The sequence below is a fragment of the Novosphingobium mathurense genome (genome assembly GCF_900168325.1).
Classification (GTDB): domain Bacteria; phylum Pseudomonadota; class Alphaproteobacteria; order Sphingomonadales; family Sphingomonadaceae; genus Novosphingobium; species Novosphingobium mathurense.
In genome coordinates, this window is record NZ_FVZE01000001.1 from 1,187,449 (window position 1) to 1,244,444 (window position 56,996).

Genomic DNA, 56,996 nt, shown 5'->3' on the forward strand with positions numbered 1-56,996 from the left:
CGCCGTTTCATCGCCCCGGCGAATGCGGAAATAGCGGCGGAACGAGGCGTCGCCCGGAAGCGGCTCGACTTGCGAGCCGGCCCAGCCGGCGGTTTCGAGGAAGGATTCTAGGCCCGCAGGCAGCATCACGGCAGTGTCCGTCATATCGGCATTCGCCCTAGCCAATCAGCCCCCGCCTCGACAATGGCGATCCGCCCTTCATCCGCAATTTCCAGCGTGACGGAGAGGCAGCCCGGCTCATGCGCGAAGCCGCCGGCATGATCGGGCCATTCCGCGATCATGGCAGCACCCTCGCGATAGTCGTCCAGACCGATCTCCTCGGCCTCGGAGGGATGCGCGAGGCGGTAGAAGTCGGCATGCACCAGCGGCAGGCGCACAAGGGGCGGTTCGTAGAGTTCGACGATCGCGAAGCTGGGCGACGGCACCTCACCCGTATGTCCGAGGCCGGCGATTACCGCGCGGGCCAGCGTCGTCTTGCCGGCGCCCAGCCCGCCTTCGAGGGCTATGACATCGCCCACCTGCAACTTCACCGCAATGGCACGGCCCAGCCGGTCCATCGCGGCGAGATCGGGCAGTTCGATCCTCATGGCAGCTCGACGATGGCGCTGGTGCCCCGGCCCGGCTCCGATTCGAGCTTGAGCGTGCCGCCATGCGCTTCGACCAGTTGGCGGGCCAGCGGCAGGCCGAGGCCCTGGCGCCGCTCCACGCTCTTGCCATCGGCGCTCACCTTCATCCCGTCCAGCGCGCGCGTCAGGCTGCGGCTGTCGAGGCCCGAACCCTTGTCCTGCACGAGGATCTGCGCGACTTCGCCCTGAGGCGTCTTGCGCGAAGCGACCTGCACGAGGATCCGCTGCCCGCGTTTCGACGCTGCGATGGCATTGTCGACCAGATGGCCGATGGCCCGGCCCAGCCGCTTGCGGTCTCCGGTGATCGGACGCGGCAAGCCCTTGGCCTGGAGGTCCAGCTCCAGCCCGGCCTTTTCCAGCCGTCCGGCGCGCTCTTCGACCACGCTGCGGACGAAGGGCATGAGCTCGATCTCTTCCTTCTTGAGCGGCAGCATCCCGGCCTCGCTCTGCGAGAGGTCGAGAAGGCTTTCGATATGTTCGCCAAGCTGGTCGACCGACGCGAGAATGTCCGAGACATATTCGCGTCCGCTGTCGGAAAGATCGCCGCCAAGGCCTGCCTGCAGCAGTTCGGCAAAGCCGCCGATCGAGGTGAGCGGCGTGCGCAGTTCGTAGCTCATGTTGGCAAGGAAGCGCGTCTTGATTGCATCGGCTTCCATCAGCGCCGCGTTGCTTTCACGCAGCGCGTCCTCGGCCTTTTGCGAATCAGTGATGTCGAGCACCGCGAGAAGGCCGTTTCCATCGGGCAGCGGGACCCCCGCAAATTCGAGGATGCGCCCATCGGCCAGCGTGATCCGGCCACCCTTCTGGGTGCGGTCGAGCGTGGCCGCGCGCACGACGTTGCCGACGAGTTCGGCTTCCGCCCCGCGCTTGAGCCGCGATGCGATCTTCTTGAGCAGCGCCTCGACATGCGGGTGCGTGTCAAGGAAATCGCTGTCCAGACCCCAGTCGGCCGCGAAACGGCGGTTCCAGATCTGCATGCGGCCATCGGGTGCGAAGACCGCAATAGATTCGAACAGGCTGTCGAACGTCGCCGTGCGGGTCCGCAGCAGCGTATCGCGCACGGCCGACAGGCGCAGCTGCTCGGTGCGGTCCTCGACGATGAGCAGCAGGCCGCCGTCCGGGTCCGGCTGAGCCACGATGCGCAAGTGCGTGCCGTCGGCCAGCGCCCACGCTTCCTCCTGCGTATCGCCCGAAGCGAACCACGCCGCGCGCTCGCGCCGCCAGGCCGGAAAGTCGCGAACCTCGGGAACGCGCCCGACATCGCGCGCCGCATCGAGCAGGCGCTCGAACGCCGGCGGGTCCTGCATCATCTTGGCGGAGAACTTGAACAGGCGCTGGAACGGCTGGTTGGCGAAGGACAGGCGCCGCTTGGCATCGAACTGCGCCACGCCGGCCGAAAGCTGGTCGAGCATCGCACGCTGGGCATCGCGGAAAGCGCGGAACGAACGCGACATTTCCTCCAGATCCTCGATGTCGACGGCATAGCCGGCGACGCCGTCACTCCCGAGCGGCAGGTCGCTGACTCGCAGCGCGCGGCGCTGGCCGTTGATCGTGGCCGATACGATGCGCTCGATCGGGGCGCCCTTCTCTCGCGCGGCCTGCGCGACGCTCGCGGGCGAGTGTCCGTCGACCGTCTCGACCAGTTCGACACCGGCTGCGACGACCGATTCGGCACTCTCGCCGCCCACGGCCGCGACATAGGCCGAATTGACCAGCTGCAGTTCGCCGTCGGGCCGCCGGAACCACATCGGCATCGGTGCCGCCTCGATCAACGAGACAAGCGCGGTAAAGTCCCCCCGTGCCCGGGCCGCTTCCTCGCGCAGCCGGGCCAGTTCGCTCTCGCTGTCGGAAAAGTCGAAGACCCACACGAGCGCGGCACCGCCCGGCGAGACCTGCGGATCGGCAAGATGCCCGCGCAGCGCCAGACTGCGGGTCGAATTGCGCGGGGTGGCGACCAGCCGGAACGGCGCCGCCGTCTTCTGGCAGCGGCGCACCGCTTCGGTGAGTTCAGCCAGTTTCTCTGCAGGCAGACCCCGCTCTGCGGTATCGAGTTCGGAAAGGAACTGCGGCACGGCATCGAGCCCGAGCCACTGCGCCAGCCGCGGGCTGGCCTCGATCCGCCCGTCGGAACGCACGAGCAAGGGAATCGCAGGCGATTCTTCAACCATGCGCGCAAGCCTGCGCGCCGAGCGCAACGAGCCTTCAGCCCGCTTCTGGCGCGTGCGCGCCGACAGGATCGCCCAGGCTGCCCCCAGCGTCCACGCCGCGAGCAGCAATCCGATCAGCAGTGTTACGAGGCGCTCCTGGTCCATCGCAGATGGCTATGGTGCGCCTTGCCCGTGATGACAATGGGTTGGTTGCGCTGCAATGGACGCAATCCCCCGTCCGCGCCGCTCCATCCGGGGAGCGCAGAACGAAAAAAATCCGGCACCTGCTATCGCAAGTACCGGATCTCGGGCAACGCCGGCCTCGCCACAAGGGCAAGGCCGGGGTGCAATGCCGATCAGTAGCGGTAGTGGTCCGGCTTGAACGGGCCTTCCTGCGGCACGCCGATGTAGTCGGCCTGGCGCTTGGAAAGCCTGGTCAGCTTCACGCCGAGCTTGTCGAGGTGCAGCGCCGCAACCTTTTCATCGAGGTGCTTGGGCAGGACGTAGACGCGGTTCTCGTAGTCGTCCGACTTCGCGAAGAGTTCGATCTGCGCCAGCACCTGGTTGGTGAAGCTCGAAGACATCACGAAGCTGGGGTGGCCGGTAGCGCAGCCCAGGTTCACGAGGCGGCCCTTGGCGAGAACGAGGATCTGCTTGCCGTCCGGGAAGGTCACCAGGTCGGTGCCCGGCTTCACTTCGTGCCAGTTGTAGTTATCGAGCGCCGAAATCTGGATTTCGGAGTCGAAGTGGCCGATGTTGCAGACGATGGCCTTGTCCTTCATCGCCTCCATGTGGGCGCCGGTGATGACGCCTTCGTTGCCGGTCGCGGTCACGAAGATGTCGCAGCGCTTGACCGCTTCTTCCATGGTGACGACTTCATAGCCTTCCATGGCGGCCTGCAGGGCGCAGATCGGGTCGATCTCGGTGACCATGACGCGCGCGCCGCCATTGCGCAGCGATGCCGCCGAGCCCTTGCCGACGTCACCGAAGCCGGCAACGCAGGCAACCTTGCCAGCAAGCATGACGTCGGTCGCGCGGCGAATCGCGTCGACCAGCGATTCGCGACAGCCGTAGAGGTTGTCGAACTTCGACTTGGTGACCGAATCGTTCACGTTGATCGCCGGGAACGGCAGTTTGCCGTCCTTCGCGAGGTGGTAGAGACGGTGCACGCCAGTGGTGGTCTCTTCCGAAACGCCCTTGATCGCGTTGACGGTGCGCGACAGGTAGCCCGGCTTCGCCTTGAGGAAGGCGCCCAGCGCGCGGACGAACTCGATTTCCTCGGCGTTCGAGGGTTCGAACAGCGGCTCGCCGGCTTCGACGCGCGCGCCCCACAGTGCGAACATGGTGGCATCGCCGCCGTCATCGAGGATCATGTTGCAGGTGAGGTCCGGATTGCCCTCGCTCGACCAGTCGAAGATGCGGCCGACGTAGTCCCAGTAATCGGAAAGGCTTTCGCCCTTGATGGCGTAGACCGGGATGCCCTGTGCGGCGATCGCGGCGGCAGCGTGGTCCTGGGTCGAGAAAATATTGCAGGTGGCCCAGCGCACTTCGGCACCCAGCGCGACCAGCGTCTCGATCAGCACCGCAGTCTGGATCGTCATGTGCAGCGAGCCGGTGATCCGCGCGCCCTTGAGCGGCTTGCTCTCGCCGAATTCCTCGCGCAGGGCCATGAGGCCCGGCATCTCGGTTTCGGCAATCGCGATCTCGGTGCGCCCATATTCGGCGAGGCCGATATCGGCGATGGCGTAATCGTGTGCGGCGGTCTGGGCGGTGGCCACGGACAGGTACTCCTGAAACGGTTCGGTTAGGTTCTACGGGGTGCCGCGCGCCTGCCGCCGGGGCATGCAGATGCAGCAACCTGAATGCGGCGTACCTACCGTTTCAGTCCGCGAGAAGCAAATATAAAGATATCTTTATATGGCCGCGGGAGTGGAGCCAGTTCCTCCCGCGGCCACAAGGCCGCCGCCTTCGCCCTACCCCCGCCGGACGCGCAGGCGGCCTGAACTTGTCGGCCGAAACCTAGCGCGACGCCAGGGCCAAGACCGGCCCCGGTTGCCGCGAAAGCAACTGCCCGGCTGCCTCGACCAGCGTTTCGCGGCCCTGGACCTTGGCCAGGCTGCGCGTCACATCCTTGAGTTCCGCACAGGATAGCCAAGGATGGCCGCCGCCGTATTCGTTGGCCATCACCACGCTCATGCGATCGAGCGCCCGGTTCGCGTCCTTCACGCCATAGCGCCGCGCAAGGTCGGCCTTGAGGTCGTCGCTGGCCTCGTTCAGCTCGCTCATGTGGCGACGCGTGAAGACGCCGTAGTCTGCGGTGAAGTTGTCGACGGTGGTCCGGCAGCGCAGACCGGTGACCATCAGCATGATGTCCATTCGGCGCAGTTTTTCCGCGCTGCCGTCATTGCCCGCCGCGCTCGCCGGCGTCGGCAGACCGATGCAGATGGCGATGATAAGTCCGACCAGAGAAGCCCATAGCAACCGGCGCTCGCCGCTCGCGAAGCGCTCCGTCTTGCCTGATTGCCTGAATGTGTTCCCGAAAGTGCCCATTGTCCCAGTCCCCCCGCAGGCCGAGTCCTGCATGAGACCGAGGATCACCCCGCGCGTTTACCGGCGATTGAACGGTCGCCGTAAATCGAAATTTACCATTCATGGGCGTTGCCGGAATGCCGCAGCGCCCTATATCTCGCCACGTTGCGATTCACTTGCAGAACAAAGGATGCATTCCATGACCATCGCCGTTGGAGACAAGCTGCCTGACGTCAAGCTGATCAAGGCTGGCGAAAGCGGACCCGAACCGGTCCAGACCGCCGATTACTTCGCCGGCAAGAAGGTTGCGCTGTTCTCGGTCCCGGGTGCCTTCACCCCGACCTGCTCGGCCAAGCACCTGCCCGGCTTCGTTGAAAAGGCCGGCGAACTCAAGGCCAAGGGCGTTGACGAAATCGTCTGCACCGCCGTCAACGACGCCTTCGTGATGGGCGCGTGGGGCAAGGCCTCGGGCTCCGACGACGTCACCATGCTGGCAGACGGCAACGGCGACTTCGCCAAGGCCGTCGATCTGGTAATGGACGGCACGGGCTTCGGCCTTGGCAACCGCGGCCAGCGCTTTTCGATGGTCGTCAATGACGGCGTCGTCGAACAGCTCAATGTCGAGGCCCCCGGCACCTTCGAGGTAAGCTCGGCCGAATACATGCTCGGCAAGCTCTGAACCGTTTAGAGCGATTGACGCGTTTGGGGCGGCCTTCGGCAGACGAAGGCCGCCCTTTTCGTTTCGGCTTCTCACGCATCACGCCGTGATCCGGGCAGGATCATCTATGCGACGATGCCTTGCAAGCCGGGCCGAAGCCGCCTTGCCAGCAGCCGGACGCGCAACTAGCTACCCGGCAACAGGCAATGGAGGAGAGATCATGGCACGCTCGGTAATCGTCACTGGCGGCTTCGGTATTCTGGGCCAGGCGGTCGCCCAGGCCTTCGTCGCAACAGGTGACAAGGTCGCCCGCATCGACTTCGCGCCTTCCGCGGCTCAGCCCATCGACGGCGCGCTGGACATCGGCGGCGTCGACCTGACCGATACCGCGGCCACCAAGGCAGCGCTGGACAAGGTTATCGCGGCAAACGGCGGGATCGACGTCCTCGTCAATGTCGCGGGTGGGTTCGCCTGGGAAACGCTGGAGGGCGGTTCGCTCGACACGTTCGCGAAAATGCACGCGATGAACCTGATGACCAATGCAACGATCACCAAGCTGGCCCTGCCCGCACTCAAGACGTCTTCAGCCGGACGGATCGTCAACATCGGCGCCGGCGGCGCGCTCAAGGCCGGCATGGGCATGGCGTCCTACGCCGCATCCAAATCCGGCGTGCACAAGCTGACCGAGGCCCTTGCCGAGGAACTGGCCGGCACGAGCGTGACAGTGAATGCGGTCCTTCCCTCGATCATCGACACGCCCACCAACCGCGCCGACATGCCCGACGCCGACTTCTCGACCTGGGTTCAGCCCGCAGCCATCGCCGAAGTCATCGAATTCCTGGCATCCGATGCCGGACGGTCGATCACGGGCGCGCTGATCCCCGTTTCACGCGGGGGCTGATCCTGCCTACCGGGAGGAACGCAGCCTTTCTGCAGGCACGTAAACGACGATCCCGTCCCGGTTCCAGATCCTGCGCCAGCCCGGCGCGCGGGACAGCTCGCGCGCCAGCGGCGTATTGTGCGATACCTTGAGCAGGAACGCAGCCACGGACCACTTGCGTTCAATCGCTTCAAGGCCGACCTTCCCGGCTTCAACCTTGCCGTTGAAGTGCCATTCCTCCGGCGTATAGCGATAGTATCGTCCGTCGAACGCGACGCGCCACTGCGGATAGCCGGCATCGATGATCGGCCCGCCATAGGGAAAATCGGCATAGATGACGCCGCGCACATTTTCCCGGCGCAATCGCTCAATGGCCGCCATCGGCAGGCTCTTGTCGAAGCGCGTCGGGAGCAGTTGCGGTCCGAACAGGGCAACCAGTGCCAGAGCCAAGACTGCGGACCAGCGCGGCACACGCATCGCAGCCGGTCGCGGTGATGACACGACACGCGACAGCAAGGGCACAAGCGCGACCGCCCAAAACAGCACGAACCGGATCGTGACGAGCGTCATGACGAAAAGCGCCACGGCCACGGCAAGTTCGCGCAGATCCACGCGTTGGCGACCTCGCAGCACGAACCATAGAGTCAGCGCTGCGGTATAGAGAATCGGCAGGGAATCGAGCCAGTTGGCGGGCCGCCACATGGGCAGCCATTCGGAGACGCCGATATCCAGACTCGCCTGCGCATTGCGGGCCGAAAGCGCGAGGATCGAGCCGCCGTCCGGGGTCGCGAACATGGCGAGGACCGCAAGCGGTATCAGGACGGTCTCTGCAACGGGCGGTCGCTTTCCGTCTTCGAGCCGCCATGTGACCCAGCCTGCGGCGGCGTAGACACCGAGCGCCCCGGCAGCCACACTGACCGAGGGGTGCAGGTTCTGCCAGAGCACCAGCAGCGGCGTCGCAAGCGCCACGGTCAACCACGGGCGCAGTTCAAGGCGCAACAGCGCCAGCAGCAGCCCGAAGCACAGCACCGAGAAACTCTGCGGTCTTATGCTCGCGGTCGCCAGAGCCGCCACCACGGACAGGCACAGTGCCACCAGAACCGCGCCGGGCGCAGCCCCCTTGCAACGGCAAGCCAGTGCGACAGCCCAGAAGCCCCCGGCCCAGCACAAGGCGTCAAACACGCGCAGCGCGTCCCAACCGCCCAGCAGCCGGACCTTGGCCATGACCGCCTGCCCCAGCCAGGCCAGGGCGGGGAGCGAATCGCCAATATGGGAGGCCGCGAAGGGCTCGCGCGCAATCGGGCCATGGCGGGCCAGGATCATCTCGCCCAGCTTGAGCTGCCAGAAGATGTCGACGTCCCAGACCTTGCGGCTCAGGAGCAGGGCGAGGAGGATCGCGGGCGCAAGGACCAGCGCCCATTCGGCAAGCGCAGGCCAAGGCAAGCCCGCCGTTTTGCCAGTGCTTTGCGAATTCCCCTGCAACGGCATCCCCTGCCCCCGACCGACGCGGTCGGATCAATCGCGGACAGGGAAACCGATCGCGGGTCGCGACGCAAGTGGGCAGTGCGCAGGCTCACAAGGAATCCTGGGCAAGATCAGCCTCGTGCGATCAGTAGCCCATCAGGCTCAGCACTTCCTTGCGGCTGCGCTCGTCCTCAAGGAAAGTGCCCATCATCCGGCTGGTAATCATGCCCACGCCCGGCGTGCGCACCCCACGGGCGGACATGCAGGCGTGGTTTGCCTCGATCACGACGGCAACGCCGTGCGGCTGGAGATGATCCCAGATGCACTGCGCAACTTCCGCGGTCAGGCGTTCCTGGATCTGCAGGCGTCGGGCGTAACCGTGCAGCACGCGCGCCAGCTTGGAGATGCCGACCACGTGGTCGCGCGGCAGGTAGGCGATCGCGGCCTTGCCGATGATCGGCGCCATGTGGTGCTCGCAATGCGACTGGAATGGGATGTCCTTGAGCAGCACCACCTCGTCGTAACCGCCGACTTCCTCGAAAATGCGCGAAAGGTGAATGGCCGGATCCTCGGCATACCCGAGGCAGTATTCTTTCCATGCGCGCGCGACGCGCTGGGGCGTGTCGAGAAGTCCTTCGCGCTCCGGATCGTCGCCTGCCCAACGGATGAGGGTGCGAATCGCTTCCTGCACGTCCTGTGGGACGGGAGGCTTGCCGAGGGGATCGTCCTCGTCGGGCCCGATCAGGCTGCTCATCCTTTCAAACTCCTCATCTTCAATTTCTGCATCAATCGAATCCGCATGAGTTGCCCCTTGCGACGGAACAGCCCACGGCGCTCGATCGGCTCGAACATTTCATCCGGACGTTCCGGATCGAGAAAAGCGCTCTCGCCAATCGCTCTTTCAGCATCCGACAAATGTTTCAAGGCCAAGGGCGCCAGATGTTTGCCCAAGGGCGCGAAGGCATCGATCATCGCCGACATGAAGCCATGCCGCTTCAATTCGGCAGCCACGATGTCTTCCTCGATACCGCAGTGCTCGGCCAGCAGCCGGATCCGCAGACGCTCGATCGCCGGTCCGACATGGGCATTGGCCGGCCTGCCGGCATCGATGAAGACGTCGCATTCGCTGTCGAGCCCCATCGAACGGTTGTTCATGTTCGCCGATCCGACACGGATGATCTCATCGTCGACGATCATCAGCTTGGCATGGACGTAGATCGGCGTCCCGTCGGCAGCCAGGGGTGTGTAGATGTGGAACCGGCCGGCATGATCGGCCTGGTTGAGCGTCTCCACCAGTTCGACCCGCGCGGTGTCCATCGCGAACTGTTCGAGCCACCCGTCCGCCGTGCGCGGATTGATCACGACGAACTCGGGCGGATCGTCTTCCATCAACCGTTCGCAGATGACTTCGGCTATCGCCCTCGACGCGAAGTACTGTGTCTCGACATAGACGAAGCGCCTGGCCCGCCGGATCTGCTCGATGAACAGCTCCTCGATCTCGGCGATTTGCGAACACTCACCCCATTTCGCGCGCGTGCGCGCTATGCCGATCTCCACGTTCTCGAACTCAGCGTCGAGGTTGTCCGGCCAGGGCGATTCATCCTGCGGCGCGCAAGGACGTATGGGCTTGCCGCCCGCCGCCTCCCAGCGGTCTCGCCCCAGTTCACCCAGTGCGTGCGCGATCTCCCCTTCCATGATCATCGTCACGTCATGCCAGGGATCGTAAAGTCTTCCTGTCGGCCGGCGCCGACGGATATCCCGGGGCCGATGCTCGGGCGTGTCCCATCGGTCGGAAGTCATGTCTATTCCCCCGCAGACAGCAAGAACATCGTCGATCACCACGATCTTCTGGTGATGGCTGCAGCCGATGGGATGGGCGGAATCGAACTTGAAATCGATGCGCTTGTGCACTGCCCAGCGCAGCAGATCGATCAGCATCGTCCCGCGAAACAGCGAACGGATGAGAGAGAAGTTCCACTTCAGCAGCAGGATCTCGAGGGTATCCGTGCGCCGTACCAGCCACAGAATGAAAGACCCGAGCCGCGCGGGGAAGCGTATCTTGCGGCCGCGCTGCCACCAGCGGCGACCGGATGACAGCAGGATGCGCGAATCGAAATCCCAGCCGATCAGGAAAATGCGCTGGCGTGCATCGACCATGGCTTCGCGGATGACGTCGAAATAATCGGCGGCATCGATAACCAGATGGGCGCGTTTGGCCATGGCGAAACGCCAGACGGAAGGCCCCTCGCCCTCGGCATCTTGTACCGCCTTGCCTCCCTGTTCGTTCATCATCCGCCTTGCTGGATTACCCTGCTCCGACGATCAAGTCCCCAGATGTCCGCTAGTTCCCCCGCCACGGATACAATGCAGCGGCTCCCTGGACCGTCCAAGGCGCAAATTGCGACGAGGGGCGCCGATTCGGCCATCAGGTCCGGCTAGCAGTCTACGGCAGGAAATCGCCGCATCTTCACGAAGCGGGCATCGCGAATCGCCCGCGGATCGTCGAGAATTTCTCTCCGCATGGCGGATTCCGGCTGATTTTTGTCAGAGAATGGCACTTTCTGCGGTTGATCTCATTTCATTCAGCCGCCATTCGTCTTGGCGCGTGTAACTATTGCACCATCGCAGTTCGTTTCGTTGAGCGATCATTTCGCCAGAAACGGACCCCTGGCCCTTCGGGTCGGGTCAGTCGTCCGGCAACTTTCCGGACCCCTTTCGCGCTCCCGCATGACCGGGAGCCGGCATTGGGATCGCATGACGGTCCTGCACGAGAAGGAGTAACACATGAAGAATTCGCTCATCGCCGCCGCGATTGCTGCAGCGAGCCTGGCTCCCGTCGCCGCGGTGGCGCAGGACGCAGCCGCTACTGCCGTCGCCCCGACGGTGGGAGCCAAGGTTTTCGGCCCCGAAGGCAATGAAGTTGGCACCGTTGAAGCCGTCCAGGGCGACGTGATCACGGTTTCGACCGGTACGGCTCGCGCCGGTCTTCCGACCAGCGCCTTTGCGATGCGCGCAAAGGGCCTGACCATCGGCATGACGAAAGCTCAGCTCGAAGCCGCCGTTAACGGCGCTGCCGCCCAGTCGACCGAAGCCAAGGACGCCGCGCTTGTCGTCGACGCTCCGATCAAGAGCAGCGACGGCGTCGTGCTCGGCACTGTCACCAAGGTCGAGGGTGACGACGTAACCCTGACCCTCAGCGATGGCGCCGCTGTCGCCCTCAAGAAGGCCTCGATCGGCCTGACCGCTGACAGCTCGCTTGCCCTCGGCATGACCGCGGCTGACTTTGCCGCCGCCACGCAGTCGGCAGCCGGCACGGCGCAGGCCAGTGCCGATGCCGCTGCCCCGGCAGGCGCGCAGGCCGAGAACGCCTCCACCGAAAGCGAGTAATCGCTCCGGGCTTGCGGCAGGCACGAATTAGCCTGCCTCGGCACATGCAGCAGGGCCGGGACGACGATGGCGCTCCCGGCCCTGTTCTTATGTCCGCCCCATTTCGTGCAGGGACAAGATTTCCGGGGAAAATCCTTGCGGTCGACCTGTGTGTTAGCCCAATAGGGTCCGCGAATCCCGCCGTGTAGTACCCACGCGGCATTTTCCAGATCCAACACAGTGAGCTGCGGCGCCTTGTCTCCTCAGGAGCATTTCAAACACTTCGCAAAAGCCGTTCCCGGCTTTGACACCTCCTTCGACCTTGCCCGCCGCCGAGCGGCCACTGCCATCGGTGCCATTTCCCTGGGCCTTCTGGCAATCGTCTTCGCCTGGAGCGGCGACAAAGCGCAGCAGATCTTCCTCTCGATCACGCGCAGCTACCCCTATCTGCCGCTGATCCTGACCCCCAGCGTCTTTGCCGGCGTCGTCTGGATCACCAACACCTGGGCGCCTGCCGCCAAGGGTTCGGGCATCCCGCAGGTCATTGCCGCCGGCAAGGATCTCGATCTCGCCTACTCCAAGCTGCTTTCGCTGCCGACCGCGATGGCCAAACTGGTCCTGACAGTCGTCATGCTGCTGGTCGGCGGATCGGTCGGTCGCGAAGGACCGACGGTGCAGGTCAGCGCCGCAATCATGATCACCTGCCACAAGATCCTGCGCGTACCGATGACCGCTGGAGTCCTGATTGCCGGGGGCGCCGCAGGCGTCGCCGCCGCGTTCAACACGCCGCTGGCCGGGGTCGCGTTCGCGATCGAGGAACTCGCCTCGGCCTTCGAGCAGCGCGTTGCCGTGCTGGTGATGGCCGCAGTCGTCGCCTCGGGCCTTGTCAGCCTCGGGATCGCCGGGGACTACATCTACTTCGGCGTCATGCGCGAGACGCTGCCGGTCAGTTCGGTCATCCTCGCCGCGCCGGTCGCAGGCATTCTCGGCGGTGCGCTCGGCGGCCTGTTCTCCCGCTGCCTGCTCGCGTTTGCCCGCAGCGGCCATGCCTGGTTCGTCGCAGTGCGCAAGCGCCCGGTGCTTGCAGCATTCGTCTGCGGACTGATCGTTGCGATCGCCGGCTGGCTCACCGGCGGGTCAACCTGGGGCACCGGTTACGAGACCACCAAGCAGCTCGTCGAAGGCCAGGGCGATTCCTCGATCTGGTTCGGCCCCGCCAAGTTTCTCGTCACCACCGCGACGGCCGTTTCGGGTGCACCGGGGGGCATCTTCGCCCCTTCACTTTCCGTCGGCGCAGGCTTCGGCCAGTTGCTCTCGTTCCTGTTCCCGGACGACCCGATGGCGGCCATCGTGCTGCTTGGCATGACCGGCTACTTTGTAGGCGTCGTGCGCGCGCCGCTGACCGCGGTCATCATTCTCATGGAAACGACGGCCAGCCGCGGCATGATCCTGCCCCTGTTCATGACAGCGATCATCGCCGACGCAGTCAGTAAGCTGGTGTGCCGGGAGAAGCTTTACCACGGCCTGTCGAAGGGCTTCGTGGTCCAGCGCAGCGACCAGGGCGATTCCACAGCCAAGCAGGCCTGACAGGGCCGCTCAGGACAATTATCGAACAAAGATACGCACAATGCGCTGCCGTTGCCCCTTCTAACCATCGATCCGTCCTCACCCCGCAGGTGCGGCCTGTCATTTCGAAAGCACGGAAACCGACCGTAGGAGGCAAAATTACGCGCCCGCATCCGGTTTGGAAGCCACCACCTAAAATGCACGGCAAGGCATTACGGGTTTTGGATTAGGTCGGCGTCTTAGCGGTATGCGGATTGCCATTCCTATCCATAGCTTCGAACCCGGAGGGGTTGAGCGCGTCGCGCTGCGTCTTGCTGAATATTGGCAAGATTCTGGCCATGATCCTGTCATCGTCCTTGGCCGAAGCCGCGGAGCCTGTATCGGCCCCGCCCCTGACCTTGACTATCGTTTCACGAGAGAACCCTTTCCGACCGACCGATGGGAGACCATCTGGATGATCTGGTCGTTCTTTCGGTTCCTTCGGAAGGAACAGGTCGACGCCATCTTCTGTCCGGGCAATACCTACACCGTCGTATGCGTTGCCGTGAAGCTTCTCCTCGGGGACCGATGTCCTCCCGTTCTGGTCAAGATCAGCAACGATCTGAAGCGCAGTGACCTGCCGACATTCGTTCGACCGTTTTATCGATGGTGGCTTAGAGCACAAGGAGCCGTCCTGGAGCGCTTCGTTGCCATTGCACACCCAATGCGGGCCGAAATAGAACGCGAACTGGCTCTCCCGAAACACAGCGTCAGCGTCATTCCGGACCCGGCGCTTTCCGAAACCGAACTGCATGAGCTTTTCGGTTCGGGATTGGCCAGGCATTCGCAGGTCGGTTGCCGCTTCCTTACGATCGGCCGGCTTGCTTCGCAGAAAAACCAGATACTGCTTCTGGAGGCCTTTGCGCGCCACGCCTGGCCCGACGACACGCTCGTCATTGCTGGCGATGGCCCCGAACGCGACAGACTGGTCGAACGTGCAAGTGCGTTGGGACTGCAGTCGCGAGTCCGGTTTGTCGGTCACGTGGACAACGTTCTTTCCCTTTATGCAAAAGCGGACGTCTTCGTGCTCTCGTCCCATTATGAAGGAGCACCCGCAGTTATTCTGGAGGCCTTGGCCGCGGGCCTGCCGATCGCTGCAACGAACTGCTGCGTCAGCATGGAGTGGCTGACCGGATATGGCCAGTTTGGCGTGGTGGTTCCCCCCGGCGATCCCGATGCTTTGGGCCTTGCGATGAACGCGGCCAGGCATCTGCGACCGGATCAGCCGGCCATGCAGCGCCTTGCCGCAAGCTTCACATTGGAAAGCTCCGGGCAGCTCTATCTGTCAGCCTTCGCGGCCCTGGTCGGCAATGCCAATCGTCGGCATCGGGAGAATTCGCCCAATAGTGTGCGGGTTTAAAATGAGGGCGGAGTCTAGCGGGCCTCAATAACGATCAAGGCCAAGGAATGCCCGATCAAACCCTAGCGCTTGCGCCGAGTGGAACGTTCACGTTCGAACCACAGGATCGTAAGACGAGACCGGCTTCTGGCAGCGTTTTCGGGACGCTCCTCTCGCTGGTCGTCGCCGGCGCAGCAATCTACCAAGTGAGCGACCTCGATTTTGCGAAGATCCTTGCGCTTGTGCCAACTTCGCCGACCTTCTGGGGCCTGTTTGTCATCAGCTATCTGATCGGACCGGCAAGCGACTGGTTCATTTTTCACCGTCTTTGGGCGATTGGAGCCGGCGCCTTCGGCGCATTGATCCGCAAGCTCATCTACAACGAACTGCTGGTCGGCTACATCGGCGAGGTCTATTTCTACGGTTGGGCCCGCAAGAATCTGAAATTCGTGACCACTCCGTTCGGAGCCGTCAAGGACGTGGCCGTGCTTTCGGCTGTTGCAGGCAATGTAACGACTCTCTTCTTCCTGGCTGTGGCGTTCCCTTTCGTGAGGCTGCTGCCACTCCATGACCATCTGACAGCAATTGCTTGTTCGCTCGCGTTCGTCATCGGGATTTCGCTGGCTGTCATGCTGCTGCGCCGTTCCCTTTTCTCGCTCGAGAAAACGGAACTCAAGATGATCTTCGCAGTCCATATCTTGCGAATTCTTGCAACGACCGTGACTTCAGCTGCCTTGTGGCACCTGGTGTTGCCGGATGTTGCCCTTGGCTGGTGGCTCATTCTGGTGACCATCCGCCTTTTGATCTCTCGACTGCCCTTCGTGCCGAACAAGGATGTCGTATTCGCCGGAATAGCCGTGCTCGCACTCGGCGGCGAAGTCGAAATATCGGCACTGATGGCGCTCATGGCGGGACTGATCCTCTCGGCTCATGTGGTTGTCGGCCTCAGCTTCGCGTTGGCAGACCTGCTTTCAAAAGGGAGAAGCAATGAAGCGCCTGCTTTTTAGTCTTGCGGCCAGTCCCCTGCTGGTTGCCGCTACCATCCCATCCACCCCTGACCTTGGAACGGCGGAAGGCAGATGCCGTGCCAATGAGCTCGGGCCCTCGTTTCTGGTCGATGTCACCGGGCTCAAGGACCGCAAAGGCAAACTCAAGCTTGAAGTCTATCCGGCTAATCGCGTGGACTTCCTGGAAGACGACAATATCCTGATTTCGGCGGGCAAGACCTTTCGCAGGGTTGAAGCGTCTGTCCCTGCTTCGGGCGCGGTCCAACTCTGTGTGCGGGTACCCTCGCCAGGACGCTACGCGGTAAGTCTGCTGCACGACCGGGACGGCAACCGAAAGTTCAACTGGCGCGTCGATGGCATCGGATTTGCAGGCAACCCCAAGCTTGGATGGAGCAAACCTGACGCTACCGCAGCAAGCTCGGTAGCCCTCTCGGGCCCGACGCCGGTCGAGATTGTCATGAATTATCGGCGCGGCCTCGGCATGCGCCCCATCCGATAATGGGAAACCGCCGATGAAAATCGTCGATGTCTGCGCTTTCTATTCTCCCAGAGGCGGTGGCGTAAAAACCTATGTCGCCCAGAAGCTGGCGATCGCCGAACGCATGGGGCATGATATTACCATTCTCGCACCTGGCGACGACAATGCGATTGTCGAGTTCAACTCGTGCGCCCGCATCCAGACGATCGCCTCGCCACGCTTCCCGCTTGACCGGAAATACTGGTATTTCAACGATGAACCGGCGCTCCATGCCGCGCTCGACATCTTGGCCCCGGATTTCGTCGAGGCGTCCTCACCGTGGCGCAGCCCGCTCATGGTGGCGAACTGGAGGCCGGAGACGCCCAAGGCGATTGTCATGCACGCCGATCCTCTGTCCGCCTATGCCTATCGGTGGTTGGAACCTCTTGTCACTCGCGAGACGATTGACCGCAAATTCGTGAAATACTGGGCTCACTTGCGCCAGCTGGGACAGCGCTATGCCGCAGTCGTATGCGCCAGCGATGATCTGGCCTCGCGGTTGAAGGCAGGCGGCGTCGGCAATGTCGTAACAGTCCCGATGGGAGTCGAAGCGCACCGCTTTTCGGCGAGCAAACGCAATGAAGATCTGCGCGCAAGCCTGCTTGCCCAATGCGACCTGGCCCCCGACGCGACATTGCTCATCGCGGCCGGCAGACTTGCGCCAGAAAAGCGCTTGCCGATGCTGGTAGAAGCGGTGACGATCGCAGGCAGGCATCGCCCGATCGGTCTCGCAATCTTCGGCGAAGGACGAGAGGATACAAACATCCTGCGGTCGATCTGCCGAAATCCCCATATCCGGTTGTTTCGCCCGGAATGCGACCGGGAAAGATTTGCCTGCATCCTTGCAAGCGCCGATGCTCTCCTGCACGGCTGCGAGGCCGAAACCTTCTGCATGACGGCAGCGGAGGCAAGCGCCAGCGGCATACCAGTGATCGTACCCAATCGTGGTGGCGCGGCTGACTTCGCCAGGGACAGGATGGGGCTGTCCTATCGCGCTGCCGATCGTGCGGACCTCGTTCGTGCCATCCTCGCCTTGCCCGACCGCTTTGCGACGCGCTCGAACGGCGGCACGGTGCAAGCAATGAACGATCATTTCGCCGCCCTGTTTGCAATCTATCGGGAATTGCACTTGAGCGAACTCTCACGCGCCGCTTGAGCGCGGCAATAGGGCGAAGGCTATGCCGGCTTTGATCCTCGGCAGGCAACCGCTTCGCGGCTAACTCGCTGGCGGTTGGTCTGGCCGGAGAATGTCTCCGGTCATGGCTTTGCCGATCCCTGGCCCAGGCGAATTCCCAAGAATGTCCGTCAGCCGGGTGCGTAGCCCATGGCGAATCCCGGCGCAGATCGGTACTGGCCTCATCCCTGCAATGGCTTCACGCGCAGACGGAATCAGGTCCCGAATAATCGCGGACGGTTCGCTTCATCATCATTCCAGCGAAAAGTCGATCACGAAGCCCGCATGGTCAGAAAGAGGCTCTTGCGTGGCGAGCGGGAACGGAACCCAAGCCCGTTCGGGCAGGAGCCCTACCCTTCTTCCACCACGGAAAAGAATCTTGTCCTTGTTTCGGACAACGATCCGCCGCGCCTCATCTTGCGAACCGGACACTACATTTCCCTTGGCAAGAACAGTCCTGAGACCATCGACCTGGGCGCCATGGAGAAGCGGCTGCGCTACCGACGCTACACGTATGGACACATCACCCGTATTGAAATCTCCGCCGAAGATGACCGGGGTGTCGTTCGGAAGCGCTTTAGACAAGAATTCCCGAACTGCGGCGACTTGCCAGGAATAGGCCCGATCGGCCCTTTCGCTCGTCACGTGTGCAGCGCCGCGCGAATTCAGATGGGCGTTGACAATTGCGATTGGCTCCCCGGCGCCGGGTACATCTATCCACGCCACAATAACGCCCTTCGCCGCAAGGCAATCGTAACCCGCGCATGCGCCTTCGGGAAACGCGTAGCGCTCGACTTTGATGATGGGGTAATCGGAAAGAATCGCGAGGCCGCTATCGATCAGGCTCCCGGCCCCTTCTCCCTTGATCCATTGCGCACCCTTGGCAAACGAGCGCCCCAAGGGTTGAGCCTCATGGGAACTCGCAAATTGAGGGCCATTGACCACAAATCGGTAACCGCCGTCCTTGCCGAGCTTATTGGCGATGTCTCCGAAGGCTTCCTGCAACAGAACGATACGTGGCTGCGCATTGCTGGACCTCATCGCAGCAAGACGCTGTCCGATAGCGGAATTGGCTTCCTTACGACCAAAGGCGATTGGCCAGGGCAATCCCTTGATATTATATGACAAGATCGACAGCGGGCCGGCCGGCCCCGGCCAAGTGGCACTGTGATCCAGTTCGATGTCATAGCTGGGCGAGGACATAACCGACGCGCCTAGAAGAGCCGCTGCAGTGAATAGCGCAAGAGTTCTGAACCTGATCATAATGCTTGCGTCCCCAGCAAATCGTGGGCGCAAGACGCCGTTCTCTGGCGATTTCCGCACAGTTTCCTTGCATGTGCGGTTCTGCGCACTCCCCGGCGTCTAGCTGCCTAAGCAGCAGCGGAGATCAGGCATGGACAGCTTCAATGGGATCGGCAGATCTGCAGCAGGGTTCCTGCCGCTCTCCACAACGGGAGGCACCGCGCCGGCGCTGGCGAATACGGGCGCAACGAAGCGAGCCTCGATCAAATCACGCGCAAAGAACTTCTGATGCCCAAAGCCGTTCAAAAACTCGAGTCATCACCTAATACATTGCTCCAGTGGCCGCCCCGCCCTTATGGAGTTCGTATGTTAAGCGGATGCGAAGAGTCGGGCACAGGCGAGGCGGGCCTGCTGCAACTGCTGGGCGAAATGCGAACGGATCTGTTGCGCTTCATGCTGGCGCGCCAATGCAATCCCGCCGAAGTCGAAGATTTGCTTCAGGACCTTTACGTGAAACTGGCGAATATCCGTACCGGCCCCATAAGCAACCCGCGCGCCTATCTTTATCAGATGGCAAACAACCTCCTCCACGACCACCGGCGAGGGCGTCGCCGACAGCAGGAACGGGACGATCACTGGACGCGCAGTCGGATCGGACCCGATCTTGAAAAGGAAAGTGCCCCTTCGCCGGAAGAGAGCGCAATCGCGCGCGATGAACTCGAGCGGGTCAATAGGGCGATTGCTTCGATGCCGCAGCGAACCGCGCAGATTTTGAAGATGTATCGTCTCGACGGGGTTTCGCAAAAGGCTATCGCCAACAATTTGAACCTCAGCTTGAGCGCGGTGGAAAAACACCTCCAGCGCGCTTATCGAAAGCTTCTGCTTCTGAAGGAAGAATTGGATGGATCTCCGCAACTTTCGCTAAGGGAGGCGGACGATGTTGGCTTTTCCTGATCCCGCAATGCTGGAGCAAGCGATAGCTTGGCACCTTCGGCTCAAGGATGCCGATGAGGATACGTGGGTTGAATTCGCCGAGTGGCTGAACGCCGATCCTGCTCATAACGACGCCTATGAAGCCGTTGCAGACCGCGATGCGTATCTGTCGTCCGCACTCGAAAAGGCGACTTTCCCTTCAAGCGATCAACACGAGCCGGCACCGGACGAAGACGCGCACGCTCATGAACCAGGGGATGGCATTGCTCGCCGCAACCACTGGCGCTGGGGTGCAATTGCAGCTTCGATGGCGGTGGCTGGCGTCTTTGCCGTCCAAATGCTGTCCAATCGGGATACCTCCTATGCGATCGCAACTGCTGTAGGAGAGACTCGAACCGTTTCACTCGCGGACGGGAGCGAAATCCTCCTCAATGGCAATACCGAGGTTATTCTCGATAGAAACGACGCCAGACTGGTGGAGATTGCGCGAGGCGAAGCCCGGTTTGCCGTAAAGCACGATGAGACCGACCCTTTCACCGTCGTTGCCGGCGATCAGCGTCTGGTCGATATTGGCACCGTGTTCAATGTGGTCCGCACCGATCGACACCTCCGCGTCGGTGTCGCGGAAGGCGCCGTGCGCTATCAAGGCACGGCCCGGACCGTCGAACTTCGCGCCGGTGACAACCTTGCCGCTGACGGCCGGGGAAAGATCGAAATTTCGCAGAGCCCGGTTGCCTCCATTGGGAGCTGGGCCGATGGCGAACTGGTCTATGATCAAACTCCCTTGGCACAGGTCACCGACGATCTGTACCGATCAACCGGGATTTCGCTCAAGCTTCCTCCTGGCATGGACTCGAGGCGCTTTTCAGGCGTGATCCAGACCAATGGAGACAGGGATGCGGTGCGCGCGAGGCTGGAAGTACTGATCGATGCGAAAATCGTCGCTGACGGGGCACGTTGGTCCGTCGAAGCCCGGTGAGCGGCAAGGGGCTTCTGCTGGGCGCGCCGATCGTGTGCGCAGCGGCAGCTTGCCCCGCGTATGCGGCCGACGAAATCAGCTTTGATGTTCCTTCCGGACCATTGAATGTCGCCCTGCTGTCATATGCCTCTCAGGCACGCATTTCCATTGATACCAGTGACCCGGCATTACGGTCGATCCGGGTTGGCGGTCTGAAAGGGCGCTTTTCCCTTCGCGAAGGGTTACGCCGGCTGCTTAAGGGCACGGGCTACGATTATCTGGTTTCACGCGGAAACGTGGTCAGGGTTCTTCGCCAGACTAACCATCCTTCACAGCGTGTGGCGCCTGATCGAGGAAGGGCCGCGACTTCTCCTTCGTCCCCGCGTCCGGGCGTTCAAGCGCCACCGTCCGCGGAGATCATTGTCACGTCGAGCAAACAGAATGTCGCGCTGGTCGACTACCCTGGTACATTCCATGTCACCTCATTCACAGAAGGGCAAAGCCTTCATGCCGGCGGCAGCGGCAGCGAAGTATTGCTGCGCAAGCTTCCCAACCTGACTTCAACCAACCTGGGTTCGGGGCGAAACAAGATCTTCATCAGGGGCATTGCCGACAGCAGTTTCAATGGGCAATTGCAGTCGACAGTCAGCCAGTATTTCGGTGAAAGCAGACTCACGTACAGCGCTCCCGATCCAGACCTCGCACTGTACGATATAGAGAAGGTCGAAGTGATCGAGGGTCCTCAAGGGACCCTTTATGGAGCGGGTTCCCTGGGCGGTGTCATCCGTGTCGTGCCGCGTCTTCCCATACCGGGCGAGTTCAGCCTCAGCGGAACCGCAGCGATGGGAGCGACCGGCGGTAAGGTCGGCGGGGACAGCGCCGTGGTTACCAACATCCCGATCGGTAGGCACGCTGCACTTCGAATTGTGGGATATCGCATTGTGCGTCCTGGCTACATCGACGACGTCGAACGCAACCTGTCCGATATCAATCGCACGAGCGTCTCGGGACTGAGGGCGAGCATGCGGATGGAGTTCAGGGATGGCCTTAGCATCGACGCCGGTATCGTCACGCAGGATACCGGGAGCCGGGACAGTCAGTACATCGATGGTCCACCCTCGTCGACGCTGACGCGTCGGTCCCTTGTCGCTCAACCCTTCAACAATGACTATCGCCTCGCATTCGGGACATTTCGGGCCGATCTGGGCTTTGCCAAGCTCGTGTCCAACACATCCTACACGTATCACACGATCGACACGGTTTTCGACGCGACATCGCCTGTAGCCAAGATTCCCTCGATATTTGAAGAGAGCATGCTGGTCAGGCTGCTAACGCATGAAACGCGAATCTCGGGGTCATCGGATTGGATTTCGAACTGGGTTTCGGGCTTTTCGATCGCCCGCAACACCAACCGAATAGACCGGTTTCTCGGTCCCCCAGATGCGCCTGCAACCATCGCCAACATTCATTCGGAAACCCTGGACGCCGCCCTGTTTGGCGAGGCAACGCTTCGTGTCTGGCGTAACTTCTCCATCAACGGGGGCGGAAGGTTGTCGCTATTTCGGCGAACCGATGCCTTCAATATCGAATCGAACCAGGCCGTGGTGGAACCGCCCAGTCCCGAGATGCGCTTTCTGCCGACCGCTGCCCTTTCCTGGAAGCCTTGGAAAGGGACGATTGGCTACATCCGCTATCAGGAAGGATTTAGATCCGGCGCCCAGCAACTGACAGGAAGCGGTGATCAGGCCGCAGTCACCCGCTTCCAGCCCGACGAGATCCGGACGTTCGAAATCGGTTCGCGCTTCGGGCAAAATGCCGGTTCGCAGCTGTCGGGCGGATTGTCTTATGCCTACTCAAGGTGGAACAGAGTCCAAGCCGATCTCGTGACGAGCACCGGTTTTCCCTATGTCGCCAATCTCGGCTCGGCGCATGTGCACTATATTTCGGCAGATCTCGTCTGGAAGCCCTCATCGGAACTTGGCCTGGAACTATCCGGTTTTCAAACGATCAGCGTTCTTGATCGACCATCACCCAATTTCGAAGGCGAGGAAGAAGAAGCCCTGCCCAATGTCGCCGATGGCGGCTGGCGGCTCTCCGGTCGTTATGAGCCATGGATCGGGACTACCAAAATCACGCTGGATGGATCGGTCGGTTACGTCGGCACCTCGGTTCTGGGTGTCAGCGCTCCATTCGATATTCCGCAGGGAAATTATCTCGATACGGCCATCGGTGCAAAGGCTGACTTTGGACGCTGGGGCCTTTCACTGGATATTGAAAACCTGTTGGACAGCCGAGCCAATCGCTTCTCCTATGGCAATCCATTTTCCGTAGCGAACGGGGATCAGCGAACGCCTCTGAGGCCAAGGACAATCCGGCTCGGGATCGATGCCAGGTTCTGACGATCTCTTGCGTGGTGCGTCGATTCACTACGTCCGCCCAAGATTCGAACAGAAAATCGACCTGCTCGCCGGACCGCTCGCGGGGACAATTCAAAGTTCCCGCTTTGCCATGTTCGCCGCGCACAATCACTTGCAGCGCCACCCGACTCGATCGGATACCCATTCGTCCGCCGTCTTAAAGACCAGCCCGAAAGCGGGTCCTGGTCCGCGGCTATTGGCATAGGGACGCTGCAGCGCGAGGCGCTCGTATCTTTTCAGTGAAGTGGCGCGCCCGGAACGATTCGAACGTCCGACCCTCAGATTCGTAGTCTGATGCTCTATCCAGCTGAGCTACGGGCGCGCATGATCCAAAATTTCTTCCCTTCCCCTGACAAGGCCAAAAAGCCTGATCGGAAGAAGTGGCGCGCCCGGAACGATTCGAACGTCCGACCCTCAGATTCGTAGTCTGATGCTCTATCCAGCTGAGCTACGGGCGCGTTGGAGTGGCGCCTTTAGAAAGGGATTCGCCTCGGGTCAACGCCTATATCGTCTTTCTTGCAAGGAAACTGCACAGGGCCTCTGCCAGAGGGTAGTCCAGCGGCGGCATCGACAGGCCGTGGATCGCCCCGCAGGCGTGCCATGCGATGGCTTCGGCCTCATGGGGGTGCGGTTCGCCCTGCCAGCGACTGCATGCGTAAAGAAGGATTACAAGCGGCCGGGAGGGCCCCTTCCCGCCGGCAGTCGATCCACTGGCAAAGCCCACCGGCACCAGCGCATCGGGTTCGATTCGCACGGCCAGTTCTTCTTCCAGCTCGCGTACGGCAGCCATTTCAGGGCTTTCGCCGTCCTCAACCTTGCCCCCCGGGAATTCCCATAGCCCTCCGTGCACGGCGGAGAAATTCCGTTGTTGCATGAGGATGCGATCATCCGCAGCGCGCAGGGCGACGGCGACAACCAACATGGGTGTAAAAGATTTTTCCAGATCGAAGCGCCTTTTTAAGAATGAATTAAGCCCAAGATGAGATGTCCCGGATTACTAGGGGAACTGCGGGGTACTCATGATACGCAAAGACATCCTGCCGAAACTATACGCTGACGAGAGCGGTGCCTCTGCCGTCGAATATGCGTTGATACTCGGCCTGGTGGTTCTGGTCGTCATCGTGTCGATCGATTCCGTTGCCACTGTCACCCTCGATATGTGGACCGACATCGCCGACAAGACGGCCACTGCAGTCAGCGGAACCTAGTGGATCAATCGATTTAAGCATTTTTCAACGAATGATCCTTAATTCAGGAAGATGTCCGGATCGCTAATGGGGTTTTGAGCAGGCCGGACCGGGTACACAAGACTGCACTTATCAGGAGACACGACATGAAGTTTCTCGCCAAGCTGCGCCGCAATGAAGAAGGCGCAACCGCAATCGAATACGGTCTGATCGCTGCTCTGATCGCGGTTGCCGCGATCGCCGCCATGCAGGGCATGGGCTCGCAGCTCACCTCGACCTTCGAAAAGACGTCTTCGGCGATGGCCAGCACCTAATTCGGCGCAGACGCACCAAGAATAGGATCGGGGCGGCAGGGAAACCTGCCGCCCCTTTTCTTTTATTCGGACGCGCCGTTTGTCACGCTCATCAGAACCGGCACTTCAGTAAGTGACGACCTTCACTTTCTGCCCCACAGTCAGCGTCGAATTCGACTGCAGGCCATTGAGCACAAGAAAGCGTTCCAGTTGCGCATCGCTGTAAGCCATGCGCTGGGACAGCGACCGCACGGTGTCACCGGACTTTACAGTCACGACATCGAGCAGGCGCGGTTTGACGCTACCCGCCTCGCTGGCGGAGATCCGCTTCAGGCTGCGGAACATCGGATTGAAAACACCGGCGCCGCCGGCCTGCGTGATCGTGACGAAGTGATAGGCCTGCCCGTTACCGAAATCATAGGCGAAGACGACCACGTCGACGTTACTGTTCGACGACTGCACGCGCGCGACTCCATAAGCGGCCGGAATGCCGTTCACGCTCGTACGCTCGATCGAGGATGGGGTGATCTTTGCCTGCCCTGAATCGGTCAGCCCGGAAAACACCGTCTGGATGTAGGCATCGAGGCTTCCACCCAGCTTGCCGCCCGAGAACTGGGCCTTGCCCGACTGGCCACTGATCGACACGGCCCGGGTTCCATTCACCATGTAGAAGCCGTTCGGCGCCTCGAACGCAAACCGCAGCACCGGGTGAGTGAACTTGCTTCCTTCCACGACGCCCTGCTTGGGATCGTCGCCATAGACCAGGCCATCGATCCCGGTGAGGAACTTGTCGCGATTGGTGATGCCCGTCGCGTCGCTTCCCGCCTGGTTCAGCGCACCGCGCACGCGTGAAGCGGGATCGGGGTGGGTCGAGGCCCACTCGGGCACCTGGTTGCTCGTGCCGCGCAGTTGCGCCTCAAGGGCATTCTGCCGTGCGAGGCTCTCCAGCACCGTCGCCATGGCCCGCGGATCGTAGCCCGCGCGCTTGAGATAAGTAATGCCAAGGTTGTCGGCCTCAAGCTCCTGCGAGCGCGAGTACTTGAGTGTCAGCAGTTGTGACCCTTGCGAGAACAGTTTCTGGCCGAACTGGCCGAAGGAACTGTCGCCAAGCAGCACGCCCGAGAGAATCGAGCCCAGCACGCCGATGATCTGGTTGCGCTGCGCCGCCTGCTGGCGTTTTGCGGCATGTCGCGCCGCAACGTGGCCCACTTCATGGCCGAGAACGCCAGCCAGCTCCGCCTCGTTGTTCATCAGCGCCGTCAGCTGGCGGGTGACGTAGACATAGCCACCGGGAATCGCGAAGGCATTGTTGACCGGGCTGTTGAGCAAGGTGACGGTAAAGTCGCCGCGCGCATTGCTGAGCCCCGACTGCACCGCAATCGTCTTGCCGACCGATTCGACGTAGACCGCCTGCGGACCGGAAACCGTCCCTCCGAATTCCTCCAGCAGCTGCGGGTGCGCCTTGGCGCCTTCGGCCTTGTCTGCCTGACTGATCGAAGCCGACGTCGTGGGCGTACCGGTCGACTTCAGGCTGCCGCCGCTGGCAGCCGGAACGCACGCGGCCGATCCCATGGCCACGAAGCCGAGGCTCGTGCCGATCAGAGTTGCGGTCCGTAAGCGTCGCGATGCCATCCTAAAACCCTTCCATTCGTTCACATTTGCTCTGTTTGCGATCTTCCGCACCAGACAACGGTGCTCAGCCCCGCTTGTTCCCTTCAACTGCCGCGCTTGCCGGCAAGCGGGTGGCGGGCATTGACGAGCTCGACGAGGCGGCTGCTCTCGACGTGCGTATAGATTTGCGTGGTGGCGATGTCGGCGTGGCCGAGCAGTGTCTGCAGCACGCGCAGGTCCGCGCCGCCTTCGAGCAGATGCGTCGCAAAGGCGTGGCGCAGGACGTGTGGGGAAACCCGCGTGGGGTCGATGCCTGCCCGCAAGGCGAGCGCGCGCACAAGCTGGAACAGGCGCACCCGCGTGAGATGGCCGCTCGCCCCGCTGGAGGGGAACAGGAACCTGGACTGTCCCCTGCGCACCTCCAGCCAACGCGACAGAGCCTGACGGGCACGACCGCTGACCGGAACCATCCTCTGTTGCCCGCCCTTGCCCGTCACGTGGAGGAACGGCGCATCGCGCGGCACTGCCGCCACCGGCAGCGAGACCAGTTCGCTTGCGCGCAGGCCCGAGCCATAGAGCAGTTCGATCAGCGCAAGCATGCGCAGGGCATCCGAGCGACCGGAAACCGCTTCCTCTTCGGCAAGAACCAGCAACCGCTCGACTTCCTCGTGGGAGAGCAGGCGCGGCAGTGGGCGACGGGTGCGCGGCTTGGGCAACGAGCCTGAGGGATCGTCCTTGCGCAAGCCTTCGTCGACAAGGAAACCGTAGAACTGGCGCAGCGCCGAACACCGCCGCGCAAGGCTCGAGGCCGCAAGGTCGCTCCATGCCTCGCCCAGCGCTGCCAGAGCCGGCCCTTCCGCACTTGCCAGATCGCCGAGTTTTGCCTGTGCGGCGGCAAGGTCACGGCGATAGGCCGCCAGCGTATTGGCCGCCGCCCCACGCTCTACCGCCAGCACAGCGAGAAACCGTTCGGCGAGGTCTTCGCCTGCCATCGTTCCGCTCAGTCCCCGGCCCCGATCATACGATCAGGCGCGGCCAACCGCTTCGGCCGCAATCAGGCGTGCTTCGCCTTCCATGCCGACCTGACGGAGCGCGGAAACGATGTGGTTGAGATAGCGCGGCGTCATGCGCTGCCAGCTCGATCCCTGCATCCCGAACCCCATGAGGAGGACAACACTGGCGGCATCGCCGCGCTCCGCGGCGCTGTCGATCGCAGTCGTCCAGCGGGTCGATCCGGCCAGTTCCAGCGAGAGGTCGTTGGAATAGCGCGAGACGTCGTTCTCTCCCAGACTCCCCAGCCCTGCCAATCCGGCAACCAGGAACGCGGCCTTGCGCTTGTTGGCGCTCTCGTCGTCATCGATGTAGCGATCTAGGTCACCGGTATCGACCGAGCGGCTGCCGGTCCCGGAGACCAGCGCCAGCAGGCCCCAGGCGGGGCTGCCCTTCTCCACCACCGAAGACCAGCGCATGGCATTGGCTTCGAAACCGGCCGAGAGCATCGACGTAATCAACGGGGCGGCATTGTCCGCATAGTCTTCCGAGGCCGGCATGCGGGCCGCCGCGGCTGCGGTCAGGACCTTGCGGGCATAGCCGGAGACTGGATCGGGCGCGGCGTTCCACAGGGCCTGCATCGCCGCAAGCCGGGCATCGGAGCTCTGCAGCGTATAGGCATCGCGCAGGGACTCCGCCGCGTCCTGGAAGTCGCCGGTAATGTCAGTGTCGGCGTAGATCTGCGAATAGAGATCGACCATCGCCGCATTCGACAGGATGCCGGCAGCGGCAGCGCGGTCCGACGCAGCAGCCCGGCGCTGCAGGCTCACCATCGGCGCCAGCGCATCGGTGTAGCCATACTGGACGCTGGCCTTGGTCATCAGCCGGGCCGGCGGCTCCATGCCGGTGCCGATCGTCAGGCCGTAACGCCAGGGCGTCATGCCTTCCACCTTGTCCCATTCGATCGTGACGGCCCGGCGCGCCTTGCCAGCAGCTCCGGCGTACTTCTGCGCCAGCAGCATGTCGATGTTGTCCATCTTGCCGCTTCGGCGATCCCGCTCCAGCTTGGACAGCGACGAACTGCTGTTGCCGCGAAAAGCCTCGCAGATCGCCTTGGCGACATCCCACTGCGGATCGTCGCGCAGCTTGCCCTGCGTCGCCATGATCGGGCAAAGGCCGGTGAAATCGGCCGTGCGCTCGTAGGTGCGCATCGCCAGGTCGCCCAGGCTCGGCGTGTAATTGTCGATATCGATGTCCTGCAGCACGGCGCGCGCGGCATCGATCTCCCCCATGCGCAGCAGCAGCCCGATGCGCAGCGCGGCGAATTGCTGCGGCTCCATGCCCGCAGGCGCCTGCAGGCGCGATACGAGCGCGCGACGCAGCAGGATATGCCCCCAGCGCGAAACGAGCGCGCCGCGGTTCGAAGCCAGTGCCAGCTCGACCAGCTTCGGGTTCTGCCTTGCGAGCGAAGCTGCAGGCAGGCCGCCCTCGCTCTCGGCCAACATGCCCACCTGCTCCATCGAGCGGCGCGCGGCAGGCGGCATGTCGAGCTGGATCTTGCTTCCCAGCAGTTCCTCGAAGTCGTCCGGCGTCATCTTCTCGATTTCCTCGAGAGTGGGAAGACGGGTCAGGGCGAACTCGCCGTCCTGCTGCTGGGCCTGCGCAGCCTGCCCCGTCGCACCGCCGGGAAGCGCCTGCACGACCGGGGACGAAACCGCGCGCGGCGCGGCCGGATTCCCGCTTGAAGCATTGGACGAAGCGGACGGCGCGGCAGTAGCCCGCGGGGTCGGCGTCGGACTGGGCGTGGGTGCTGGGTCCTGGAACATCTTGGGAAGCAGCGATTCGGGCGCATCCTGCGCCACGGCCCAGGCCGATGTCAGCGTCAGGGCCACACCGGCCAGAAGATAGGCGCGCCTCATTTCGGCAACTCCGGAACCGGGATGGGTTGAACGATGTCGCGCACCGGTTCCCGGCCAGCGTCGATCCAGCTCCATGCCAGCAATGCAATGACCAGGATGGCGACGGCTCCCAGAATCGTGCGCCTTCGCATTGTAACCGTCAACTCGCCTTCCTTCACCGATGCTTGCGCTGCGACCTAGCGCAACTATAGGCGGTGGGGCAATGGACGTTCAACAGACCCACTTCTCCGCACAGGAAATTGCCGGACTGGCAAGGCGCATCGATCGCCCGATCGTACTTGTCGGCATGATGGGCGTGGGCAAGTCGAGCGTAGGCAAAAGGCTGGCCTCGCTGCTCAACTGTCCCTTCGTCGATGCCGACGAGGAAATCGAACGCTCAGCCCAAATGGGCATTCCCGAAATCTTCGAGATGTACGGCGAGGATTACTTCCGCGACGGCGAGCGCCGGGTGATTGCCCGCCTGATCGACGAAACCGACGGGTGCCGTGTGATCGCGACAGGCGGCGGTGCCTTCTGCAACGCCGAGACCCGCGCCTTGATTCTGGATCGCGCCCTCACCATCTGGCTGGACAGCGAAGTCGATACCCTGGTCGAGCGGACCGCCCGCAAGGACAACCGCCCGCTGCTGAAAGACGGAGAGCCGCGCGAGATCCTGGCCCGACTGCGCGAGGAACGCCGTCCCCACTATTCGCAGGCGCCGATCCATGTCCTGAGCGGACCCGGACCGCACGTCCAGACTATCAACAAGGTCCTTCAGGGAATTTCGCAATGGCTGTGATCCCGGTCAATATCGCCGGCCGCCCCTACGAAGTACGGGTCGGTGCAGGACTTCTCGCCGAACTGGTGCCGCACTGTCGCGGCAAGCTGCGCAAGCGGGACGTGCCGATCGTCACCGATGCCAACGTCCATGCCGCCTGGGGCGACGTGGTCGAAGCCAGCCTGCGCGACAACGGCCATGAACCGCATTGGCGCATCCTTCCGCCGGGCGAGCACACCAAGTCATGGGACGAACTGGCCGCCACGGTGAACTGGTTGCTCAGCCTCGAAGTTGAGCGCGGCGACCACATCATTGCGCTGGGCGGCGGCGTCATCGGCGATCTCACCGGATTCTGCGCTGCCGTGCTGAAGCGCGGGTGCAAGTTCATCCAGGTGCCGACTACCCTGCTTTCGCAAGTCGATTCGAGCGTGGGCGGCAAGACCGCAATCAACACCCCGGCCGGCAAGAACCTTGTCGGCGCCTTCCACCAGCCGTCGCTCGTCCTCGCCGACCTCTCGGCGCTCGAGACGCTGCCCACCCGCGAACTGCTCGCCGGTTATGCCGAAGTCGTGAAGTACGGGCTGATCAACGATGCCGATTTCTTCGCATGGTGCGACACCAACGGCGCGAAAATGGTCGCCGGAGACAGCGCCTTGCGCGAATATGCGGTTGCCCACTCGGTCGCCGCGAAGGCCCGGATCGTGGCCGAAGACGAATTCGAGACCACCGGGCGCCGCGCCCTGCTGAACCTCGGCCATACCTTCGGCCATGCGCTGGAGGCCGAAACCGGCTTTTCCAACCGCCTGCTGCACGGCGAGGCAGTGGCGCTCGGCATGGTCCTGGCAGCACGCTATTCCGCGCGCAAGGGCCTGATGCCCATGGCGAGCGCGGATCATGTTGCGCAGCATATCGGCGAAGTCGGTCTGCCCGCCAGCCTCTCGGCTCTCGGTCTCGACTGCAACGGCGCCGCGCTCGTGAAGCACATGCTCCACGACAAGAAGATGGATGCGGGCACCCTGCCCTTCCTGCTGATGAAAGGCATCGGCAAGACCTACCTCGACAAGCAGGTCTCGCTCGAGGACGTCGCGGATTTCCTCGACGGCGAACTCGCGCGCACGCCGGCCTGACGCGAAAAACACGCGCCGAATCAAAGGTGCATACCTTTCCGGATGCACCGTGCAGCACAAGCGGCAGGCCGTCCCCCCGGCGGGAACGGACTCCCGTTCACGCGTGTTCCCGAGATGGATTGGAGTACCGCTTGAGAGCCGCGAGCGGGTCGCGAAGGATTGCCCTTGGCCGGGGGGATTGTCCCCGAGGCACCCGGGGGCACCGGAAGGCGGCGGGTCGATCGGGCCTGCCGCCTTTTTCCTTCGCGCGAATCGCGAACGATCGGGGGGCATCGGCAAGGGAAGGACGCGCAGACAATGCCTGCCAAATCCAAGGCCCAGCAAAAGGCCGCCGGCGCCGCACTCGCCGCCAAGCGGGGCAATGCCAGCAAGAGCGACCTCAAGGGCGCTTCACGGGAAATGTTTGAATCGATGAGCGAAAAGCAGCTCGAGGATTTTGCGGGCGTGTCTCGCAAGGACAAACCGGACCACGTCGACGAATAAGCCCGCATTCACGAGCCGAACGGTATCCAGCGCCCTCGTGACATTACGCAGAAATGTTTCTAAGTTGCCGACTTGGACAACAATAATACGAAGAGCGCAATGACTGTTGCCGAAGCCACTCCGGAACTGGATTTCCCTGAAGAAGCCGCTGCGGACGACCGCGCCTTTCTCGGACATCCCAGAGGCCTGGGATATCTCTCGTTCGTCGAAGGCTGCGAACGCTTCTCATACTACTCCATGCAGACGCTGCTTGTGCTCTACATGGTCAAGTATCTCCTGCTTCCGGAGAACATCGGCAAGGTCGTCGGCCTCGATTGGCTGCGCACGGGGTACTACGCAGGCCTGAGCGGGCAACCGCTCGCCTCCGCGATCTTCGGTGACTACACGTCGCTGGTCTACCTCACCCCGATCCTCGGCGGGATCGTCGCAGACCGTTGGCTCGGCCGCCGCATCACCCTGATTGCGGGCGCGCTGGTGATGTCGCTGGGCCATTTCCTGATGGCTTTCGAAGGCATGTTCCTCTTCGCGCTGATCTCGCTCGTCGTCGGCGTCGGGCTGTTCAAGGGCAACATCGCCAGCCAGGTCGGCGAGCTGTACAGGCCCAACGACCTGCGCCGGGCCATGGCGTTCCAGATCTTCTACATCGCCATCAACGTCTCGGTGATCGCAGCGCCGCTGATTTCGGGCACGCTGGGCGAGAAGGTGGGCTGGCACTACGGCTTCGGCACGGCCGGCGTGGTCATGGTCCTCGGCCTGCTGCTGTACCTGCGCGCGCGTCCCTATCTGCCGGCCGATGGCGCCGACGCCACGGAGGGCAAGGCAAAGTCCGCGGGGCTCCAGCGCAGCGACTGGCCCCGGCTGGGCGCACTGGCCATTCTGGTCCCGGTGCTCGCCATCGCCATCCTGACCAACCAGGAAATCTTCAACGCCTATCTCGTCTGGGCCGATGCGAAGTTCCAGCTCACCTTCTTCGGCGAAACCCTGCCGACAAGCTGGATGATCACCATCGACGCAACGCTCAGCTTCTCGATGCTGGTCGCCGTCGCCGCCTTCTGGAAATGGCGCAGCGGTCGAACGGGCCGCGAACCGGACGAACTGGGGAAGATGATCATCGGCTCGGTCTTCACCGTCATGGGCGGCATGTCCCTCGTCATCGCCGCCGCGACCGCAGGCGATGCCAAGATCGGCCTGTTCTGGCCGGTCATGTTCCACCTGTTCAACTCGATCGGCTTCGCCCACGTCCTGCCGGTCAGCCTGGCCCTGTTCACCAAGGTTGCCCCGCGCGCGCTCAATGCGACGGTCGTGGGCATCTACTACCTGGCCTTCTTTGCCGCGAACAAGACGGTCGGCGTGGTCGGCGGCTGGTACTCCAGCATGGACACGGTGCATTTCTGGCTGCTCCATGTCGCCACCGCCGCCTTCGGCCTCGTCGCTTTCGCGGTGCTCAGGATGTTTCTCGGCAGGATCCTTGCCGACGATGTCGCGGGCGAACCGGCCCCGGCCTGAGCAAGGTCAGCCGAACAGGGCGACCGACTGGATACCGGTGGCAATCGGCTCGCCACCGGCATTCCACAGGCCCATGCCCTGGCTGGAACAGCCTTGCTGCGCGTAATCGCCAGTCGAGCGCAGCAACCACCAGCCGTCGCGCGATTGCGGCGTAGCGGTCAGGAGATTGACCTGCCAGTGCATGCTGCTGATCGGCACGGGTTGCGGCATGACGGGAATGACCGCAGGCGGCAGTCCGTCCCCGCATAGCATGAGTTCGACCATCGGATCGAGGCGGCCATGATCGCGCGAACGCAGCCACCAGCACATCTCAGGTCTCTTGCGGTCGGCCTCGGGCATTCCGAAGCGCACATCGAAGTGACTGCGCATGAAGACGGTGAGAGCATCCGCAGGTATCGGCAAGGCATCGTCGAGAGGAACGACGCTATCCGGAAGCGGCCTGTCATTGATTTCGAGAGTATTTGCGGTCGGCCGCATGAAGACGAAGTTGGCGGCAAAGGCCATTCCGGCCCCGCTCGACAGGTGCGCTGAGATCCATGTGGCATTGCGGCCCTGCCGCTCCACCTTCGCGCGTGCCACGATCTTGCCGTTCACCGGCGCCATCATCGCCAGTTGCGCCGAGCGCAGCGGCGCGAGTTCACCGCCTGCCTGTTGCGCGACCGCCAAGGCCAGCGCAGAAGAAAATCCGCCATAGGCAGTGCGGCCCTGCAGCCAGCTTTCCGGAACCTCCAGCTCCCAGCCATCGTCGTGACGCTCGGCTGCGGCAAGGACCTGCGCAAATCCGGTCATCAGAACAACCGCGATCCATTGGGCACCGCCTTGTCGGGTGAGAACAGGGTGACCCTGCCATCTTCATCGGCAAAGCCCAAAGTCAGCACCTCGGACAGGGCCTTGCCGATCTGACGCACGGGAAAATTGACCACGGCCGCTACCTGGCGACCGATGAGGTCTTCGGGAGAATAGAGCGCCGCGACTTGCCCGACGCTCTTCTTCTCACCGATGCCGGGACCGAAATCGATCCGCAGCCTGTAGCTTGGCCTCCGTGCGCCCTCGTAGACTTCGGCCGCCACGACGGTGCCGATGCGAATGTCGACTTTCAGGAAATCGTCAAAGGCAATCGTGTCGCCCGCAGGTGCGGCCGGGTCATGATCGAGGTGCAAACGTCACTCCATCTCGAGGATGATGGCGTCGACCGCGAGGCTTTCGCCTGCCTTGGCATTGACCGACTTCACCACACCCGACTTTTCGGCGCGCAGGATGTTTTCCATCTTCATCGCCTCGATCACCGCGAGCGGCTGGCCAGCCTCGACCTTATCGCCCTCACCCACGTGGAGCGCGACGAGCAGGCCCGGCATCGGGCAGATGAGGAACCTGGAAAGATCCGGCGGGATCTTTTCGATCATGTGCTGCGACAGGTACGCCACGCGGGTGGGCAGGCAGTCGACCTTGTGGATCGCGCCGCGGGTGGTCATCCTGAAGCCGGTGCGGGTGACTTCCAGCTTGATGCCGATGTCCTCGCCCTCGATTTCGGCCTCCACAAGGCGGTCGCCGGGGGTATACTCGAGCGCCAGTTCAACCTCGTTGCCGTTCACCGTAACCACGTCCTCGTCGATCACGACGACGTAGTCGGTCTTGTCGATGGTCACCGTCCAGTCGGCCGGCGGATCGGTCGGATCGGCGAGCTGGCCGGAAATCCGGCGCGAACGGTCCGAACGCGCGGTGGCGACGAAACCGGCCACGGCAGCGAGCTTCACCTTCAGTTCTTCCGACGTCGCGGCGCCGCTGAAGCCCTCGGGATATTCCTCGGCGATGAAGCCGGTGGTCAGCTCACCCGAGCGGAAGCGCGGGTGCTGCATGATCGCCGAGACGAAATCGATGTTATGACCAAGGCCCTCGATCTCGAAGGCATCGAGCGCAGCGATCTGCTTGTCGGCTGCCTCGTCGCGGGTCTCACCCCAGGTGATCAGCTTGGCGATCATCGGGTCGTAGAACATCGAGACTTCGCCCCCTTCATAGACGCCATCGTCGACGCGAATGCCGTCGATGCCGCGACGGCCGTTCTCGGCACCGTCGTCTTCCCAACCGGCGACAGGCGGGCTGTAGCGCACGAGGCGACCGGTCGAGGGCAGGAATCCGCGATAAGGGTCTTCGGCATAGACGCGGTTCTCGATGGCCCATCCGTCGATCTTCACGTCGTCCTGCGTCATCTCCAGCTTTTCGCCGGCAGCGACGCGGATCATCTGCTCGACGAGGTCGATGCCGGTGATGCACTCGGTGACCGGGTGCTCCACCTGCAGTCGGGTGTTCATCTCGAGGAAGTAGAAGCTCTCGCCGCTCGGATCGGCGCCCGAGACGATCAGTTCGACCGTACCCGCCGAGTAGTAGCCCACGGCCTTCGACAGGGCGACGCACTGCTCGCCCATGGCCTTGCGCATCTTCTCGGTGACGAAGGGCGACGGCGCTTCCTCGACCACCTTCTGGTGGCGACGCTGGATCGAGCACTCGCGCTCGTTCAGGTAGAGGATGTTACCGTGCTTGTCGCCGAGGATCTGGATCTCGATGTGGCGCGGGTTGAGGATGAACTTCTCGATGAAGACGCGGTCGTCGCCGAAGGAGTTGAGACCCTCGCGCTTGACCGATTCGAAGCCCTCGCGAACGTCCTTCTCGGAATAGGCCAGGCGCATGCCCTTGCCGCCGCCACCGGCAGAGGCCTTCATCATCACCGGGTAGCCGATGTCGTTGGAGATCTGCACCGCGTGTTCGGTGTCCTCGATCTCGCCGACGTAGCCGGGCACGACATTGACGCCGGCTTCCTTGGCGAGCTTCTTGGACTCGATCTTGTCGCCCATCGCGGCAATCGCATTCACGGGAGGGCCAATGAACTCGATGCCTTCTGCAGCCAGCGCCTCGGCGAAGGACGTGCGCTCGGACAGGAAGCCGTAGCCGGGGTGAACCGCTTCGGCGCCGGTCTGCTTGCAGGCCGCGATGATCTTCTCGGCGATCAGGTAGGACTGCGCGGCGGGTGCCGGACCGATATGCACTGCCTCATCGGCCATCTGCACGAATGGCGCGCGGGCATCGGCATCGGAATAGACGGCAACCGTCTGGATGCCCATGCGACGCGCGGTCTTGATCACACGGCAGGCGATCTCGCCCCGGTTTGCGATGAGGATCTTCTTGAACATCAGTTCTCCGTTTCCACGTATTCGCGCAGCTGATCGGTGCGCGCCTCGGTGAGTCGTTGCATGCAGGTGTTCTGAACGAGCGGCCAGATGGTGCCGCTCTCCTCGCGCAGGCCATTCTCGGCCAGGCACTGGGCGTCGCGGAACGCGAGCCACTTGCGCTGGGCATCGAGGAGCCTTGCGAATTGCTGTGCGCCTTCGGACCGGGCCTTGGCCTCGGCCTGCTTCCACGTCGCGTTGAGCGCGCGGTCGGCAGCCTGCAGGTCCTTGAAGGCGCAGATGTTCATGTCCGTCTGCGTCATCGCATGAGCGCAATCGACTTGCGGCTCGGCCGCCATCAGGAACGGTGTGAAGATCACCCGGCGCCCTCCCCATAGCCGTCGCCCTTGCGCAGGCAGGCTTGACGCCCGTGCGCAAGGCTCCGCCGCACGGCGGGCTCCCCGCCTGCGCGGGGGTGACGAGGGAGGGCGAAAGTCACTACTCCATCGTTTCCAGCTTGACGCAGCCCTTGGGCATGCGGGAGGCTTCGACCTGCGCATCGGTTTCGCTGATCGCCATCGGCTTGATACCGAGGCGCGCGAACATCGCGGCATCGTTGTCGTCGCCGGCATTGGGCGCGGTGAGCAGCTTGTCGCCGGTGAAGATCGAGTTCGCACCGGCCATGAAGCACATCGCCTGCGTCATCTCGGACATGGACTCGCGGCCCGCGGAAAGACGGACCATCGAATGCGGCATGGTGATGCGTGCCACCGCAACGGTGCGCACGAACTCCACGTCGTCGATCTTGGCAAGCGGGGTATCGGCCAGCATGTCGCCCAGCACCGTACCCTTGACCGGGACCAGCGCGTTGACCGGCACCGAGCCGGGATGCTCGGGAAGCGTCGCCAGCGTGTGGACGAAGCCGACCCGATCCTCACGCGTCTCGCCCATGCCGACGATCCCGCCCGAACAGACGTTGATCCCCGCCGAGCGCACGTTAGAAAGCGTCTCGAGGCGATCGTCCATCGTTCGCGTGGTGATGACCTGGTCATAGCGCTCGGGCGAGGTGTCGATGTTGTGGTTGTAGTAGTCGAGCCCCGCCTCGGCGAGCATCTGCGACTGCGCGGGCGTCAGCATGCCCAGCGTCATGCAGGTTTCCATGCCCATCGAACGCACGCCCTTCACCATCTCGATGATGGCAGGCATGTCGCGGTCCTTGGGATTGCGCCAGGCAGCGCCCATGCAGAAACGGGTCGAGCCCTGGTCGGCCGCCTGCGCCGCGCGCTGCAGCACCGCCTGCACGTCCATCAGCTTGGTCGCCTTGACGCCGCTGTCGGCATGGACCGACTGCGAACAGTAGCCGCAGTCTTCCTGGCAGCCGCCGGTCTTGATCGAAAGCAGCGTCGAGAGCTGCACTTCGTTGTGCGGGTGATGGGCGCGGTGGACCTCGGCGGCGCGGAAGACCAGTTCGGTGAACGGCAGGTCGAACAGCGCGGCGATTTCCTCGCGGGTCCAGTCGTAACGGGGTTCGGTTTGGGGGGCGTTGGTCATCTCGAATTCCTCAGGCTGCCTTGGCCTGCGCACGGCGCGCGGCATAGGCGGTCAACGCCGCTGCATAGTGCGGTCCGGCGCGACGTTCCAGTTCCCCGCCGGCGAAACCCTCTACCGATTGTGCGATCCGCGACACCGCCGCATCGCTGAGCTGCCCTAACGGCGTGCGGTAGATGCCGATGGTGAAGACGATCGCGCGCGATTTCGGCAGACGCCGCAGTGCCTCGCGCTCGCAGCGCACGAACAGCGTTTCGCCAGCATTGTCCGCGGTGACATGGGCAAAGCGCTGCTCCGGCAAGGCTTTGGGCATGTAGCGCAAGTCATCCGAGGCCACGACGAAGGCATTTGTCCGCGCGAAGATGTTGAACGACTGCAGCCCGTTCATGAACTTGTCCACCCCAGAGGCGAGCTGCTCGGCATAACCGTGGATCGGCTCATGCACCTGATGCAGCGCACGGCCGATCTTTTCGGACAGGCGCCAGTCGGTCGGAAACGCCACGGCTCCTGCCCCCAGGCGGAATGGCTGTCCCGGCGCGTCCTGCACCATCACGCACAAGTCCTCCCAGACCGAGCGCGCACAGGCTTCGAGCCCGCCATCCACACCCAGCAGATCGGCCAGTTCAGCGATCCCTGCCTCGGCTTCGGGCAGGACCATCACGCTTTCGGGATGAGCGTCGAAACCGGCCTTGCGCGTGGCAATGTCCGGTTCGGGATCCAGCCACTGGCCTTCGTCGAGGCGCACCAGCCCCATGCGCAGCGGGCCGGAGACCCGTGCAGCAGGCAGCAGTGCCTCGACAGAGAAACCCAGTGACATGGCCCCTTCCCCTTCGCGCCTTACTCGGCCGCTTCCAGTTCGCTGCCTGCGGGCGGCATGTTGTGGCCCAGCAGGCGCAACATGTCGGCAGCGCACTCGACCACGTTCGAACCGGGACCGTAGATCCCCTGAACGCCCGCCTTTTTGAGGAAGTCATAGTCCTGCGGCGGGATGACGCCGCCGGCGACGACCTTGATGTCGGCGCGGCCGGCATTGCGCAGGTGGCCGATCAGCTCGGGGATCAGCGTCTTGTGTCCTGCCGCCAGCGAGGAGGCGCCGACCGCATCGACGTTGTTCTCCAGCGCCATCTGGCAGGCTTCTTCCGGCGTCTGGAACAGCGGTCCGGAAACGACCTCGAAGCCCATGTCGGTGAAGGCCGAGGCGATCACGTTCGCGCCGCGGTCATGGCCGTCCTGGCCCATCTTGGCGACGAACATCTTCGGCTTGCGACCGAGGCGGCGGGTCACCGCATCGACTCCGTCGAGCACCTGCTGGTAGCGGGTGTCGCCGGCATAGGCCGAACCGTAGACGCCCTTGACCGGGGTCGGGAACGTACCGTGACGGCCGAAGACAGCCTCCATGGCATCCGAGATTTCGCCAAGGGTCGCGCGGTGACGCGCGGCTTCGACTGCCAGTGCCAGGAGGTTGCCCTTGCCCTTCGCGCCTTCGGTGATCGCCTTGAGCGCGGCCTGGCAGGCTGCCTCGTCGCGACTGTCGCGGGCGCGCCTGATGCGGGCGATCTGCGCTTCGCGGACCTTGTGGTTGTCCACCTCGAGCGTCTCGATCGCGTCTTCCTGATCGCGGCGATACCTGTTGACGCCGACAATGACGTCATCGCCCTTGTCGACGCGTGCCTGGCGACCGGCAGCGGCTTCCTCGATCATCGCCTTGGGCCAGCCGGCGGCGACCGCCTTGGCCATGCCGCCTTCGCTCTCGACGCGCTCGATGATCTCCCAGGCCTTGTCGACCAGTTCCTGCGTCAGCGCCTCGATGTAGTAGGAGCCGCCCAGCGGATCGACGACATTGCACATGCCGGTCTCTTCCTGGATGACGATCTGGGTGTTGCGCGCGATGCGGGCCGAGAAGTCGGTCGGCAGCGCGATGGCCTCGTCCAGCGCGTTGGTGTGCAGCGACTGGGTACCGCCGAGCATCGCCGCCATCGCCTCGATCGTGGTGCGCATGACGTTGTTGTAGGGATCCTGCTCCTGCAGCGAGACGCCCGAGGTCTGGCAGTGGGTACGCAGCATCTTCGAACGTTCGGACTTCGCGCCGAGCTGGGTCATGGCGCGATACCACAGCGTGCGCGCGGCGCGCAGCTTGGCGATCTCCATGAAGAAGTTCATGCCGATCGCGAAGAAGAACGAGAGGCGACCGGCGAACCTGTCGATGTCGAGCCCCGAGGCCACGCCGTACTTCACGTATTCCATGCCGTCTGCGATGGTGAAGGCCAGCTCCTGCACCTGCGTCGCCCCGGCTTCCTGCATGTGGTAGCCGGAAATCGAGATCGAGTTGAACTTCGGCATGTGGTCCGCCGTGTAGGCGAAGATGTCCGAGATGATCCGCATCGAGGGCTCGGGTGGATAGATGTAGGTGTTGCGGACCATGAACTCCTTGAGGATGTCGTTCTGGATGGTCCCGGAAAGCTGTTCGGTGGGAACGCCCTGCTCTTCGCCGGCGACGATGAAGAAGGCGAGGATGGGGATCACGGCGCCGTTCATGGTCATCGAGACCGACATCTGGTCGAGCGGAATGCCGTCGAAGAGGATCTTCATGTCCTCGACCGAGTCGATGGCGACGCCTGCCATGCCAACGTCGCCAACGACGCGCGGGTGATCGGAATCGTAGCCGCGGTGGGTGGCAAGGTCGAAGGCGACCGACAGGCCCTTCTGGCCCGCCGCAAGGTTGCGGCGATAGAAGGCGTTGGATTCCTCGGCGGTCGAGAAACCGGCATACTGGCGGATCGTCCAGGGGCGGCCTGCATACATCGATGCCTTGACGCCGCGGGTGAAGGGCGCAAAGCCGGGAAGGCCCGGATCGGTCTTGACGTCCTCGGCGGTATAGAGCGGCTTGACCGCAATGCCCTCGGGCGTGTGCCAGGTCAGGTCCTTGCCCTTGACCTCCTTGTCCGCCGCTGCCTTCCAGTCGTTGATGTCAGCCATTTCCCGTTTCCCTCGTCTATTCTCATCCCGGTGCGAGCCGGGATCGCTGGCATTCACAGGCCGAACCGCCCGGCCAGCGGTCCCGGGTCAGACCCGGGACGCCATGTTCCTCAATGCGCTTCCCTGGGCGTTTCCATGATCTCGGTGAGCTGGCCGCCCATGTCCTTGGGGTGAACGAAGAAGATCAGCGTCCCGTGTGCGCCGATGCGCGGCTCGCCCAGCACCCGCTTGCCCTGCCCTTCGAACCAGGCCTTCGCCTCATGGATGTCGGGCACTTCGTAGCAAATGTGGTGCTGCCCCCCGAGCGGGTTCTTCTCCAGCCACTTGCCCACCGCGGAATCCGCTTCTGTCGGTTGCAGAAGCTCGACCTGCGTGCCCGCAGTCCCGTTCTCGCCCGGAGTATTGACGAAGCAGACGCGCACCTTCTGGCTGTCGAGCACGAAGGGCTCGGTAATGTCGGTGGCGCCCATGACGTCGCGGTAGAAGGCGATCGAGGCATCGAGATCCGGCGTCGCGACGCCGATGTGGTTCATCCGGCCGAGCTTCACGAAGTCAGTCCTCCACGTTCTCGATGACCATGGCGATGCCCTGGCCGCCACCGATGCACATCGTGATCAGGCCGTACCTGCCGCCCGTACGCTTGAGTTCGTAGACCGTCTTGATCGTCAGGATCGCGCCGGTCGCGCCGATCGGGTGGCCCAGCGAGACGCCCGAACCGTTCGGGTTGGTCTTGGCAGGATCGAAGCCGAGCTGCTTGGCAACGCCGCAAGCCTGCGCGGCGAAAGCCTCATTGCTTTCGATCACGTCGATCTGGTCGAGACTGAGGCCCGCACGCTCCAGAGCGACGGGAACCGCCTTGACCGGGCCGAGGCCCATCACGCTCGGCTCGACGCCCGCGTGGCCCCAGGCGAGAATCCTGGCGAGGGGCTTGAGCCCCTTTGCGGCAACGGCCTTGCCGCTGGCAAGAACGACGGCGCCGGCACCGTCATTGAGGCCCGAGGCATTGCCTGCGGTGACCGTACCGTCCTTCTGGAACACGGCCTTGAGGCTGGCCATGCCTTCCAGCGTGGCATCGGCGCGCACGTGTTCGTCGGTGTCGAACACCTTGGTGCCCTTGCGCGACTTGATTTCGACCGGAACGATCTGGTCCTTGAAATAGCCCTCGGCGATCGCCCTGGCGGCGCGCTTGTGGCTCTCGACGGCCAGCGCGTCCTGTTCCTCGCGGCTGATCTGGCACTGCGAAGCGATGTTCTCCGCGGTCACGCCCATGTGGATGCCCTCGAAGGGATCGTGCAGCGCGCCGAGCATCGCGTCCTCGAACACGAGATTGCCCATGCGCACGCCGTTGCGGGCGGAGCTGGTCATGTGCGGGGCGTTCGACATCGATTCCGCACCGGCGCCGATGGCGAAATCATGCTCGCCAAGAGCGATGGCCTGGGCTGCCGATACGATCGCCTGGAGGCCCGATCCGCACAGGCGGTTGACGTTCATGGCCTGCGAGGACACCGGAACGCCCGCGTTCACCGAGGCGACGCGCGAGATGTAGGCGTCCTTCGGCTGGCTCGGCACGACATTGCCGACCACCACGTTCTGAATGTCCGCTGCACTGATTCCGGAACGCTTGATCGCCTCTTCCATGACGATGGTGCCAAGATCGGCCGGACGGAACGATGCCAGCGAACCACCGAACGAGCCGATAGCGGTACGAGCGCCGCTGAGGATGTAGATGTCTTCCATGATCTGTACCTTCTCCTGCGGAACGGCGCGATCCTCTTGGCGGGACCTGCAGCCGTCCTGATTTCATCCAAATGCCGTCCCTTGAACTCCAGCTTCGCGTCTTTCGAAGCGAGAACGGCGGGGGCCGGCCTTCGATCGCGTCCGGAGCGGCAGGGACGACGCCCGAAGGCAATGTCGTCCCGCCCATTCCGGATTACAATGGAATGTTGTCGTGCTTCTTCCAGGGATTCTCGAGCTGCTTGTTGCGCAGCTTGCGAAGCCCCAGGGCGATGCGGCGACGGGTCGAGTGCGGGTAGATCACTTCGTCGATGTAGCCGCGGCTGGCGGCCACGAACGGGTTGGCGAAGCGGTCTTCGTATTCCTTGGTGGCTGCGGCCATGCCGTCCGCGTCACGGCCGCGGAAAATGATCTCGACAGCGCCCTTGGCACCCATCACCGCGATTTCGGCGGTCGGCCAGGCATAGTTGAGGTCGCCACGCAGGTGCTTGGACGCCATGACGTCGTAAGCGCCGCCATAGGCCTTGCGGGTGATCACGGTGATCTTGGGCACGGTGGCTTCGGCATAGGCGAAGAGCAGCTTCGCGCCGTGCTTGATGATGCCGTTGTGCTCCTGGTCGGTGCCCGGAAGGAAGCCGGGAACGTCGACGAAGGTGACGATCGGAATGTTGAAGGCATCGCAGAAGCGCACGAAGCGCGCGGCCTTCTTCGACGAGTTGATGTCGAGCACGCCGGCCAGCACCATCGGCTGGTTGGCAACGATGCCCACGGTCTTGCCTTCGACGCGACCGAAACCGCAGATGATGTTCGCCGCGTGCATCGGCTGGATCTCGAAGAACTCGCCCTCGTCCAGTGTCTTCCTGATGACTTCGTGCATGTCATAGGGCTGGTTGGCATTGGGCGGGATGATCGTGTCGAGGCTCTCCTCGAGACGGTCCCACGGATCGGCGGTCGGACGCTCGGGCACTTCCTCGCGGTTGGACAGCGGCAGGAAGTCGAAGAAGTCGCGTGCGGCCAGCAGCGTCTCGACGTCGTTCTCCAGCGCAAGGTCGGACACCGAGGTCTTGCTCGAGTGCGTGACCGCACCGCCGAGCTCCTCCTGGGTGACGACTTCGTTGGTCACGGTCTTCACGACGTCCGGACCGGTCACGAACATGTAGGAGCTGTCTTTCACCATGAAGATGAAATCGGTCATCGCCGGCGAATAGACCGCGCCGCCCGCACAGGGGCCCATGATCAGCGAGAGCTGCGGGACCACGCCCGAGGCCAGCACGTTGCGCTGGAACACTTCGGCATAGCCCGCGAGCGAGGCGACGCCTTCCTGGATGCGCGCGCCACCGGAATCGTTGAGACCGATCACCGGCGCACCGACCTTCATCGCGTTGTCCAGCACCTTGCAGATCTTCTGCGCGTGACGGTTCGAGAGCGAACCGCCGAACACGGTGAAGTCCTGGCTGAACACGTAGACCAGTCGGCCATTGATCGTGCCCGAACCGGTCACGACGCCGTCGCTGGGAATGCGCTGGTCCTGCATGCCGAAGTCCACGCAGTCATGCTCGACGTAGAGATCGAGTTCCTCGAAGCTGCCCTCGTCGAGCAGGACTTCCAGACGCTCACGCGCAGTCAGCTTACCCTTGGCATGCTGAGCGTCGATGCGCTTCTGCCCCCCACCCATTCTGGCGGCGGCGCGGCGCTTCTCCATTTCGGCAATATTTGCGGACATTCGGCTTCCCTTCTCCGAAGAGGTTTCAGCGTGTTCTCGTGTCCGTGCCTAAGGCAGGTTGCGAGCCTCAGGTCAACAGTTTTTAATCAACCGATTAATTCAATACGCCCGTTAAAGCCGCCACATTTCACATATCCGATGGGCCGGGAGCGCAACTTTCGCTCAGCCCGGTATCTTGCCGGAGAGGCCGAAATCGCGGGCCTTGTCGTGCGGATGATCGATCACGGCGACCACGCTGACGGTGATCGCCAGCATCAGCAGTGCAAAACCCGCCAGACCGATCGCGAGAGCGCGATTTGCAGGTGCTCGCTCAACGGTCAGTTCGCGCCCCGCCCGCATCCGGCGCGACACCAGCCGCTCCTCCTCGCTGCCCCAGCGGTGGATCACCACGAGCGCGGAAATCGCGAACATCATCGTGCCCGGAATCCACATGATGATGCCCCCGGTCTGCTCGTCTGTGAGCATCGAGACGTGCCACATGTGCCCCAGCGCCAGGTAGGCATCGTAGAGCGGGATCGTCTTGAAGGTCAGGAACGCGCCCAGCACGATATTGCCCAGCGCCGCGAAGACGAACATCGCGAGGCGTGCCCCCAGCCCCGGTCCCTGCGGTGCGGCACGGCGGTCGAAGATGACCGAGAAGAAGACCAGTCCCGTCACCAGCAGGCTGATGTGCCACATGTAGTGGATCGGCTCGTCGAGAATCGCGAGATCGTGCCAGTGGGGCATCATCCAGAACAGGCTGGCGGCAAGGAACAGGACGGTCGCCACGAACGGGATACGCAGGAAGTCCACGAAGCCACGCAAGGGCCCGGAACCCGCGAAGAACCGGCTCACGCCCTTGGGCAATCCGCGCACCAGCGCGGCCTGCGGGCGCGACAGGAAAATGAGCATGGGAGCCACCGTGCGCAGCAGCATGTGCTCGACCTGATGGACCGCGAAGATGTGATCGGCCAGCCGCTCGACCGGGGAGATCAGCGCCACGAACAAGGCCAGCAGGCCGCCGTTGAAGGCCAGCAAGCGCCATCGCTCGGCGACGAGGCCGTGACGGCTGCCCTTCCAGTAGATCAGGGCAACGACTACGAGACCGACAATGATCTCGGGCGATAGCTGCCATAGCGTCCAGGGGCTGGCATCGGCGCGGACGTGCCCGCCATGGGCCAGCGCTGGGGTCGAAAGCACTGCGAGAAGACTCGCGGCCAACCATCGGAAAACACGCATGCAAGGGGGCATATACCCCTCGCACCGTCATGCAACCCCAGCAAAAGCGCGAGGACCGGCCTGCCTTACTTGAGCAGGACGAGTTCCTCGGACATTGTCGGGTGCACCGCGACCGTGGCGTCGAAGTCCGCCTTGGTCAGCCCCGCCTTCACCGCGATGGCCGCCGCCTGCATGATTTCCGGCGCCTCCGGGCCGATCATGTGCAGACCCACGACGCGATCCGTCTCGGCATCGCAGATCATCTTGTAGAGCGAACGTTCGTTGCGGTGGGCAACGACGTTCTTCATCGGCCTGAAGTCGCTGGTATAGACGCGCACCGAACCCAGCTTCTGGTTCGCCTCGCCCTCGGTCATGCCCACACCCGCAATCGGCGGATGGCTGAAGACGGCCGAAGGAATGCAGCTGTAGTCCACCGTCGTCGGCTTGTCGCCGAAGACCGTATCGGCAAAGGCCTGTCCTTCGCGGATGGCAACCGGGGTCAACTGCACGCGATTGGTGACGTCGCCCACGGCGTAGATGTGATCGACGCTGGTCTGCGAGTACTCGTCGACCTTGATCGCGCCCTTGTCGTCGACTTCCACCCCGACGTCGCCGAGGCCCAGCCCTTCGACATTGGGCACGCGGCCAGTGGCGAACAGCACGCAGTCGACGTCCATCGGCTCGTGATTGCTCATGGAGACCTTGAGCGAGCCGTCCTCGTTCTGCTCGATCTTCTCGAATTCGGCGTTGAAGCGGAAGTCGATGCCCTTGGTCAGCGAGATCTGCAGCAGCCGGTCGCGCACGCTTTCATCGTATCCGCGCAGAAGTTGGTCGGAGCGGTTCATCAGCGTCACCTTGGCGCCGAACTCGTTGAAGATTCCCGCGAACTCATTGGCGATGTAGCCCGCACCGGCGATCAGGACGCGGCCCGGAATCGCATCGAGATGGAAAGCTTCGTTCGAGGTGATGCCCAGCTCGTGGCCCGGGCAGGACGGCACGTGCGGCCGCGCACCGGTAGCGATAAGAATGACCTTGGCCGTCTTCTTCTCGCCGCTCGAAAGGGTAATCTCATGTGGGCCGGTGATCCGTGCCCGCTCGTGAAAGATCTCCACCTCATGATTGGTGAGCGTCTGCGTATAGAGTCCGTTGAGGCGGTCGACGTCATTGAGCACGTTGTCGCGCAGCTTGACCCAGTCGAACGTGGCCTCGGGAATGTCCCAACCGAAGTGCTTGGCGTCTTCCAGGTCTTCGGCGAAATGCGCGCCGTAAACGAGCATCTTCTTGGGCACGCAGCCGCGGATCACGCATGTCCCACCGACCCTGAACTCCTCGGCCACGGCAACCCGCGCACCGTGCGCTGCAGCAACGCGGCTGGCGCGCACGCCGCCCGAACCGGCGCCGATGGTGAAAAGGTCATAATCGTACTCGGACATTCACATGCTCCCGGCCTGCGCCATTGGACTGGTCGGGGGCGCATATGGGGCATCGAATCCGCGATTGCCAACCACCAGCACGCAATCGTCGAATTTTTAATCGCGGCCCGCCCGGCCCGGGAGCCTGTCCATGCGGTCAGTTCAGGACCAGCCGCCAGGTGCCCAGCGCCCGCAGATCGCGCGCATCGGTGGTGCTCGCCATGCCCAGGCGCAACTGCGAACGCGGTCCGCCCTTTTCGAAACCGACGGTCAGCAAGGGATCGACCGCGCCGGAAAAGTCGACACGGCGGTCGGTGAACAGGAGCGAGCGGCTGGCCATGTCGTAGCCCGAGCCGATCGTGTAGGTCCCCTTGCCCGAGACGACTGTCAGCGGCTGTGCAAGACAGAGCCGCAGCACCCCGCCGAATATCGCCCGGCTTGCCGTGAAACCGAAGCGACTGGTGAGGAACGTCCCGGCATCGGTCAGCAGCATGTCATCGGCCAGCTTCAGCCGTGTAGCGCCGAGGCTGGCATAGCCTGCGAGCCTCCACGTCCCCAACCTTGCCGTTTGCGCAACTTCAAGGAAAGCGGTGCGGGCGCCGTCGCCGAAGCGCAGCGCGCCGCTTCCGGTCGGCGTACCGAAGACGGTTCCCTGTTCATCGAGCAGCCCTGCCTTGAGACCGGTTCCCGCCTTGCGCCAGGAGGCGACTGCGCCATTGGCCGAACCGTAATCGGCGCGGCCAACCACCACCGACAGGCCAAGGCGTCCCCCGGCAAGCGGATGGTCGGCAGCAACCGCGAAGTCCGCCACGGGCGCATAGGCGAAGACCGCGTCCGAACTCGGCGCCAGTCCCATGAATTCGCTGGAAACGCTGTCGTTGGAATTGAGCGAAGCACTCAGCCACGTCTTGCCGCTGCGCCAGGCGACATGGCCGTTGGTCAGCATCGTGCGCACTTCATCCTCGCCCGGCCCGACGCGCAATCGGGTGAAGCCGGCACTGGCATCGAGATCGCGGGTCGCAAGCCGCGTGAAGCCGGCATTGGCCTGCACCCGCATCCGGCGCCCGATCGAGAAGCGGTCCACCCCAGGCTGTGCAACAAGGCCCGACAGGTCGCCCGTGAAGTCTCGCCCATAAGCATCGAGCACGGTCACATGACCCAGCGCGCGTGCCTTGAGCCCGGCGGCACCGACCGCTTCGGGAACGACGAGGCTGGAACCGGTCAGCGAAGTCTGCGTCACCCCGTTGGACAAGGTCGGATTGACCGGCGAAAGCGCCGCCTGCACATCGATCAGGCCATGCCCGAAGACAGGGTCCACGCCCGGCGCGCCGATGTCTCGCGCGGTGTTGACGATGACCTCCCCGGCCTCGATGCCGGAAAGCTGCGGCCACTTGCTCAGGATCAGGGCAGCAAGGCCGCTGACCTGCGGCGTTGCCGAACTCGTCCCGCTGAACAGCACCAGAGACCCGTCGACGTACTGCGTGGCATTGGTGCCCATCGCCGCCACGCAGTTGTTCATGGCAGTCGCGCCGCACTGGTTCGAATAGTCGGTCAGTTCGTAGCTGGTCTGCGTGCCTTCCAGCGCCACGACGAAAAGCCAGCTTCGGGAATTGCTGGAATTGAGATCGAGGTAGCCGTCCACATTGGCCGCGCTGTCGTTGCCGGCCGCATTGACGAAGAGTCCACCGCTCGCCTGGTAGCGCGCCACCATCTGCGCCCACGCCGGGCTCGCCACTTGCGGATCGACCTTGGCGATCGAGGCATTGACGACCTTGATGCCGTTGTCGCCGGCATAGGCCATGGCCTGCGACATCCCGATACCCAAGGTCTCCTGCGCGTCGGGATCGGTCGTATCGAGGTCGATCTCGCTGATGCGCAGGGCAACGATCTCGGCACCGGGCGCGATCCCCTGCACACCGGTGCCGTTGTTGCGCGCGGCGATCACGCCCGCGACCATCGTGCCATGGTCGGAATAGTCGTCACCGATGACATTGCGCTGCGTGGTGACGCCGTTCTCAGTAACCGTGCCGTAATCGCGGCTGAGGTTGGAAATCTTGCCCTGGAGTTCGGACACTTCCTTCACGCCATCGTCGAGAACGGCGACCTTCACGCCCTGCCCGGTCCATCCGTTGTCGAGCGCATAGAGCGCGTTGACGTACTCGAACGAGACGTAATTGTTCCGATATTCGGCATCGTCCTGCACCGAGCGCCGCGGTTGCTGGCTCTCGGGCGCGATGACGTAGCCGGTCGGCGCCGGGGTGGGCGTGGGTGTAGGGGCCGGAGTGGGACTCGGGGTTGGGCTCGGGGTCGGACTGGGCGCCGGGGTCGGCGTTGAATTGACGCTGCCGCCGCCTCCGCCGCAACCTGCCAGAGCCATGGCGAGGATACTCGCCATGACCGCATCACGTACCACTCGCGAAGGCCCCGCCATGGCCTAGTCCCCCTGCCCATGCAGGCCCGCATGCCTTCACCGCACATCCGGAAAAGGCGGGCCGCAATCACCGATTGCGGCCGACCTTACAGGGTTAATTCTTGCTGAATACTGAAACTGCCCCGTAGTCATGTCGGGGCCGGAAAGGCCCCGACACGCCTTCAGCTGATTCCGGCCAGCTCCAGCAGCGCCTCGGTCGAGGGATCGAATTTGGTGCCGCCCTTCTCGATCTGCTTGGCGATCTCCTTGCCCAGTTCAACGCCGAACTGGTCGAAGGGATTGATGCCCATGAGCACGGCATTGGCGAAAGTGCGATGCTCGTGGAAAGCGATCAGCGCACCGAAAGTGGCCGGGCTCACTTCGTCGAGCAGAATCGTCGCCGAAGGACGGTCGCCGGGATAGGCGCGGGCCGGATCCTCGCTGTCCTTGCCCGCCATCAGCGCAGCGCCCTGCGCGAAGCAGTTGGAAAGCAGGATGCGGTGGTGATCGAGGCTGAGGTCATGGCCCGGCGCGATGGAGGCGATGAAGTCCACCGGCACCAGGTTCGTGCCCTGATGGAGAAGCTGGAACACGGCGTGCTGGGCATCGGTACCCACCCCGCCCCAAGTGATCGGCGCAGTCGGCCCGTCGACCGGACTGCCATCGGCCTTCACGCTCTTGCCGTTGGATTCCATCTCCAGCTGCTGGAGATAGTCGGGCAGCAGTGCCAGCCGTTCGTCATAGGCGAACACGGCGCGCGTCTGGCAACCACGCAGGCGGGTGTAGTACTGGTCGGCAAAGGCCGCGCGCAGCGGCAGGTTGGCACTGCCGTCAGTATCGCGGAAGTGCTCGTCCATGGCGGCAGCGCCCGCCAGAAACTCGGCAAAATCGGGCCAGCCAAGCGCCATCGCGACCGGGAAGCCGATCGAGGACCACAACGAATAGCGGCCGCCCACGCTTTCCGAGAAAGGCAGGATTCGGGTTTCGTCGACACCCCATTCCATCGCCTTTTCCGGCGAGGCCGTCAGCGCGACGACGCGGCCGTAGGGATCCTCCACGCCGTTCTCGCGCAGCCATTCGATGGCGCTTTCGGCATTGGTCATCGTCTCGATGGTGGTGAAGGTCTTGGACGCGACCGCCAGCATCGTCGTTGCCGGATCGCAGCCCTTGAACGCCTCTTCCATGGCGCAGCCGTCGATGTTCGACACGACGTGGACGTCGACCATCGCACCGTCGCGGGCGAGCGCGTCGACCGCGAGTGCCGGTCCAAGCGCCGAACCGCCGATGCCGATGTGAATCAGGTGCTTGACCTCACCCATCGCGCCACGGTGGATCGCCTCGACGATCGCGGCCATGCGGTGATGGTTCTCGGCCGCCAGCGCCACGCTCTCATCCTTGCCGACGCCGCGCTGGGCGGTGTGCTCGGCGGCGCGGCCTTCGGTCGGATTGACGATCTCGCCGCCGAACAGGGCCTTTCGGCGTCCGGCGAAGTCCATCGCTTCGGCCAGTTCCTCGAATGCGGCCAGGTGACCGGCGTCCAGATGCGTTTTCGACCAGTCGAAACGGATCGTGGTCGCCGCCTCGTCCTCACCCAGTTCGAACCGGGTCGCAAGAGTGTCGAGCCGGGCCGGATCGCCTGCAAAGAGCTCAGCCAGCGACGGCTTGGCCAGTCCCCTGAGCTTTTCCCAGGCTGATTCACTCATACATTGCTCCTGCACAGTAGATTTGCTGGCCTTATGCATGTTGCGGCTGCGAAGGCCAAGACGGTTCTTCGTCGAGAAGAGACGGTTACAAGGCCGGATTGAACTTGACGGATCGCAGCTTGCGCAACAAGGGTTCCGCCCATGAGCGAGACCAATAGCGACGCCGCCAAGCCGGCCATCGACTCGACAGCGAAGAAGCCTGCGGCGGCGGAGAAAAAGGACGAGGGTTTCTTCTCGTTTCTTTTCTGGCTGGTGCTGGCTGTGGTGGTGCTTCGCAGCTTCATCATTTCGCCCTTCAACATTCCCAGCGAATCCATGCTGCCGCGCCTGTTGACCGGCGACTACCTGTTCGCGACGAAGTGGTCCTACGGCTATTCGAAGTACTCGCTGCCCTTCAGCCTCCCGCTGATCCCGGGCCGGATCTTCGCCAGCCAGCCCGAGCGCGGCGATGTCGTCATCTTCAAGGCGCCCCCGGGCAACGACGTCGACTACATCAAGCGCGTCATCGGCCTTCCCGGCGACGAGATTCAGATCAGGAGCGGCCAGGTCTTCATCAACGGCAAGGCGGTGCCCAAGCAGCGCCTCGACGACTTCATCCTGCCCGTCTCGCCGAACACCGATTGCTATGCGCCCGAGTTCGAGACGACCGACAAGGACGGCAAGCCGGTCTGCCACTATCCGCAGTTCCGTGAGACGCTACCCAATGGCAAGAGCTACAACGTGCTCGACCTCGGCACCACGCCGCAGGACGATACCGGCGTCTACATCGTGCCCGAAGACCACCTGTTCCTGATGGGCGACAACCGCGACAACTCCATGGACAGCCGCTTCCCCGCCGTCGAGGGCCAGGGCATCGGCATCGTTCCGCAGGGCAACCTGGTCGGCAAGGCCGCGATCATGATGTTCTCGACCGATGGCTCGGCCGAATGGATCAAACCCTGGACCTGGTTCACCGCGGCCCGCTGGAGCCGCATCGGCGGGACGTTCTGACCTTGCTGGACGACATTACGCGTGCCTTCATAACCGGGACGACCGGCACTGCGCCCCAGGACGAGGGGCTCTGGCTGGCTGCCCTGACCCACGGCAGCACGGGCGAGAAACGCAATTACGAAAGGCTGGAATTCCTCGGCGACCGTGTACTCGGCCTGGTCGTCGCCGAATGGCTGTACGAAACCAGCAACGAGGCCGAGGGTCGCTTGTCGCAGCGGCTCAACGCGCTCGTCAGCCGTACCATGTGCGCCCAGATCGCGCGCCAGATCGAACTGGGCCCGCTGATGCGGCTGGGCAAGCAGGCCCGCGACGACGGCGGCGAGGACAGCGACAACATCCTCGGCGACGTGATGGAAGCGCTGATCGGCGCCTGCTTCATCGAATGCGGCTTCGACAGCGCCAAGGCCATGGTGCGAAAGCTGTGGGCCGACGCGGTGCAGGGCAAGACGGGCAAGCGCAAGCATCCCAAGTCCGCACTGCAGGAATGGGCCGCCGGCAATCGCCGCCGGATTCCCGAATACCGCCTGCTGGAGCGCACCGGCCCCGACCATGCCTCGCGCTTCACGGTCGAGGTCACGATCCACAATGTCGGCAGTGCCCAGGCCACGGCCTCGTCCAAACAGGACGCGGAAACGCAGGCCGCCGAAGAGTTCATGAAAAAATTCGCATGATGGATTATTCCGTGTGCGTCCTCAGGCAGACTTGGGGCGTTACCGGCATGATGCATTGCCCAGTTACGCGCGAGCCAAGCCTGCCGAGGCGTGCGTGCCAACCTGACTATCGAGGAATTCGCCCATGACCGAGAAATGCGGTCTCGTCGCCGTGATCGGCGCCCCCAATGCCGGCAAGTCCACGCTGGTCAATGCGCTCGTCGGCCAGAAGGTGGCGATCACCTCGGCCAAGGCGCAAACCACCCGCGCCCGGCTGATGGGCATTGCCCTGCAGGACCAGGTGCAGATCATCCTGGCCGACACGCCCGGCATATTCGCACCCAAGCGTCGTCTCGACCGCGCCATGGTCGCCGCCGCCTGGGAAGGGGCGCAGGAGGCCGATGCCATCCTGCTGGTGGTCGACGCGGTCAAGCAACGCCGACACGAACTGACGCCCCTGCTGGAAACGCTCAAGGACCGCTCCGAGCGCAAGCTGCTCGTGCTCAACAAGGTCGATGCCAGCGCCAAGGAACCGCTGCTCAAGCTGGCCGAGGAACTGGCAGGCGCAGTCGACTTCGACGAAGTGTTCTTCGTTTCCGCGCTCACCAACGACGGTGTGCCCGAACTCAAGACGCGGCTTGCCGACCTCATGCCCGAAGGCCCCTGGCACTACCCCGAGGATCAGGTCTCCGATGCCTCGGAACGCCTGCTGGCCTGCGAAGTCACGCGCGAACAGCTCTACAAGCAGCTCCACGACGAACTGCCCTACGACAGCGCGGTGCGGCCCGAATCCTATACCCAGCGCAAGGATGGCTCGGTCGAGATCCGCCAGCAGATCGTCGTCGCGCGCGACAGCCAGAAGGCCATCGTGCTGGGCAAGCGGGGCGCCAAGATCCGCGCCATCGGTGAAGCCGCGCGTAACGAATTGGCAGAAGTTCTGGGGCAGAAAGTTCACCTCTTCCTCCATGTGAAGGTCGAGGAAGGCTGGGCCGAGGCCCGCGACATCTACGAAGAGATCGGACTGGACTGGGTAAAATGATCCGCACGCCCCGTATTGCCGCTGCATGTGCCGCGCTGCTTTTCGGCTGCGCGACCGCTCCGCTGGTCGAGGCGCAGGCCGCCGAGACGGACAGCATCGAGGCGGTCGGCAGGATCGGGGCGGAACAGGCCGTGCCCGAAGATACCGTTGCGCAAAGCCTGGAAGGCGCACGTTACGTCGCCATCGGTTCCTCGTTCGCGGCCGGTCCGATGCTCCCCCCCGGAAAGCCCGCCGCTCCCGGCGCGCCGACCCGTTGCGGTCAGAGCATGAACAATTACCCCACGCTGCTGGCGCAGCGCTTCGGCATGGTGCTGGTCGACCGCACCTGCTCTGGCGCGAGGACCCAGCACTTGCTCGGTCCCTGGGGCGATGTCCCGGCGCAGCTCGCCTCGGTCGACGCGGCTACCCGGCTGGTGACGGTTACCATCGGCGGCAACGACCTCAACTACATCGGCGACCTGTTTTCCGCGACGTGCGTCCAGCGCGCCAGCGAAGTGGCGGCAGCCGGGTTCGAGGCAAAGCCCTGCGGTGCGATCCACAAGCCTGCCGATGCCGATTACCTGCGCGTAGAGGAGCAGCTTGGCCTCATTGCCCGGCGCGTCCGCGAAGCGGCTCCGAAGGCGCGCCTCGTCTTCGTCCAGTATCTGACACCCCTGCCCGCCACGCTCTGTGCCAATACCCCGGTAAGCGAGGATGCGGCGGCCATCGTGCGGCAAATCGGCGCACGACTGGCCGAGATAACCGGAAAGGTCGCGCAGGCGCACAAGGCCATCGTCGTGGAGATGAACCAGGCTTCTGCCAACCACACGCCTTGCGATGCCGAACCATGGATGATCGGCGCACCCAAGGGCTACGACGGCAAGCAGGGCCTGCAGTGGCACCTGAACCTCGCCGGCATGAAGGCAACGGCCGATGGCATTGCCTACTGGCTGGAACGCAGCGGCGTGCAGCCGAAGGTCCCGCAGATGCCGACCATCGAGCAGTCCCCGCTCGCGCCGATCGACGTTCAGGCCGCGCCCGAACCGCAGGTGCCTGACACGGCAGAACCGGCGAAGGAAGACAAGTCGCGGCTCAAGCCCGAAAGCCCGAAAGCAGGCAAGCAACCCAAGTCCTGAACAACCGCGGGAGCCGTCAGGCCAAGCCGCTCAATCGCGCGGGTTCTCGGCCACCCGCCAGCGCGTGAGGCTGCCCAGCCCGGCCAGCAGCGCCAGCCCCGCTGCGAACAGCATCGGGACCGGGCCCAGTCCGGCTCCGAAAGAAAGAAACAGGCCGATCGAGGCCGCGCCCAGTGTCTGGCCGAATAGTCGTCCGGTCGCCAGCAATCCGCCCGCCGCGGCCGTCCGTTCACGCGGGGCATTGCTCACGACCATGCGCGCATTGGGGGAGAAGAACAGGCCGAAGCCCACTGCGCAGACGACAAGGCGCCAGGCAATCGCCGCCGCTCCTGCGTGAACCGGCATGAAGGCCAGCAAGGCCAGGCCGACGGCGGCGATCACCATGCCGGTCAGTCCGAGGATCGAGGGCGAAACGCGGTCGGACAACCATCCCGCCGCAGGGGAAACGAACAGCATCGTCAGCGGCAGGGGCAGGATCAGCAATCCCACTTCGGGCGGACTGAAGCCCATGCCCTGCTCCAGACGGAAAGGCAGCGCGACGACGAGCCCCGCCGAGCCGATGAAACCGGCCATGGCCGCCAGAATCGAGATGCCGATGGCCGGGCGTGACAGCAGATCCACAGGGAAGACCGGATTGGTCCGCGCCCTTTCGCTGCGTGCCAGCAGCAACGCCGAGGCCAGGCCGGCCAGTGCCACGGCCATGCCGGCAACCAGCCAGCCACCATGGACCGCCAGTTCGATGCCGCCCACGAGCATGGCGAATGTCGCCGCGCTCCACAGGCCGGAACGCCAGTTGAACGGAATCTTGCCGCGCACCGGGTCGGGCAGGAAGCGTCCGATCATCAGCGATATCAGCGCGCAGGGGACAGCGGCCACGAAGATCAGCCGCCAGTCAGCACGCGCAACGATCAGGCCGCCGAGAACCGGCGCAATGGCATTCGAGGACGCCACGATCACTGAGTTGATCCCAAGGCCGCTGCCAAGCTTCGTCTTGGGATAGATCTGCCGGATCATCGCCGTCGACACGCTCATCGCCATGCCGGCACCCAGTGCCTGCCCGACCCGGACCATCAGCAGGGCCGGCAGCGAATTGACGAGGAGCGTGAGCGCCGAGGCCGCCATGAAGATGACCTGGCCGATCTGGTAGACCCGGCGCAGGCCCAGCCGCTCGCCCAGATTGGAGAACGGCAGCAATGCCATGACCATGACGAGCTGGTACAGGGTAACGACATTGACGATCGCCCCGCCCTCGACATGCAGGTCCCGCGCAATCGTCGGCAGGGCGACGTTGGCGATCGTACCGTCCAGAACGAAGAGCGCCGTACCGAAGGATATGGCGATGATCGCCCAGATCCGGCGTGGCATGGCAAGGCCATCGTCCTCGTGGCGTTCCCCGCCGGATGCATCCGAGTTGGCAGGCATCGCATCATCGGCGAAGTCGAGGCTGCCACCAACCGACTTCCCATCCGAAGCCGAAGACATATCGTTTCGCAACTGCAGCATAACAGGGAAACGCCTAGGCAGCCCGTTGTCTCCCGGCAATCGCCATAAAATTCCCTATAGTTGCATAAACCGCAACCACAGGGTCCGAGCGTCAGCGCAGTTTGGCAATCGTCATGCCGTGCTGGCGGGCCGCATCCTTCGTCGATTCCTCGGTGCGGTTCAGCGCCTTGGCAATCTCCTTGAGCCCCTTGCCCTTGCCCGCAAGCATTTGCAGCTTCTGCAGTTCATCGGGTTTCCAGGGCTGCTTGTGCTTGGCGATCTTCTGGCTCATTGCCTGTTCTCCTTTGTCGGTTGCATGGCAACGAGACGGACGCGACCAGACAGATCCGGCCCGAGTGCACTCACGCGTCCACGTCCCAGGGAACCTCGCCGTCCTGTTCGGAGCCGGCTTCCGAAGAACCGCTCGCGGCTTTCTTGGCCGGAGCCTTTTTCGCCGCAGCCTTTTTCGCGGGAGCCTTCTTGGCGGTGGCCTTCTTCGCCGGAGCCTTCTTCTTGCCCTTGGCCGGCCCCTTGGCGGCCTTGGCGTCGATCAGGGCAATGGCCTGTTCGGCAGTCAGGTCCTCGGGCTTCTGGTCGCGCGGGAGGGTTGCGTTGGTCGTGCCGTCGGTGACGTAGGGGCCGTAGCGTCCCACCATGACCTTCATCTCACCCTCGCTTGTCGGGTGCTTGCCCAGCACCTTGAGCGGTTCTGCCTTGGCGCGCTGACCGCGCCCGCCGCCTTGCGCGGCTTCAGCCAGAATCGAGACGGCCGCATTCATGCCCGTCTCGAACACGTCGGCGGTAGTGCGCAGCTTGCCGTACTTGCCGTCATGGAGCAGGTACGGCCCATAACGCCCTATATTCGCGACGATTTCCTTGCCGGTCTCGGGGTGCTTGCCCACCTCGCGCGGAAGGCTGAGCAGCTTGAGCGCCCAGTCCAGCGTAAGCTCGTCGATGTCCTTGGGGATCGAGGCGCGCTTGGCTTCCTTGCCCTCGCCCAACTGGATGTAGGGACCGAAGCGACCGACCCGACGGGTAATTTCCTCGCCGGTCTCAGGGTGCTTGCCCAATTCCTCGTCGTCGGCCTGCTCGCCGTTGCCGCCGGGCTGCGCGAACTTGCG

53 protein-coding genes and 2 tRNA genes (2 of these 55 only partly in view) are annotated in these 56,996 nt (G+C 63.5%); 22 read left to right on the top strand and 33 right to left on the bottom strand.

Going from position 1 to position 56,996, the window contains the following annotated elements:
- The 5 genes from B5483_RS05685 to B5483_RS05705 all read right to left on the bottom strand — a co-directional run.
- Positions 1-144, bottom strand: partial view of an aminoglycoside phosphotransferase family protein gene (locus B5483_RS05685; RefSeq protein WP_079729707.1) — the 5' portion only. It extends 852 nt beyond the left edge of the window; 144 of the gene's 996 nt are visible here — the first part of the coding sequence; its start codon is at positions 142-144; the stop codon falls past the left edge of the window.
- A complete protein-coding gene (gene tsaE, locus B5483_RS05690) occupies positions 141-587 on the bottom strand; it encodes a tRNA (adenosine(37)-N6)-threonylcarbamoyltransferase complex ATPase subunit type 1 TsaE (RefSeq protein ID WP_054944118.1) in 447 nt (148 codons plus the stop codon). Before tsaE ends, B5483_RS05685 begins: the two co-directional genes overlap by 4 nt.
- Positions 584-2,938 (bottom strand): sensor histidine kinase, encoded by a 2,355-nt coding sequence (locus B5483_RS05695; RefSeq protein ID WP_054944117.1) that lies wholly within the window; start codon positions 2,936-2,938, stop codon positions 584-586. The genes tsaE and B5483_RS05695 overlap by 4 nt, the downstream gene beginning before the upstream one ends.
- A 191-nt stretch (positions 2,939-3,129) precedes the next feature.
- A complete protein-coding gene (gene ahcY / locus B5483_RS05700) occupies positions 3,130-4,551 on the bottom strand; it encodes an adenosylhomocysteinase (RefSeq protein WP_054944116.1) in 1,422 nt (473 codons plus the stop codon).
- A gap of 241 nt (positions 4,552-4,792) precedes the next feature.
- The gene (locus B5483_RS05705; protein ID WP_079729708.1) at positions 4,793-5,323 is read right to left on the bottom strand and encodes an S-adenosyl-L-homocysteine hydrolase; all 531 of its coding nucleotides are present in this window, start codon (positions 5,321-5,323) and stop codon (positions 4,793-4,795) included.
- Between the two features lie 178 nt (positions 5,324-5,501).
- On the opposite strand from B5483_RS05705, the gene B5483_RS05710 reads away from it, so the two are divergent.
- Complete coding sequence (locus B5483_RS05710) at positions 5,502-5,981, top strand: peroxiredoxin (RefSeq protein WP_054944192.1); 480 nt, start codon at positions 5,502-5,504, stop codon at positions 5,979-5,981.
- A gap of 199 nt (positions 5,982-6,180) precedes the next feature.
- Positions 6,181-6,861 (top strand): SDR family NAD(P)-dependent oxidoreductase, encoded by a 681-nt coding sequence (locus tag B5483_RS05715; RefSeq protein ID WP_079729709.1) that lies wholly within the window; start codon positions 6,181-6,183, stop codon positions 6,859-6,861.
- Positions 6,862-6,867: 6 nt separating this feature from the next.
- Here B5483_RS05715 and B5483_RS05720 read toward each other — a convergent pair whose 3' ends face one another.
- The 3 genes from B5483_RS05720 to B5483_RS05730 form a co-directional block, all read right to left on the bottom strand.
- The gene (locus B5483_RS05720) at positions 6,868-8,283 is read right to left on the bottom strand and encodes a hypothetical protein (protein ID WP_245828828.1); all 1,416 of its coding nucleotides are present in this window, start codon (positions 8,281-8,283) and stop codon (positions 6,868-6,870) included.
- A 166-nt stretch (positions 8,284-8,449) separates the two neighbouring features.
- A complete protein-coding gene (folE, locus tag B5483_RS05725; protein ID WP_054944113.1) occupies positions 8,450-9,058 on the bottom strand; it encodes a GTP cyclohydrolase I FolE in 609 nt (202 codons plus the stop codon).
- Positions 9,055-10,593 carry a phospholipase D-like domain-containing protein gene (locus B5483_RS05730; RefSeq protein ID WP_054944190.1) on the bottom strand — a complete coding sequence of 513 codons (1,539 nt, stop codon included), beginning with the start codon at positions 10,591-10,593 and terminating at the stop codon, positions 9,055-9,057. Before B5483_RS05730 ends, folE begins: the two co-directional genes overlap by 4 nt.
- 495 nt (positions 10,594-11,088) lie before the next feature.
- On the opposite strand from B5483_RS05730, the gene B5483_RS05735 reads away from it, so the two are divergent.
- The 6 genes from B5483_RS05735 (at position 11,089) to B5483_RS05760 (ending at position 17,294) form a co-directional block, all read left to right on the top strand.
- Positions 11,089-11,691: a hypothetical protein gene (locus B5483_RS05735; protein WP_007014878.1), complete on the top strand. Its 603-nt coding sequence runs from the start codon at positions 11,089-11,091 to the stop codon at positions 11,689-11,691.
- A gap of 219 nt (positions 11,692-11,910) precedes the next feature.
- Positions 11,911-13,257 (top strand): chloride channel protein, encoded by a 1,347-nt coding sequence (locus tag B5483_RS05740; RefSeq protein WP_054944112.1) that lies wholly within the window; start codon positions 11,911-11,913, stop codon positions 13,255-13,257.
- A 226-nt stretch (positions 13,258-13,483) separates the two neighbouring features.
- Positions 13,484-14,635 carry a glycosyltransferase gene (locus B5483_RS05745; protein ID WP_079729711.1) on the top strand — a complete coding sequence of 384 codons (1,152 nt, stop codon included), beginning with the start codon at positions 13,484-13,486 and terminating at the stop codon, positions 14,633-14,635.
- 47 nt (positions 14,636-14,682) lie between these two features.
- Positions 14,683-15,621, top strand: a complete 939-nt coding sequence (locus B5483_RS05750; protein ID WP_054944110.1) for a hypothetical protein — start codon at positions 14,683-14,685, stop codon at positions 15,619-15,621.
- Positions 15,602-16,120: a DUF2141 domain-containing protein gene (locus tag B5483_RS05755; protein WP_054944109.1), complete on the top strand. Its 519-nt coding sequence runs from the start codon at positions 15,602-15,604 to the stop codon at positions 16,118-16,120. The genes B5483_RS05750 and B5483_RS05755 overlap by 20 nt, the downstream gene beginning before the upstream one ends.
- 13 nt (positions 16,121-16,133) lie before the next feature.
- Positions 16,134-17,294 (top strand): glycosyltransferase, encoded by a 1,161-nt coding sequence (locus tag B5483_RS05760; RefSeq protein ID WP_079729712.1) that lies wholly within the window; start codon positions 16,134-16,136, stop codon positions 17,292-17,294.
- 270 nt (positions 17,295-17,564) lie between these two features.
- Here the strand turns inward: B5483_RS05760 and B5483_RS05765 are convergent, their stop codons facing one another.
- Positions 17,565-18,515, bottom strand: coding sequence for an endonuclease/exonuclease/phosphatase family protein (locus B5483_RS05765; RefSeq protein WP_139383912.1), 951 nt, complete (start codon positions 18,513-18,515; stop codon positions 17,565-17,567).
- 190 nt (positions 18,516-18,705) lie between these two features.
- Between B5483_RS05765 and B5483_RS23120 the strand changes: the two genes are divergently transcribed.
- Genes B5483_RS23120 through B5483_RS05780 form a run of 4 tightly spaced genes read left to right on the top strand, consistent with a single transcriptional unit; the run spans position 18,706 to position 22,844 of the window.
- A complete protein-coding gene (locus B5483_RS23120; protein WP_176167954.1) occupies positions 18,706-18,843 on the top strand; it encodes a hypothetical protein in 138 nt (45 codons plus the stop codon).
- The gene (locus B5483_RS05770; RefSeq protein ID WP_079729714.1) at positions 18,843-19,508 is read left to right on the top strand and encodes an RNA polymerase sigma factor; all 666 of its coding nucleotides are present in this window, start codon (positions 18,843-18,845) and stop codon (positions 19,506-19,508) included. The genes B5483_RS23120 and B5483_RS05770 overlap by 1 nt, the downstream gene beginning before the upstream one ends.
- Positions 19,492-20,466: a FecR family protein gene (locus tag B5483_RS05775; protein WP_079729715.1), complete on the top strand. Its 975-nt coding sequence runs from the start codon at positions 19,492-19,494 to the stop codon at positions 20,464-20,466. Before B5483_RS05770 ends, B5483_RS05775 begins: the two co-directional genes overlap by 17 nt.
- The gene (locus B5483_RS05780; protein ID WP_176167955.1) at positions 20,463-22,844 is read left to right on the top strand and encodes a TonB-dependent receptor; all 2,382 of its coding nucleotides are present in this window, start codon (positions 20,463-20,465) and stop codon (positions 22,842-22,844) included. Before B5483_RS05775 ends, B5483_RS05780 begins: the two co-directional genes overlap by 4 nt.
- 263 nt (positions 22,845-23,107) lie before the next feature.
- Here the strand turns inward: B5483_RS05780 and B5483_RS05785 are convergent.
- The 3 genes from B5483_RS05785 to B5483_RS05795 form a co-directional block, all read right to left on the bottom strand.
- Positions 23,108-23,184, bottom strand: a tRNA-Arg gene (locus tag B5483_RS05785).
- 59 nt (positions 23,185-23,243) lie between these two features.
- A tRNA-Arg gene (locus B5483_RS05790) sits at positions 23,244-23,320 on the bottom strand.
- Positions 23,321-23,364: 44 nt separating this feature from the next.
- Positions 23,365-23,784, bottom strand: coding sequence for a (deoxy)nucleoside triphosphate pyrophosphohydrolase (locus B5483_RS05795; protein ID WP_054944333.1), 420 nt, complete (start codon positions 23,782-23,784; stop codon positions 23,365-23,367).
- 97 nt (positions 23,785-23,881) lie between these two features.
- Between B5483_RS05795 and B5483_RS05800 the strand changes: the two genes are divergently transcribed.
- Both B5483_RS05800 and B5483_RS05805 read left to right on the top strand, forming a co-directional pair.
- Entirely contained in the window at positions 23,882-24,070 is a 189-nt protein-coding gene (locus B5483_RS05800; RefSeq protein ID WP_231634377.1) for a Flp family type IVb pilin, read from the top strand.
- A 125-nt stretch (positions 24,071-24,195) separates the two neighbouring features.
- Positions 24,196-24,363, top strand: coding sequence for a Flp family type IVb pilin (locus tag B5483_RS05805; RefSeq protein WP_054944334.1), 168 nt, complete (start codon positions 24,196-24,198; stop codon positions 24,361-24,363).
- A 105-nt stretch (positions 24,364-24,468) separates the two neighbouring features.
- Here B5483_RS05805 and B5483_RS05810 read toward each other — a convergent pair whose 3' ends face one another.
- From B5483_RS05810 to B5483_RS23640, 4 genes are all read right to left on the bottom strand, one after another.
- The gene (locus B5483_RS05810; protein WP_079729717.1) at positions 24,469-25,974 is read right to left on the bottom strand and encodes a M48 family metalloprotease; all 1,506 of its coding nucleotides are present in this window, start codon (positions 25,972-25,974) and stop codon (positions 24,469-24,471) included.
- An 83-nt stretch (positions 25,975-26,057) separates the two neighbouring features.
- Positions 26,058-26,945 carry a tyrosine recombinase gene (locus B5483_RS05815; RefSeq protein WP_139383913.1) on the bottom strand — a complete coding sequence of 296 codons (888 nt, stop codon included), beginning with the start codon at positions 26,943-26,945 and terminating at the stop codon, positions 26,058-26,060.
- A gap of 33 nt (positions 26,946-26,978) precedes the next feature.
- The gene (locus B5483_RS05820) at positions 26,979-28,862 is read right to left on the bottom strand and encodes a hypothetical protein (RefSeq protein ID WP_079729718.1); all 1,884 of its coding nucleotides are present in this window, start codon (positions 28,860-28,862) and stop codon (positions 26,979-26,981) included.
- Positions 28,859-28,993: a hypothetical protein gene (locus B5483_RS23640; RefSeq protein ID WP_281251224.1), complete on the bottom strand. Its 135-nt coding sequence runs from the start codon at positions 28,991-28,993 to the stop codon at positions 28,859-28,861. Before B5483_RS23640 ends, B5483_RS05820 begins: the two co-directional genes overlap by 4 nt.
- A 71-nt stretch (positions 28,994-29,064) precedes the next feature.
- Between B5483_RS23640 and B5483_RS05825 the strand changes: the two genes are divergently transcribed.
- The 4 genes from B5483_RS05825 (at position 29,065) to B5483_RS05840 (ending at position 32,735) form a co-directional block, all read left to right on the top strand.
- Positions 29,065-29,640 carry a shikimate kinase gene (locus B5483_RS05825; protein ID WP_054947662.1) on the top strand — a complete coding sequence of 192 codons (576 nt, stop codon included), beginning with the start codon at positions 29,065-29,067 and terminating at the stop codon, positions 29,638-29,640.
- The gene (aroB, locus tag B5483_RS05830) at positions 29,631-30,746 is read left to right on the top strand and encodes a 3-dehydroquinate synthase (protein ID WP_079729719.1); all 1,116 of its coding nucleotides are present in this window, start codon (positions 29,631-29,633) and stop codon (positions 30,744-30,746) included. The genes B5483_RS05825 and aroB overlap by 10 nt, the downstream gene beginning before the upstream one ends.
- Positions 30,747-31,043: 297 nt before the next feature.
- Positions 31,044-31,229, top strand: a complete 186-nt coding sequence (locus tag B5483_RS05835; RefSeq protein WP_054947660.1) for a DUF3008 family protein — start codon at positions 31,044-31,046, stop codon at positions 31,227-31,229.
- A 99-nt stretch (positions 31,230-31,328) separates the two neighbouring features.
- Positions 31,329-32,735, top strand: coding sequence for a peptide MFS transporter (locus B5483_RS05840; protein WP_079729720.1), 1,407 nt, complete (start codon positions 31,329-31,331; stop codon positions 32,733-32,735).
- 6 nt (positions 32,736-32,741) lie between these two features.
- Here the strand turns inward: B5483_RS05840 and B5483_RS05845 are convergent, their stop codons facing one another.
- The 14 genes from B5483_RS05845 to pgi all read right to left on the bottom strand — a co-directional run bounded on the left by B5483_RS05845 (position 32,742) and on the right by pgi (position 50,599).
- Positions 32,742-33,524, bottom strand: a complete 783-nt coding sequence (locus B5483_RS05845) for a thioesterase family protein (RefSeq protein WP_054947658.1) — start codon at positions 33,522-33,524, stop codon at positions 32,742-32,744.
- On the bottom strand, positions 33,524-33,895 hold the full coding sequence (locus B5483_RS05850) for a tRNA-binding protein (RefSeq protein ID WP_054947657.1): 372 nt from the start codon (positions 33,893-33,895) through the stop codon (positions 33,524-33,526). Before B5483_RS05850 ends, B5483_RS05845 begins: the two co-directional genes overlap by 1 nt.
- 3 nt (positions 33,896-33,898) lie before the next feature.
- Positions 33,899-35,920, bottom strand: coding sequence for an acetyl-CoA carboxylase biotin carboxylase subunit (locus B5483_RS05855; RefSeq protein ID WP_079729721.1), 2,022 nt, complete (start codon positions 35,918-35,920; stop codon positions 33,899-33,901).
- Complete coding sequence (locus B5483_RS05860) at positions 35,920-36,276, bottom strand: lysozyme inhibitor LprI family protein (protein ID WP_245828829.1); 357 nt, start codon at positions 36,274-36,276, stop codon at positions 35,920-35,922. Before B5483_RS05860 ends, B5483_RS05855 begins: the two co-directional genes overlap by 1 nt.
- A 118-nt stretch (positions 36,277-36,394) precedes the next feature.
- A complete protein-coding gene (gene bioB, locus B5483_RS05865) occupies positions 36,395-37,447 on the bottom strand; it encodes a biotin synthase BioB (protein ID WP_079729892.1) in 1,053 nt (350 codons plus the stop codon).
- Positions 37,448-37,457: 10 nt separating this feature from the next.
- Positions 37,458-38,261, bottom strand: a complete 804-nt coding sequence (locus tag B5483_RS05870; RefSeq protein WP_054947655.1) for a heme-dependent oxidative N-demethylase family protein — start codon at positions 38,259-38,261, stop codon at positions 37,458-37,460.
- A gap of 20 nt (positions 38,262-38,281) precedes the next feature.
- A complete protein-coding gene (gene scpA / locus B5483_RS05875; RefSeq protein WP_079729722.1) occupies positions 38,282-40,420 on the bottom strand; it encodes a methylmalonyl-CoA mutase in 2,139 nt (712 codons plus the stop codon).
- A gap of 110 nt (positions 40,421-40,530) precedes the next feature.
- Positions 40,531-40,968 carry a methylmalonyl-CoA epimerase gene (mce, locus tag B5483_RS05880; RefSeq protein ID WP_013833957.1) on the bottom strand — a complete coding sequence of 146 codons (438 nt, stop codon included), beginning with the start codon at positions 40,966-40,968 and terminating at the stop codon, positions 40,531-40,533.
- 4 nt (positions 40,969-40,972) lie between these two features.
- Positions 40,973-42,157 (bottom strand): acetyl-CoA C-acyltransferase family protein, encoded by a 1,185-nt coding sequence (locus B5483_RS05885; protein WP_054947652.1) that lies wholly within the window; start codon positions 42,155-42,157, stop codon positions 40,973-40,975.
- A 193-nt stretch (positions 42,158-42,350) separates the two neighbouring features.
- A complete protein-coding gene (locus B5483_RS05890) occupies positions 42,351-43,877 on the bottom strand; it encodes an acyl-CoA carboxylase subunit beta (RefSeq protein WP_054947651.1) in 1,527 nt (508 codons plus the stop codon).
- A gap of 162 nt (positions 43,878-44,039) precedes the next feature.
- Positions 44,040-45,056: a cytochrome c oxidase assembly protein gene (locus tag B5483_RS05895; protein WP_245828830.1), complete on the bottom strand. Its 1,017-nt coding sequence runs from the start codon at positions 45,054-45,056 to the stop codon at positions 44,040-44,042.
- Positions 45,057-45,160: 104 nt separating this feature from the next.
- On the bottom strand, positions 45,161-46,507 hold the full coding sequence (gene gor / locus B5483_RS05900; protein WP_054947649.1) for a glutathione-disulfide reductase: 1,347 nt from the start codon (positions 46,505-46,507) through the stop codon (positions 45,161-45,163).
- 136 nt (positions 46,508-46,643) lie between these two features.
- Complete coding sequence (locus B5483_RS05905; RefSeq protein ID WP_245828831.1) at positions 46,644-48,881, bottom strand: S8 family peptidase; 2,238 nt, start codon at positions 48,879-48,881, stop codon at positions 46,644-46,646.
- 197 nt (positions 48,882-49,078) lie between these two features.
- Entirely contained in the window at positions 49,079-50,599 is a 1,521-nt protein-coding gene (gene pgi / locus B5483_RS05910) for a glucose-6-phosphate isomerase (protein ID WP_054947648.1), read from the bottom strand.
- 141 nt (positions 50,600-50,740) lie between these two features.
- Between pgi and lepB the strand changes: the two genes are divergently transcribed.
- The 4 genes from lepB (at position 50,741) to B5483_RS05930 (ending at position 54,393) form a co-directional block, all read left to right on the top strand.
- Positions 50,741-51,589, top strand: a complete 849-nt coding sequence (gene lepB / locus B5483_RS05915; protein WP_054947647.1) for a signal peptidase I — start codon at positions 50,741-50,743, stop codon at positions 51,587-51,589.
- Between the two features lie 2 nt (positions 51,590-51,591).
- Positions 51,592-52,260, top strand: a complete 669-nt coding sequence (gene rnc / locus B5483_RS05920) for a ribonuclease III (RefSeq protein WP_079729894.1) — start codon at positions 51,592-51,594, stop codon at positions 52,258-52,260.
- A 124-nt stretch (positions 52,261-52,384) separates the two neighbouring features.
- Positions 52,385-53,278, top strand: coding sequence for a GTPase Era (era, locus tag B5483_RS05925; RefSeq protein ID WP_054947646.1), 894 nt, complete (start codon positions 52,385-52,387; stop codon positions 53,276-53,278).
- A complete protein-coding gene (locus tag B5483_RS05930) occupies positions 53,275-54,393 on the top strand; it encodes an SGNH/GDSL hydrolase family protein (RefSeq protein ID WP_079729724.1) in 1,119 nt (372 codons plus the stop codon). Before era ends, B5483_RS05930 begins: the two co-directional genes overlap by 4 nt.
- Positions 54,394-54,423: 30 nt before the next feature.
- Here B5483_RS05930 and B5483_RS05935 read toward each other — a convergent pair whose 3' ends face one another.
- The 3 genes from B5483_RS05935 to topA all read right to left on the bottom strand — a co-directional run.
- A complete protein-coding gene (locus tag B5483_RS05935; RefSeq protein WP_245828832.1) occupies positions 54,424-55,896 on the bottom strand; it encodes an MFS transporter in 1,473 nt (490 codons plus the stop codon).
- Positions 55,897-55,987: 91 nt separating this feature from the next.
- A complete protein-coding gene (locus B5483_RS05940) occupies positions 55,988-56,167 on the bottom strand; it encodes a hypothetical protein (RefSeq protein WP_041559057.1) in 180 nt (59 codons plus the stop codon).
- Between the two features lie 70 nt (positions 56,168-56,237).
- A protein-coding gene (gene topA / locus B5483_RS05945; protein WP_079729725.1) for a type I DNA topoisomerase crosses the window boundary here: on the bottom strand, positions 56,238-56,996 show its 3' portion. Its footprint extends 1,854 nt past the window's final position; 759 of the gene's 2,613 nt are visible here — the last part of the coding sequence; the start codon falls outside the window, past its right edge; the stop codon is at positions 56,238-56,240.

Coding starts and splice junctions, on each gene's coding strand:
- B5483_RS05715 (WP_079729709.1), top strand. CDS start 6,181: ATGGCACGCTCGGTAATCGTCACTGGCGGCTTCGGTATTCTGGGCCAG.
- B5483_RS05810 (WP_079729717.1), bottom strand. CDS start 25,974: ATGGCATCGCGACGCTTACGGACCGCAACTCTGATCGGCACGAGCCTC.
- B5483_RS05845 (WP_054947658.1), bottom strand. CDS start 33,524: ATGACCGGATTTGCGCAGGTCCTTGCCGCAGCCGAGCGTCACGACGAT.
- B5483_RS05755 (WP_054944109.1), top strand. CDS start 15,602: ATGAAGCGCCTGCTTTTTAGTCTTGCGGCCAGTCCCCTGCTGGTTGCC.
- B5483_RS05885 (WP_054947652.1), bottom strand. CDS start 42,157: ATGGAAGACATCTACATCCTCAGCGGCGCTCGTACCGCTATCGGCTCG.
- B5483_RS05735 (WP_007014878.1), top strand. CDS start 11,089: ATGAAGAATTCGCTCATCGCCGCCGCGATTGCTGCAGCGAGCCTGGCT.
- B5483_RS05695 (WP_054944117.1), bottom strand. CDS start 2,938: ATGGACCAGGAGCGCCTCGTAACACTGCTGATCGGATTGCTGCTCGCG.
- B5483_RS23120 (WP_176167954.1), top strand. CDS start 18,706: ATGGACAGCTTCAATGGGATCGGCAGATCTGCAGCAGGGTTCCTGCCG.
- B5483_RS05825 (WP_054947662.1), top strand. CDS start 29,065: ATGGACGTTCAACAGACCCACTTCTCCGCACAGGAAATTGCCGGACTG.
- B5483_RS05905 (WP_245828831.1), bottom strand. CDS start 48,881: ATGGCGAGTATCCTCGCCATGGCTCTGGCAGGTTGCGGCGGAGGCGGC.
- B5483_RS05940 (WP_041559057.1), bottom strand. CDS start 56,167: ATGAGCCAGAAGATCGCCAAGCACAAGCAGCCCTGGAAACCCGATGAA.
- B5483_RS05775 (WP_079729715.1), top strand. CDS start 19,492: ATGTTGGCTTTTCCTGATCCCGCAATGCTGGAGCAAGCGATAGCTTGG.
- scpA (WP_079729722.1), bottom strand. CDS start 40,420: ATGGCTGACATCAACGACTGGAAGGCAGCGGCGGACAAGGAGGTCAAG.
- B5483_RS05765 (WP_139383912.1), bottom strand. CDS start 18,515: ATGTCCTCGCCCAGCTATGACATCGAACTGGATCACAGTGCCACTTGG.
- tsaE (WP_054944118.1), bottom strand. CDS start 587: ATGAGGATCGAACTGCCCGATCTCGCCGCGATGGACCGGCTGGGCCGT.
- B5483_RS05840 (WP_079729720.1), top strand. CDS start 31,329: ATGACTGTTGCCGAAGCCACTCCGGAACTGGATTTCCCTGAAGAAGCC.
- aroB (WP_079729719.1), top strand. CDS start 29,631: ATGGCTGTGATCCCGGTCAATATCGCCGGCCGCCCCTACGAAGTACGG.
- B5483_RS05800 (WP_231634377.1), top strand. CDS start 23,882: ATGATACGCAAAGACATCCTGCCGAAACTATACGCTGACGAGAGCGGT.
- B5483_RS05855 (WP_079729721.1), bottom strand. CDS start 35,920: ATGTTCAAGAAGATCCTCATCGCAAACCGGGGCGAGATCGCCTGCCGT.
- B5483_RS05750 (WP_054944110.1), top strand. CDS start 14,683: ATGCCCGATCAAACCCTAGCGCTTGCGCCGAGTGGAACGTTCACGTTC.
- lepB (WP_054947647.1), top strand. CDS start 50,741: ATGAGCGAGACCAATAGCGACGCCGCCAAGCCGGCCATCGACTCGACA.
- gor (WP_054947649.1), bottom strand. CDS start 46,507: ATGTCCGAGTACGATTATGACCTTTTCACCATCGGCGCCGGTTCGGGC.
- bioB (WP_079729892.1), bottom strand. CDS start 37,447: ATGACCAACGCCCCCCAAACCGAACCCCGTTACGACTGGACCCGCGAG.
- B5483_RS05890 (WP_054947651.1), bottom strand. CDS start 43,877: ATGTCCGCAAATATTGCCGAAATGGAGAAGCGCCGCGCCGCCGCCAGA.
- B5483_RS05705 (WP_079729708.1), bottom strand. CDS start 5,323: ATGGGCACTTTCGGGAACACATTCAGGCAATCAGGCAAGACGGAGCGC.
- pgi (WP_054947648.1), bottom strand. CDS start 50,599: ATGAGTGAATCAGCCTGGGAAAAGCTCAGGGGACTGGCCAAGCCGTCG.
- B5483_RS23640 (WP_281251224.1), bottom strand. CDS start 28,993: ATGCGAAGGCGCACGATTCTGGGAGCCGTCGCCATCCTGGTCATTGCA.
- B5483_RS05870 (WP_054947655.1), bottom strand. CDS start 38,261: ATGTCACTGGGTTTCTCTGTCGAGGCACTGCTGCCTGCTGCACGGGTC.
- B5483_RS05760 (WP_079729712.1), top strand. CDS start 16,134: ATGAAAATCGTCGATGTCTGCGCTTTCTATTCTCCCAGAGGCGGTGGC.
- B5483_RS05770 (WP_079729714.1), top strand. CDS start 18,843: ATGCCCAAAGCCGTTCAAAAACTCGAGTCATCACCTAATACATTGCTC.
- B5483_RS05820 (WP_079729718.1), bottom strand. CDS start 28,862: ATGAGGCGCGCCTATCTTCTGGCCGGTGTGGCCCTGACGCTGACATCG.
- era (WP_054947646.1), top strand. CDS start 52,385: ATGACCGAGAAATGCGGTCTCGTCGCCGTGATCGGCGCCCCCAATGCC.
- B5483_RS05835 (WP_054947660.1), top strand. CDS start 31,044: ATGCCTGCCAAATCCAAGGCCCAGCAAAAGGCCGCCGGCGCCGCACTC.
- B5483_RS05815 (WP_139383913.1), bottom strand. CDS start 26,945: ATGGCAGGCGAAGACCTCGCCGAACGGTTTCTCGCTGTGCTGGCGGTA.
- B5483_RS05805 (WP_054944334.1), top strand. CDS start 24,196: ATGAAGTTTCTCGCCAAGCTGCGCCGCAATGAAGAAGGCGCAACCGCA.
- B5483_RS05730 (WP_054944190.1), bottom strand. CDS start 10,593: ATGAACGAACAGGGAGGCAAGGCGGTACAAGATGCCGAGGGCGAGGGG.
- B5483_RS05710 (WP_054944192.1), top strand. CDS start 5,502: ATGACCATCGCCGTTGGAGACAAGCTGCCTGACGTCAAGCTGATCAAG.
- folE (WP_054944113.1), bottom strand. CDS start 9,058: ATGAGCAGCCTGATCGGGCCCGACGAGGACGATCCCCTCGGCAAGCCT.
- B5483_RS05935 (WP_245828832.1), bottom strand. CDS start 55,896: ATGCTGCAGTTGCGAAACGATATGTCTTCGGCTTCGGATGGGAAGTCG.
- B5483_RS05795 (WP_054944333.1), bottom strand. CDS start 23,784: ATGTTGGTTGTCGCCGTCGCCCTGCGCGCTGCGGATGATCGCATCCTC.
- B5483_RS05745 (WP_079729711.1), top strand. CDS start 13,484: ATGCGGATTGCCATTCCTATCCATAGCTTCGAACCCGGAGGGGTTGAG.
- B5483_RS05930 (WP_079729724.1), top strand. CDS start 53,275: ATGATCCGCACGCCCCGTATTGCCGCTGCATGTGCCGCGCTGCTTTTC.